General features: G+C 60.6%; 41 protein-coding genes, 1 tRNA gene and 2 pseudogenes (2 of these 44 running past the window's edge). 14 read left to right on the forward strand and 30 right to left on the reverse strand.

The genetic code is table 11. The features are described 5' to 3' along the window. Positions 1-285, reverse strand: the start of a protein-coding gene (locus E8L22_RS15175; protein WP_136525948.1) for a transporter substrate-binding domain-containing protein. The gene continues 1,521 nt to the left of window position 1, outside the view; the window shows 285 of its 1,806 coding nt (coding positions 1-285); it begins with the start codon at positions 283-285; its stop codon lies beyond the left edge, outside the window. Between the two features lie 4 nt (positions 286-289). Continuing rightward, on the reverse strand, positions 290-1,204 hold the full coding sequence (gene ylqF / locus E8L22_RS15180; protein ID WP_136525949.1) for a ribosome biogenesis GTPase YlqF: 915 nt from the start codon (positions 1,202-1,204) through the stop codon (positions 290-292). A gap of 249 nt (positions 1,205-1,453) precedes the next feature. Between ylqF and E8L22_RS15185 the strand changes: the two genes are divergently transcribed. Then, positions 1,454-2,011, forward strand: coding sequence for a ferritin family protein (locus tag E8L22_RS15185; RefSeq protein WP_136525950.1), 558 nt, complete (start codon positions 1,454-1,456; stop codon positions 2,009-2,011). A 3-nt stretch (positions 2,012-2,014) separates the two neighbouring features. Here the strand turns inward: E8L22_RS15185 and E8L22_RS15190 are convergent, their stop codons facing one another. Together E8L22_RS15190 and E8L22_RS15195 are read right to left on the reverse strand one after the other, a co-directional pair. Then, entirely contained in the window at positions 2,015-3,286 is a 1,272-nt protein-coding gene (locus E8L22_RS15190) for an MFS transporter (protein ID WP_136525951.1), read from the reverse strand. A 10-nt stretch (positions 3,287-3,296) separates the two neighbouring features. Then, positions 3,297-3,773 carry a MarR family winged helix-turn-helix transcriptional regulator gene (locus E8L22_RS15195; protein WP_136525952.1) on the reverse strand — a complete coding sequence of 159 codons (477 nt, stop codon included), beginning with the start codon at positions 3,771-3,773 and terminating at the stop codon, positions 3,297-3,299. Positions 3,774-4,036: 263 nt separating this feature from the next. On the opposite strand from E8L22_RS15195, the gene E8L22_RS15200 reads away from it, so the two are divergent. Further along, positions 4,037-6,262: a thioredoxin domain-containing protein gene (locus E8L22_RS15200; protein ID WP_136525953.1), complete on the forward strand. Its 2,226-nt coding sequence runs from the start codon at positions 4,037-4,039 to the stop codon at positions 6,260-6,262. 1 nt (position 6,263) lies between these two features. On the opposite strand, the gene E8L22_RS15205 is transcribed toward E8L22_RS15200, so the two are convergent. From E8L22_RS15205 to E8L22_RS15245, 9 genes are all read right to left on the reverse strand, one after another. Further along, positions 6,264-6,656: an HIT family protein gene (locus tag E8L22_RS15205; RefSeq protein ID WP_136525954.1), complete on the reverse strand. Its 393-nt coding sequence runs from the start codon at positions 6,654-6,656 to the stop codon at positions 6,264-6,266. Positions 6,657-6,724: 68 nt separating this feature from the next. Continuing rightward, positions 6,725-7,111, reverse strand: coding sequence for a DUF6982 domain-containing protein (locus E8L22_RS15210; RefSeq protein ID WP_136525955.1), 387 nt, complete (start codon positions 7,109-7,111; stop codon positions 6,725-6,727). Between the two features lie 135 nt (positions 7,112-7,246). Continuing rightward, entirely contained in the window at positions 7,247-7,813 is a 567-nt protein-coding gene (locus tag E8L22_RS15215; RefSeq protein ID WP_136525956.1) for an HPP family protein, read from the reverse strand. 67 nt (positions 7,814-7,880) lie between these two features. Further along, entirely contained in the window at positions 7,881-9,332 is a 1,452-nt protein-coding gene (locus E8L22_RS15220) for an ammonia-forming cytochrome c nitrite reductase subunit c552 (RefSeq protein ID WP_136525957.1), read from the reverse strand. A 177-nt stretch (positions 9,333-9,509) separates the two neighbouring features. Continuing rightward, complete coding sequence (locus E8L22_RS15225; RefSeq protein ID WP_281282979.1) at positions 9,510-10,874, reverse strand: sigma-54 interaction domain-containing protein; 1,365 nt, start codon at positions 10,872-10,874, stop codon at positions 9,510-9,512. 126 nt (positions 10,875-11,000) lie between these two features. Further along, positions 11,001-12,488: an ATP-binding protein gene (locus tag E8L22_RS15230; protein ID WP_136525958.1), complete on the reverse strand. Its 1,488-nt coding sequence runs from the start codon at positions 12,486-12,488 to the stop codon at positions 11,001-11,003. Positions 12,489-12,667: 179 nt separating this feature from the next. Next, positions 12,668-13,216, reverse strand: coding sequence for a hypothetical protein (locus tag E8L22_RS15235; protein WP_136525959.1), 549 nt, complete (start codon positions 13,214-13,216; stop codon positions 12,668-12,670). Positions 13,217-13,280: 64 nt separating this feature from the next. Beyond that, positions 13,281-14,495, reverse strand: coding sequence for a tetratricopeptide repeat protein (locus E8L22_RS15240; RefSeq protein WP_136525960.1), 1,215 nt, complete (start codon positions 14,493-14,495; stop codon positions 13,281-13,283). A gap of 714 nt (positions 14,496-15,209) precedes the next feature. Then, the gene (locus tag E8L22_RS15245) at positions 15,210-15,860 is read right to left on the reverse strand and encodes a hypothetical protein (RefSeq protein WP_136525961.1); all 651 of its coding nucleotides are present in this window, start codon (positions 15,858-15,860) and stop codon (positions 15,210-15,212) included. A 190-nt stretch (positions 15,861-16,050) separates the two neighbouring features. Here E8L22_RS15245 and E8L22_RS15250 point away from each other — a divergent pair, with 190 nt between their 5' ends. Next, the gene (locus tag E8L22_RS15250; RefSeq protein WP_136525962.1) at positions 16,051-16,398 is read left to right on the forward strand and encodes a hypothetical protein; all 348 of its coding nucleotides are present in this window, start codon (positions 16,051-16,053) and stop codon (positions 16,396-16,398) included. 45 nt (positions 16,399-16,443) lie between these two features. Then, positions 16,444-19,005, forward strand: coding sequence for a tetratricopeptide repeat protein (locus tag E8L22_RS15255; protein ID WP_136525963.1), 2,562 nt, complete (start codon positions 16,444-16,446; stop codon positions 19,003-19,005). Between the two features lie 2 nt (positions 19,006-19,007). Here E8L22_RS15255 and E8L22_RS15260 read toward each other — a convergent pair. Next, positions 19,008-19,124 (reverse strand): annotated as a pseudogene (locus E8L22_RS15260) (PhnA domain-containing protein); the annotation flags it as partial. Positions 19,125-19,269: 145 nt separating this feature from the next. Here E8L22_RS15260 and E8L22_RS15265 point away from each other — a divergent pair. Next, positions 19,270-19,530, forward strand: coding sequence for a PilZ domain-containing protein (locus E8L22_RS15265; RefSeq protein ID WP_136525964.1), 261 nt, complete (start codon positions 19,270-19,272; stop codon positions 19,528-19,530). Positions 19,531-19,672: 142 nt separating this feature from the next. Here E8L22_RS15265 and E8L22_RS22025 read toward each other — a convergent pair. The 9 genes and pseudogenes from E8L22_RS22025 to E8L22_RS15310 all read right to left on the reverse strand — a co-directional run. Then, a pseudogene (locus E8L22_RS22025) lies at positions 19,673-19,777 on the reverse strand (PhnA domain-containing protein); the annotation flags it as partial. Positions 19,778-19,830: 53 nt separating this feature from the next. Then, positions 19,831-20,760: an alpha/beta hydrolase gene (locus E8L22_RS15275; protein WP_136525966.1), complete on the reverse strand. Its 930-nt coding sequence runs from the start codon at positions 20,758-20,760 to the stop codon at positions 19,831-19,833. 594 nt (positions 20,761-21,354) lie between these two features. Beyond that, positions 21,355-27,066 carry a toxin TcdB middle/N-terminal domain-containing protein gene (locus E8L22_RS15280; protein WP_136525967.1) on the reverse strand — a complete coding sequence of 1,904 codons (5,712 nt, stop codon included), beginning with the start codon at positions 27,064-27,066 and terminating at the stop codon, positions 21,355-21,357. Between the two features lies 1 nt (position 27,067). Further along, entirely contained in the window at positions 27,068-28,225 is a 1,158-nt protein-coding gene (locus E8L22_RS15285) for an RHS repeat domain-containing protein (RefSeq protein ID WP_136525968.1), read from the reverse strand. A 19-nt stretch (positions 28,226-28,244) separates the two neighbouring features. Beyond that, on the reverse strand, positions 28,245-29,138 hold the full coding sequence (locus E8L22_RS15290; RefSeq protein ID WP_136525969.1) for a hypothetical protein: 894 nt from the start codon (positions 29,136-29,138) through the stop codon (positions 28,245-28,247). 373 nt (positions 29,139-29,511) lie between these two features. After that, complete coding sequence (locus E8L22_RS15295; protein WP_136525970.1) at positions 29,512-29,850, reverse strand: zinc ribbon domain-containing protein YjdM; 339 nt, start codon at positions 29,848-29,850, stop codon at positions 29,512-29,514. A 91-nt stretch (positions 29,851-29,941) separates the two neighbouring features. Next, positions 29,942-30,016 (reverse strand) — tRNA-Gly (locus tag E8L22_RS15300). A 146-nt stretch (positions 30,017-30,162) separates the two neighbouring features. Next, positions 30,163-30,540 (reverse strand): response regulator, encoded by a 378-nt coding sequence (locus E8L22_RS15305; RefSeq protein WP_136525971.1) that lies wholly within the window; start codon positions 30,538-30,540, stop codon positions 30,163-30,165. Between the two features lie 129 nt (positions 30,541-30,669). Further along, positions 30,670-31,209, reverse strand: coding sequence for a class I SAM-dependent methyltransferase (locus E8L22_RS15310; RefSeq protein WP_136525972.1), 540 nt, complete (start codon positions 31,207-31,209; stop codon positions 30,670-30,672). A 441-nt stretch (positions 31,210-31,650) separates the two neighbouring features. On the opposite strand from E8L22_RS15310, the gene E8L22_RS15315 reads away from it, so the two are divergent. From E8L22_RS15315 to E8L22_RS15325, 3 genes are all read left to right on the forward strand, one after another. After that, a complete protein-coding gene (locus E8L22_RS15315; RefSeq protein ID WP_246044663.1) occupies positions 31,651-31,884 on the forward strand; it encodes a ribbon-helix-helix protein, CopG family in 234 nt (77 codons plus the stop codon). A 41-nt stretch (positions 31,885-31,925) separates the two neighbouring features. Then, on the forward strand, positions 31,926-32,891 hold the full coding sequence (locus tag E8L22_RS15320) for a Tim44 domain-containing protein (RefSeq protein WP_136525974.1): 966 nt from the start codon (positions 31,926-31,928) through the stop codon (positions 32,889-32,891). A 247-nt stretch (positions 32,892-33,138) separates the two neighbouring features. Continuing rightward, a complete protein-coding gene (locus E8L22_RS15325) occupies positions 33,139-35,076 on the forward strand; it encodes a PAS domain-containing protein (RefSeq protein WP_246044664.1) in 1,938 nt (645 codons plus the stop codon). Between the two features lie 389 nt (positions 35,077-35,465). Here the strand turns inward: E8L22_RS15325 and E8L22_RS15330 are convergent, their stop codons facing one another. The 4 genes from E8L22_RS15330 to E8L22_RS15345 all read right to left on the reverse strand — a co-directional run bounded on the left by E8L22_RS15330 (position 35,466) and on the right by E8L22_RS15345 (position 41,516). Continuing rightward, positions 35,466-37,079: an ammonia-forming cytochrome c nitrite reductase subunit c552 gene (locus E8L22_RS15330; protein ID WP_136525976.1), complete on the reverse strand. Its 1,614-nt coding sequence runs from the start codon at positions 37,077-37,079 to the stop codon at positions 35,466-35,468. Between the two features lie 139 nt (positions 37,080-37,218). Then, entirely contained in the window at positions 37,219-39,114 is a 1,896-nt protein-coding gene (locus E8L22_RS15335) for a methyl-accepting chemotaxis protein (protein ID WP_136525977.1), read from the reverse strand. Positions 39,115-39,435: 321 nt separating this feature from the next. Further along, complete coding sequence (locus E8L22_RS15340) at positions 39,436-41,076, reverse strand: hybrid sensor histidine kinase/response regulator (RefSeq protein WP_136525978.1); 1,641 nt, start codon at positions 41,074-41,076, stop codon at positions 39,436-39,438. Between the two features lie 53 nt (positions 41,077-41,129). Next, positions 41,130-41,516, reverse strand: coding sequence for a DUF1294 domain-containing protein (locus E8L22_RS15345; protein WP_136525979.1), 387 nt, complete (start codon positions 41,514-41,516; stop codon positions 41,130-41,132). 422 nt (positions 41,517-41,938) lie between these two features. Here E8L22_RS15345 and E8L22_RS15350 point away from each other — a divergent pair, with 422 nt between their 5' ends. Further along, on the forward strand, positions 41,939-42,334 hold the full coding sequence (locus E8L22_RS15350; protein WP_136525980.1) for a PilZ domain-containing protein: 396 nt from the start codon (positions 41,939-41,941) through the stop codon (positions 42,332-42,334). 37 nt (positions 42,335-42,371) lie between these two features. On the opposite strand, the gene pnpS is transcribed toward E8L22_RS15350, so the two are convergent. The 3 genes from pnpS to E8L22_RS15365 form a co-directional block, all read right to left on the reverse strand. Then, complete coding sequence (gene pnpS / locus E8L22_RS15355) at positions 42,372-44,123, reverse strand: two-component system histidine kinase PnpS (RefSeq protein WP_136525981.1); 1,752 nt, start codon at positions 44,121-44,123, stop codon at positions 42,372-42,374. Next, positions 44,120-44,800, reverse strand: a complete 681-nt coding sequence (locus tag E8L22_RS15360) for a response regulator (protein WP_136525982.1) — start codon at positions 44,798-44,800, stop codon at positions 44,120-44,122. The genes pnpS and E8L22_RS15360 overlap by 4 nt, the downstream gene beginning before the upstream one ends. Positions 44,801-44,902: 102 nt before the next feature. Continuing rightward, positions 44,903-45,640 (reverse strand): ZIP family metal transporter, encoded by a 738-nt coding sequence (locus tag E8L22_RS15365; protein ID WP_136525983.1) that lies wholly within the window; start codon positions 45,638-45,640, stop codon positions 44,903-44,905. A 170-nt stretch (positions 45,641-45,810) separates the two neighbouring features. On the opposite strand from E8L22_RS15365, the gene E8L22_RS15370 reads away from it, so the two are divergent. The 5 genes from E8L22_RS15370 to E8L22_RS15390 form a co-directional block, all read left to right on the forward strand. Next, positions 45,811-48,414 carry a glycoside hydrolase family 15 protein gene (locus tag E8L22_RS15370; protein ID WP_136525984.1) on the forward strand — a complete coding sequence of 868 codons (2,604 nt, stop codon included), beginning with the start codon at positions 45,811-45,813 and terminating at the stop codon, positions 48,412-48,414. Positions 48,415-48,416: 2 nt separating this feature from the next. Next, positions 48,417-49,511 (forward strand): enolase C-terminal domain-like protein, encoded by a 1,095-nt coding sequence (locus E8L22_RS15375; protein WP_198420169.1) that lies wholly within the window; start codon positions 48,417-48,419, stop codon positions 49,509-49,511. A gap of 14 nt (positions 49,512-49,525) precedes the next feature. After that, positions 49,526-52,432, forward strand: a complete 2,907-nt coding sequence (locus E8L22_RS15380; RefSeq protein WP_136525986.1) for an FAD-binding and (Fe-S)-binding domain-containing protein — start codon at positions 49,526-49,528, stop codon at positions 52,430-52,432. Positions 52,433-52,604: 172 nt separating this feature from the next. Next, a complete protein-coding gene (locus E8L22_RS15385; protein ID WP_198420170.1) occupies positions 52,605-53,228 on the forward strand; it encodes a histidine phosphatase family protein in 624 nt (207 codons plus the stop codon). 15 nt (positions 53,229-53,243) lie between these two features. Beyond that, positions 53,244-57,671: the 5' portion of a PAS domain S-box protein gene (locus E8L22_RS15390; protein WP_136525987.1), read on the forward strand. 768 nt of this gene lie beyond the right edge of the window; only the first 4,428 of its 5,196 coding nucleotides appear in the window; its start codon is at positions 53,244-53,246; the stop codon falls past the right edge of the window.

Here is a 57,671-nt window from a genome sequence, read left to right on the forward strand (position 1 = left end):
CATCCCCATCACCTCGGCGATGGCGCGGGTCAGATCTACGTTGTAGCCTGCGGGCTGACCGGAACGGTCGATGAACTCGTAGGGTGGGTAATCGCGGTCCCCGCCGACCACAACGGTGCGGGTGTGCGCGGCGGAGGCCGCCCCGGCCGCGAGGAGTGCGGTGGGGGCGGCCAGAAAACAAAGAACGAAAAGGGCGAGGAGGCGGCCACTACCCTGCAAAGGCGGGGAGAGCAGTCGCCCTAGTGTGACGCGCAAGCGGCTGGTCCGAAGCGGACGTCTTTCCATGGTCTCATTCCGGCACGGCGGGTGCCTGTTGGTGCTCTTCCCCGGTATCGATTCCCGCGAAGCGAAGCAGTTCAGCCTCGACGTCCTCAGGGGTCCCCGGTTCCTCGAAGCTGATCCTTCCCGCCTTACCGGCGCGCAGCTCGCGCAGGAAGGTCTCGGCGGCACGGTGCACGTCCACCACGCCACCGCTCATGATACAGCCAAGGCAGCGCCCCACCGCCTCGACCACCTCTTGAGGGGACTCCGGGAGCTCGGCAAGCTTGTAGCGCTCCTTCACGAGCTCGGGGTAACGACGCATCATGTACGCAGCGGCGAAGACGCCGACGTTTGTGTAGTCGAGGGCGTTGGCGCCGATGGCCCCGCTGGCGGCCAACCGATAGGCGCCCCCCTGGTCGTTCATCACCGGCCAGAGCAGCCCCGGGGTATCGAAGATGAGGATGCCGTTGTTGAGAGGGATCTGCTGCGGGCGCATGGTCACCGCCGGGCGGTCCCCCACCTTGGCGATGCTCCTCCCCGCCAGCGTGTTGATGAGGGTCGATTTGCCCACGTTTGGTATGCCGACCACCATGGTGCGGATCGGGTAGCCGGGGTTGCCGCGGTGCGGCACGAGCTGCTTGCACAGCTTGACGAGGCTTTTCGTCTCCGGGATGTTCTTCGCGACAAGCGGCAGGGCGCGCACGCCGGCGCTCTTCTGGAAATGCTGCACCCACGCCTTTGTGACGGCGGGGTCGGCGAGGTCGTTCTTGTTCAGCACCTTGATACAGGGCTTGTTCCGGCGCACCTGCTCCAGCAGGTGGTTGGAGCTGGAATAAGGGAGGCGGGCATCGAGCACCTCTATGATCAGGTCTATCTTGCGGACCAGTTCCGAGATCTGTTCGAGCGCCTTGCTCATGTGGCCGGGGTACCATCTAATCGTCATCTGCACTTCCCTTGCAAATCAAAAATCGCGACACAAGGCGACAACATAGCACAGGTCCCGCTCAAAATGCCATAACCGCTTGGGCAAGGTCAGCCTTCTCATGTGTGCCGCCGCTCTTCCGCATTAATATTAACCCGATTGACTGCAGTTGCCAGCGAGGCTAGCATTGCCGTGGTTAAAAATGACCAATCTTTCAGAGAGGAGCAGTTTTGCCGGCGGCGCAAGGACGCCGCAGCGGGAGAGAAAGCGATGAAAGAACTACTGGCGGAGGCGGTCAGGCTGGTGGTGGGCGTTGAAAGAAAGAGCGAGACGCTGTATCGAAGGGGCGCCATGGCGGCGGACGATCGCCACAGGAGCTTTTTTCAGCGGCTGGCGGAGGAACAGTCGCGGCGCATCGAGGCCCTGCTGAGGGCCCTTCCCGAGTCGGAGGCCGCGGCGCATGAGCCGGTGGTGCCCCCGTCTTGCCTTGCTACCCTTGCGGAAAAGGTGACGCCCCCCGGCAACCACCTGCACCAGGCCATGCTCGACAAGCGCTTCAGCATCGACCTTTACGCCACCTTCTGCCGATGCTTCAGGGAGCCAGGCCTGTACAGGCTTTTCGAAACTGCGCTGACGGTCGCCCGCAGGGAATTCAGGGTGATCACCGCCGAGTACCTGAAAGGGGGATGTCGCAACGACGCAGCGGCGACGTCACGTCCCCAGCGACGCAGCCACCAGCGCGGCGAGCTCCCCAACCGCGTCCCCAACCGCCACTCGCAGCTATTCTTCGCCATACAGGACTGCGGCAGGTCCTCCCGGATCGGTTGACGGTCAGGCTGCCTCGGGAGCGAGCCGGGGCAGCCTCCTCCCGTTGATCCTCAGGACCAGCCCAGCAGCAAGCAGGCAGATCACCCCAGAGAGCAGGAAGGCAACCATGTAGTCGCCCAGGTAGGTGCGCACCGTGCCGGCGAAGGTCGCGGCGAGGGCTGCTCCCACCTGGTGGCTCGCGAAGATCCAGCCGAACATCACCCCGACGTTCTCCCTGCCGAAGGATTCGGCGGTGAGACGCACCGTGGGCGGAACGGTCGCGATCCAGTCCAGCCCGTAGAAGATCGCGAAGGCCGAGAGGCTCCACTGCGGACCGGAAAGGGCGAAGGGAAGCCCCAGAAGCGACAGCCCGCGCAGCCCGTAGTACCAGCAGAGGAGGTAGCGGCTGTTGTAGCGGTCGGAGAGCCACCCGGAAAGGGTGGTGCCGAAAAGGTCCAGGATCCCCATGAAGGCTAAGAGTCCCGCGGCGGCAACCTCCGGGATGCCGTGATCGACGCAGGCGGGAACGAGGTGCGTGCCGATGAGGCCGTTGGTGCTCGCGCCGCACACGAAGAAGCTCCCGGCGAGGAGCCAGAAGTCGGTGCTGCGGATGCCGCGCTGCAGACCTCCTATGGCTACTCGGAACGGGTTTTCCCCCGGGTCATGTTGCGCGGGAGCCGCCTCCTCCTCGGCGCCGTAGCGTGACACTCCGACCTCGTGCGGGTGGTTGCGCATGATGAAAAGCACCAGCGGGAAGACCACGAGGGCCGCGGCGGCGGTTGCAAAGGCCGCGGAGCGCCAACCGTGGTGGTGCGACAGCCGGGCTAAAAGCGGCAGGAAGAGGAGCTGTCCGGTCGCCGAACTCGCGGTCAGCACCCCGAGTACCGTCCCCTGGGACTTTTGAAACCACCGGTTCACCACGGTGGCGCTCAGGCTGTAGGCGGTCATCCCGGCCCCACACCCGACCAGCACCCCCCAGATCAGCACCATGTGCCACGGGCGCGTCATCAGCGTCGTGGCGCTCACCCCGAGGGCGAGGAGAAAGAGGGCAACGGCCATGGTCCTGCGCACCCCGATCCTGTCGAAGAAGGCGGCGGCGAAGGGACCCATCAGCCCGTACAGAAGCAGGTTCACCGATACGGCCAGCGAGATGGTCGCCCGTGACCAGCCGAACTCGTGCTCGAGAGGGACGATGAGGATCCCCGGCGTGGACCTGATCCCCGCCGTGACGAGCAGGGTCAGGAAGGTCACCGCCATGATGAGCCAGGCGTAGTGAAGTTTTCGCGTTTCGGCCATACCTCCCCCCTTACCCGGTCTCGCCAAGCTCATCGCCTGCCGTATCGCTTCCGGCACTTCCCTCCAGGGCAAGCGCCAGTGCCCCCAGTTGCCGCACACCTTCGGCGCCGAGCTTTTCTTCGATCAGTTGCTGCGCCTGCAGCCAGTACGGCTGAGCCTTGGCCACCGCGGCACGCCCGGTTTCACTCAGGCTTACCCCGCGCTCCCTCGGGTCAGGCGAAGGAGCCCCCTCAACGAACCCCGCCTGCTCCAGCGCCTTGAGGTTCCGGACCAGCGTGGTCCTGTCCAGCGTGAGCATCCTGGCAAGTGCGCTTACGCTCACCGCACCCGCACGCGACAGGTTGGCCAGAACCGAATACTGGGTCACCTTGAGGCCGGAAGGCTGCAGGGCATCGTCGTAGATCCTGGTGATGGCGCGCGAGGCACGGCGCAGGTTGACGCAGTTGCAGACGCTCGCCCTGTCACTCGCCCGTCGATTCTCTTTCATGGCTCTCTCCTTGCCGCACTTCTCGTATGCGTGCATATACACGCATATATCATCGGTGCAAAAGCCAAGTCAAGCATTCTTCTTCCGGCGAATGCCACTATTCGCTTCGCGGGGCCGTGAGAGCCATTCTTCTTTGCGGCGCCCCCCCTCCGCCGGGTGAAAACATGGTACAGTTAATCCTTTTGTGGCCTTGCCAAGGAGTGCTCCGCAACCGGTAGCGACGTTTCAAGACTCATTGACCTATTCAGCACGGAGAAGAGACCATGTCGACCCTGGCCGATCATTACCAGCCGCTTCCCGGAACCGAGGAACTCCCTACCCCGCCGCTCGAGGCCATCGAGCTGCTGCGCCTGCGCCGGGCCCCAGCGTACCGCCCGCGCACCCGTCACCTGCTTCCCGGCGGGTGGGCTAAGTACACGAACCGCCTCTTCCTGGAGACGAGCCCCTACCTCTTGCAGCACGCCCACAACCCGGTGAACTGGTTTCCCTGGGGGGACGAGGCTTTCGAACTGGCGCAGCGGCTGAACCGGCCGGTGCTGGTCAGTATCGGTTACGCGACCTGCCACTGGTGCCACGTCATGGAGGAACTTTCCTTCGAGGACGAAGCGATTGCGGAATACCTGAACCGCAACTTCATCGCCATCAAGGTGGACCGCGAGGAGCGCCCCGACGTGGACACGGTCTACATGACCGCGGTGCACGCCATGGGACTGCAAGGGGGATGGCCGCTCAACGTCTTCACGGCCCCCGACCGCAGGCCCTTCTACGGCGGCACCTACTTCCCACCCGAAGACTACCCCGGCGGGCTCGGCTTTATGTCCCTTTTACGCCGCATCAGGGAGAGCTTCGACGCCGCGCCGGACCGCGTCGCCCGCGCCGGACTCCAGCTCACCGAGGCGATCAGGAACATGCTCGCCCCGCCGGAAGGGGAGCCCTCCCGGCAGGAGCTCTCCCTCGAGCGGGCGGTGACGCTCTACCGGGACCGTTTCGACGAACGAAGCGGCGGGCTGACCGGCGCTCCAAAGTTCCCGAGCTCGCTGCCGCTGCGCCTTTTGCTGCGCCACTACAAAAACAGCGGCGACAAAAGCTTTCTCGCCATGGTCGAACTGACCTTGAAGCGCATGGCCGCCGGCGGCATCTGCGATCAGGCCGGCGGCGGCTTTCACCGCTACGCCACGGACACGGCGTGGCAGGTGCCGCACTTCGAGAAGATGCTCTACGACAACGCCCTCCTTACCTTCAGCTACCTCGAAGGATTCCAGGCAACCGGGGATAACGCCTTCGCCGCCGTGGCGCGGGACATCCTGCACTACCTGGAACGCGACATGCTCGCTCCCGGCGGCGCCTTTTACAGCGCGACCGACGCGGACAGTCTGAACGCCGACGGGCATCGCGAAGAAGGGGCGTATTTCACCTGGACCCCGGACGAACTTGAGGAAAGCCTTGGAAAGGAGCGCGGCCTCCTCGCTGCGTACTGCTTCGGGGTGACCGCGGGTGGGAACTTCGAAGGGCGCAGCATCCTGCACAGGGACAAGGAACTCCCGGAACTCGCCAGGGAGCTGAAGATTCCCGAGAAGGAGCTGGCGTTGACGCTGGCCGATTGCCGGGAGGCGCTCTACCGCGCACGCAACAAGCGGCCGCTCCCCTTGCGGGACGAGAAGCTCCTCGCCTCATGGAACGGGCTCGCGATCTCCGCCTTCGCACGCGGCGGGTTGCTCCTGGACAACCCGGAACTGGTACGGAACGCGGAAAAGGGGGCCGGATTCGTGCTCGAGCAGATGACCGGCAACGGCCGGCTGAGCCACAGTTTTCAGGAAGGTCAGGCGAAAGGTGAAGGGTTCCTCGACGACTACGCCTTTTTCATCGCGGCGCTCATCGACCTTTTCGAGGCGGGGGGCAATCCGCGCTGGATCGAGCGGGCGCTCGAGCTCACGGCAGCGGTGCGGGAGGATTTCGAGGACAGGGAACGAGGGGGCTTCTACATGACCGGCCCGCGCCACGAGGCGCTCATCTCCAGGGAGAAACCGGCGTACGACGGGGTGGTTCCCTCGGGAAACTCGGTGATGGTGATGAACCTCCTGCGGCTGCACACGATGACCGGCGACGCCGCCTTGCTCGAAGGGGCGCGCCGGGCGCTGGACGCCTTCACGACGCAGCTCGAGAACGCGCCGACCGCCCTCTCCGAAATGCTGCTCGCGGTGGACTATCTGCGGCAAACGCCCAAGGAAATCGTGATCGTAGCACCGCGGGACAGGCCCGAGGCCGCGGCCCCATTGCTCGCCGCGCTCAGGCGGGCCTTCGTCCCGAACCGGGTGGCTATCATTACATGCGAGGGGGAAGATTTCGAGCGGGCGGCGCGGCTCGTGCCGCTTCTGGAGGGAAAGAAGGCGCAAGGGGATCAGGCGGTGGCGTATCTATGCGAGAACCGTAGCTGCCGCCGTCCCACGAGCGACCCGGAAGATTTCTACCGGCAAATCGCCCAAGGGTAGGTCAACCCTTCTTCCAGTACGGCGCCTTGACCGGCATGATCCAGCGCACCCCGCCCCTTGGGTCCTCGGTGTCCCCCGAGTACCTCGGGATCAGGTGGATGTGCAGATGCATCACGGTCTGCCCGGCTGCAACGCCGTCGTTGATGCCTACGTTGAAGGCGTCCGGGCTCCGCTTAGCGATGAGGTGCTCGCGTACCCGCCCGAGCAACTCCCAAAGCGCCGCCAGCTCTTCGCCCGTTATCTCGAAGAACGAGTCCACGTGCCGTCTGGGCACGACGAGGGCGTGCCCGGGAGTCACCGGGAAACGGTCGTAGAAGGCTATGGCATGGTCGTTCTCGAGGAGGATTTCGGCGGGGTCGAGGGTGCAGAAGGGACAGGCGTTTTTTTCGGGCATAGGCATGTGATTAAAAGAGGGGAAGCCCCCCGGCAGGTGCGTGAACGCCACTGCCGAGGGAGCGTTTTTTAGATGAATTCTACGTTACTGGCTGCCTGGGTCATCACGAACACCTTCTCGTTGTTGCTGTCCGGATCGCAGGGAAAGACGATGAAGGTCGCCCGCGCCGGTGAAAACCCCTGGGTGTAGCCGACCACGGTTTCGCCGTCCTTGAAGGAGACCCGGATCTTCTTCCCCATGCCGACCCGTTCCACGTCCAGCCGCTCCTGGTACTCCGATCTTCCTTCGAAGCTCTTGACGAAGAAGATCGCCTTCAGCTCCGCAACGTTGATTTCGTGCCGTTTCCCGCTTCCCGCTTCGGTCAGGTGGAAAAGCTCCTTGTTGGCGGCCAGGTCCTCGGTAGTCCCCTTGGCGAGCCTGCCGTCGGCATAACGCACCACGATCTTAGCTATCACTCCGGATTCTCCTTCCTCTGCGGCAACTGTCAGAATTCACATTAAAGCAGTGTCGGTTATCCTACTACCATAAAATTCGAATAATTTGAAGAAGTTTTGAAAACGGGCGCCGCCACTCTTCCGACTGTCATCGCACTACAACCAGTGACGCGGGTAGGAGCGGTGGTAAACGACGTTGTTGGTCATGCAGGCGACCGCCAGCAGGATCAAAACCCCGGTGAGCACCGGAAGGAACACGAAACCGAAACCGGCAGCACCCTGAACGCCGATGAGCGCGGTGGCGCCTCCGGGGGGGTGCGTGGTGTGGGTAAGGTTCATTAGAAAGATGGAGATCCCGACCGCGAGCGACATGGTAAGCGGTGTCGAGCCCAAAAGAGCGACCACGCCCACCGCAACGAGCGCGGAGAGGAGATGTCCCCCCACCAGGTTGCGCGGCTGTGCGAGCGGCGAGTCGTTTGCCCCGAAGAGGAGCACGGCCGAGGCGCCGAGCGAACCGATGAGGAGCGGGTGCCCGAGGAGTCTCGTCACCTCCGCGATGGCCAAAAGCCCTGCGGAGGAGCTGACAAAACTCCAGAAGGCGTAGCGCAGTGTCATCGGAGCCCGTACCCCCCTGATCGGTGCGCGACACCGCCTCGGGACCCTTGCCAGTCTCTTGCGGATGGCGACGTTGCGTCGCATCACCACCGAGAGGCGTCGTTTCATGAAGTGTTTTCCTCCTTAAGGGATAAAAAAAGGGGCAGGGGTTTCCCCCTGCCCCCGGCAGTGCGGGTTATTTACCCGCGAAGGGGTCCTTGATCTCGTTCTCGGGCTTGAACATGAGCTTCTTCGCGCCACGGTTGTTGACGTACTTGGTGAGTTCAAGGTCGACCTTGGCCGGCACGTCCACACCGGCCTTCGCCAGCATCTCCCTCAACAACTTGTCGGCGGCGGCCGCATGCGTCGAGGCGTCGGTCAACACACGCTGCGCCTCGGACGGGTTGTGGAAGCCGATCGAGTTCTCTGCGCCGATGAAGATGACGCGGTAGAACGCCTCCTCGTAGTGGTCCCTCGCCGCGGCGTAAAGCTTCTGGTCCGGGGTCTTGCCGAAGGACTGCGCCTTGTTCGCCATCTCGAAGAGTTTCGCGACGGTTGCCGTGGCGTAGCCGGCGCGGATGTACTGCGACATGACCTTGTCCTGGATGGCGTAGACCTTCTCGCGCATCTTTTCGGGGGACTCTTCGTGGCACTGCTTGCAGGCCTTCAGGTCGTTCTTCAGCGGGCTCATGATACGGTGGTCGGAGACCTTCTGCCCGTTCACCTCGGTCGAGGGCATGTGACAGTCGGCGCAGGTCACACCCGCCTGCCAGTGCACGCTGTTGTTGGAGAAGAGCTCGAACTCGGGGTGGCGGATGAAGACGAGCTTGAAGCCGGTGACGCTCTGGGTCCACTCGCCGCTCGGCTTGTTGCTCCTAAGCTTCTTGATGATGTTCTCGATGGTGATGCCGCCCCACTTGCTCCCCTCCCACGGGAAGAAGACGTCGGTCGACTTCATGTGCTCATCCTTCGGGATGCTGTAGGTGACGTGGCACTGGGCGCAAGCCAGGGTGCGCATATCCTGCTGGGTGAGCTTGGACTGGTCCACACCGAGCTTCTCAAGCCCCTTGCCGAGGGTGAAGCCGCGGGAGATCTTGAGGGTCATGGTGCGGTTGTCGTGACAGTCGATGCAGGAAACGCCCAGCGTCTGGTTCTCCTTTGGGATCTTGCCGCGAATCTCCTGGTAGGGTTTCGCAAAGTAGTCCCTGCCGAGCTGCCCCGCGAGCGCCGGAGCGTAAGGGGTCTTGCAGGTCAGACAGGAGCCCCCCGCCTTGTAGCGCCCCGGGTCGACGTCGAGCTGGTCCTGAATCATGTAGTAATGGCCGCGCGGCTCCTTGTACTCGGAACCGAAGGCCCAGCCGTTGTAAAGGAGCGCGAGGAACGGGTACTCGTCAAGCTTGTCCGGGTTTTCCTCCCCAACATCCCACCCCTTCTTGTACCTGCTCTTACCTGCCGGGGTCGGTTCTGAGGTCTGTTTCCAGAGCTGGTACTGTTTCGGGTAGAGCTTGCCCCACTCGGCCGGATCGACGGCGCCATCGGCGATCGCCGGGCGTGCATCGGTGACGTCGACCTTCTTCGCTGAGCAGCCGAATCCGGCCAGTGCCAGTCCCGCAACTGCCGTGACGAGACATCCTCGCAGCATCTTCATTACGTTCTCCTGTCGTTGTGATTTTCCCCCGGCAGCGCGGCCGCAGGAGGGTAACGGATACGGTAAGAAGAGCAGCGAACGTGCCAAACTGACACGTTCTCGTAAGATGCGGATGTTGCGATGGATGCGCAGCGGGAGCCCCGGTCGGGGCGTTGCAGGTGGGTAACACGGCGTTACCTAGCGGTAACGCTTCATCTTCTTCCAGAGGGTCTTGCGGGAGATCCCCAGAAGCCGGGCAGCCTCGGTGCGGCTGTCGCCCGCCGCCGCGAGCGCCTGCTCGATCAGCTCGGCCTCCCGGTCGTCCAGGCGCTCGGCGAGCAACGATCCCTTTTCCGCCCGGGATGGGCGCTGAGTTCCCGGCGCCTCCGCACTCCCCCTCAACTCGGGAGGAAGGTCTTCGACGCCGAGGGTATCGCCGCTGCAGAGCGCGGAAGCACGTTCCATGGCGTTTTTAAGCTCCCTCACGTTGCCGGGGTAGCGGTGCGCGAGCAGGACCTCCTTCGCCTCCCGGGAGAGCCTGAGCGCCGGGCGCCCCATCTCCCTGCCGAAACGTTTCAGGAAAAGACCCGCCAGGGGGAGGATGTCCTCGAGCCGGTCCCGCAGCGGAGGGACCTCGACCGGGATCACGTTCAGGCGGTAGAAGAGGTCCTCGCGGAACTTGCCGTCCGCCACGTCCTGGCGCAGGTCGCGGTTCGTGGCGGCGACGATGCGCACGTCCACCAGGATTTCCCGGCTCCCCCCCACCCTCTCCACCGTCCGCTCCTGCAAGACGCGCAAAAGCTTCGCCTGGGCGGCAAGCGGCAGCTCGCCGATCTCGTCCAGGAAAAGGGTGCCGCGGTGTGCCTGCTCGAACTTCCCTTTGCGCTCCCTGAGCGCACCGGTGAAGGCCCCCTTCTCGTAGCCGAAGAGCTCCGACTCGATCAGGCTCTCCGGGAGCGCGGCGCAGTTCACCTTGATCAATGGCGCTCCGCTGCGCCTGCTTTTCGCATGCAGCTCGCGGGCGACAAGCTCCTTACCCGTACCGCTCTCGCCGGTGATCAGGATGGTGGAATCAAGGTGCGCCGTGGAACGGATCATCTGGAAGACCGGCTGCATGACCGCGCTGCGGCCGATGAGTCCCCCGAAGGAGACCTCGCTCAAAAGCTGGTCGCGCAGTTCCGAGTTCTCCTCCTTCAGGTGCTCCCGCTCGGTGATGTCGCGGCTCACCATGAGGGTTCCGACGAAGCGGTCCTCCCCTTCCCGGATCGGATAGTAGCTGTTCTCGAAGATGCGCCCCTTGATCTCCAGGGGACGCGTGTGGTAGGCGAGGGTACCTGCTCTCAGGCTCTCCAGGAGGGCGCCGATGCGGGTACGGGCGGGTGGTGGGTGTATGGAGAGAAGGTCGCGCCCGAGGAAGTTCGCGGCGTCGATGCCGCGGATCTGCTCGGCTGCCGCGTTGACGCAGACGATCGTGTTGGTGTGGTCGGCGAAGACGATCCCCTCGCCCATGCTGGTCAGTATCGCCCTGAAAATCCCCTCCGTGCCCCCCGCTGCATCTGTCACGCTGCCTCCTGTTACCTTTTGGTAACAGCGATAATAGCTTCGTGGCGCAGCGGCGCCTTGACCGAGGTCAAATCACGGGGAATTATCCGCCTGTTCCGAAAGGACTCCCCGTTTTTCCCGGGACGACTAGGGGAGTGAAAAATAGAAGGTAGCACCGTAACCCGGCTTCGCCTTGCAGTCGATCGTGCCGCCGTGGCGCTCTATGATCCGCTTGACGGTCGCAAGCCCGATACCGGTCCCCTCAAACTGCTGCGCGTTTTCAAGACGCCGGAACGCCTCGAACACCCGCGCGGCCTCGGCCTCGTCGAAACCGATGCCGTTGTCCCGGACGAAGAAAAAGGCGCCGTCGTCGCGCCGCTCGAGCCCGACCTCGATCCTCGCCTCCGGGCACAACCCGGTGTACTTCCAGGCGTTCTCCATCAGGTTCTGCAAGACGACACGCAAAAGTCCGGCATCGCCGCGCGCCGTCAGCCCGTTGGCGATGACGAAAACCGCCTGCCGCTGCGGCTCGCGTGCCCTGAGCTCGGCCGCCATGTCTGCGGCGATGGACGTGAGATCGACGTCGGCGGGGACGAGTTCGTTCCGCGCGATGCGCGCGAACTTGAGCAGCGACGTGATCAGCCCCTCCATCTTCGCCGTCGAGGCGAGGATCACGTCGGTGTAGGCCCGCGCGTCTTGGGCGTTTTCGGAAAGACTCTCCTTCAACAACTGGCAATACCCGGACACCGCGGTAAGCGGGGAACGCAGGTCGTGGGAAACGGTGGAACAAAAGGCGTCGAGATCGCGGTTCGCGGCGGCCAGTTCGCCGCTTCGGAAGGAGAGATCGCGGTTCGTTTCAATCAGGCGCCGCTGCGCAAGGTCACGCTCGGCGATGGCCAGACGCAGTCTGCCGGCCCCGAAATGGATGCCGGCCATGCCAAGCCCCCACAGCAGCAGGAAACTCGCGGCGTTCAGTTGGTAGGTCTTTTTGGCGATGTCCCACAAGGGGGCCATGGGAACCGCGACGCTGAGCCCGCCGCGTACCCCACCCAACCGGCACCCCTGCTTTTCATGGCACCTAAGGCAAGCCCTCTCGGTCTTGAGCGGCCTCATCAGCCTCAGGTAGCTTCCCCCCGCCATGTGAACCACCGTGCTCTCTTCCTCGGAGCCGCGCTCGAAGGCAAGCAGCGCGCCCCGCTCCCAGTCATCGGCACGGTTTTCCGGACGCAGCGGGGTGAGACTGGTGATGTGCCCCTTGACGCCGAACGAATCGGAGGCGAGATCGAACACCAGGCGGCTCATGTAGGAGGGGTTTACCAGGGTGAGGTGGCGACCGGAGGTGGTGACCACGTCCCTCTCGGGGATCCCGGAGAGGTATGGGTTGGGCTGGATACGGTCGCAAACCGGCACGTACACCGACCCGGAAGCGGCGTTCCAGTGCCGGTAGACCAGGTCGCGCTGGAAGTTGCTTCTGGCCTGGGTGCGGGCCGTTTCGGCGGCCTGCGACATTTCATGGTGGTAGGTGAATACCAAAAGGGTCGCGATGACCAGGGTCCAGCCGGCCGCGAGTCCCCATTTGTAGATGGTCAACAGCTGAGGTGTCGTGAAGTGAGCCTGCCTCCGAGCATGGTCCATCCCCCCTCCTATCCGGCCACCCGCATCGGCCGCGGAAAAGTGTCAACGGTACAGCTTGTGGCAGGAAGCAGGGACATGCATTGACCAAAGTCAATAGAAGCACGTTAAATATGGAGACCCTTCTAAAGTCGGGACCTCATCGGGGGAAAGCGCCGGGAGGGATCTCCCCTCCCGGTAAACTAGCGGCCTGCCACGGTGGAACGCGCCTTCATTACCTCGTCGCGGTCCTCGGCCGTAATGATGATACTTGAGCAGCTCTTGTTGTGCTCGGTGACGGTTGTGTTGAAGGTGGCCCATTGCGCCTTCAGCTTTTCCACATCCTTGCGGGCCGCCTGCACCAGCTTGTTGTGCTCCTCGCTCAGGCGGTTGAAGGGGCCGACCTTGGACTCCTTCGCCTCGAGCAGCTTTTTTCTCTGTTCCTGAAGCGACGCCGAGCGCTTCGATACTTCCGCGAGCTGGGCCTTGTTGCGCGCGATGTCTGCCTCGAGCCCCTTGCGCAGCGCCTTAATCTTCGCTTCGGACTCAAGACACATCCTGTACTGCTCCCTCGTCGTGTCCACGGGGGCACTGCTTGCGTCTTTTACCTCTTTGGCCGGCTCCTGCGCAAGCGTCGCAGCGTCCACCGACGCCACTTTCACCGCGGGAGTTTCCGCCGCCGCAGGCTCGGAAGCGAGCGCTGGGCGCACCAGAAGAGATACTGCCACAAGCGCTAACAGCAAGCGATACATCACACACCTCCTCGATATCATTACATTAAAAATTAATCGCGATGGTCTTCCGCTACGTAACGACCTAGTTTTCTGCCGGGGTTGCCTCCGCCCGGGCGAGCAACTCACGCGCCACGGCATCATCAGGGTCCAGCATCACCGCCATTTTCAAAAGCTCAAGCGCCTCTTCCCTGCGCCCCAGCTGCAAACAGGCCTGCCCGAAATCTCGGCGCAGGTTCGGCAGGGTCGAGTTCAGCTGCAGAGCGGTCGCGTAGTGCGCTACCGCCTGCTCGTCGCCGAGGCTCGCCAGGAGGTTCGCCAGGGCAAGATGTGCTTCGGCGATGGAGGGGTTGGCCTCGATCGCCTTCTCGTAGAGCGCGCGTACTACGGCAACGTCGCTCCCGAGCGCCCGCTCCGTAGAGGCAAGGCCGTAGTAGGCCGGTGCGAGCCTGTCGTTCAGCGCGAGGGCGTCCGTGAACATCTTCCGCGCCGTCTCCAAATCGTCCTTCAACAGGTAGACATAGCCCAGGTTCACCTTCACGAGCGGCGCCTCCGGGTCGAGCCTGAGGGCGGTGTTCAGATGCTCCATGGCCTCGTCGATACGGTCCGCCCGAAGCAGGGCCGCACCATAGTTGCAATGGCAGTTCACGTGGGAGGGAACCAGCCTGACCGCCTGTTCGTAAAGAGTCAGGGCCTCGTCGTTGCGTCCGAGGTCCTGCAAAAGAACCGCGTAGGTGTAAAGAGCGCCGAAGTGGTGCGGCGCGTGTTTGATCGCCTCTTTAAGTACCGACTCGGCGTAGTCGTAGATGCGCAGGTCATGCAGCGTGTCACCAAGCTTATGCAGCATGTGCGCGTTATCCGGCGCAAGCCCAACGGCGATCTCGAAGCATACGGCGCTTTCCTTTACGAACCCCTCCCTTTTCAGGAGATCGCCGAACGAGACGAGCAGCGCGGTGACATCGCCCACCCGCACCGTGACGACGTCTTCGTGCAGCAGGTTGGCGAGTTCCATGGCGATGGTGCGGGAGATGCTCTCGCCGTTCTCTGCGATGCGGGCACTCAGGGTACGCAGCCCCTGCACCGCCTCCTCGACAGCACCGCTGTCGGCCTTGGCGGCAGCCGTGAAGAAAAGGGCCAGGAAGTCGTTCGCGTCCCTTTCCGTCATGGCCTGGTAGGAAGCCAGCGCGGGCTCCAGCTCGCCGCGCACATGCATCGCCAGCGTGGTGATGAAGTTGGCATCGACGACCTTCGTCGCGGTCTTATTATCTTCGTTTCCGAACATCCTGCTGAATATGCCCATGATTTTCTCCATGCTTGAGAAGGACAAGCCGCGCGTGAGTCTAATTGCGCCGCAAAGGTAAAGGATTCTTTACTCTTTGGCAAGAGTTTGATGCATTTCGTCAAGGTAAACGTCTCTTTTCCATTCCAAACTGTCTCATCTGGACCACGTATCGGCTGGCCGGGGCCCGGAGGGGATGATTGCACCCATTTCGTCTTCGCGGCTCCCTCTGCAGACATGATGGCAGCCTGCTCAACGAGGAACGTGGAAAGTCGCACCCAGCGTTGTTTTAATGATAAAGACGGAAGTCAGCGGACAAAGACGCAAGTTAGTAGACAAAGACGCAAGTTTGCTGACAAAGACGCAGGTTAGCGGACAAAGACGCAGGTTAGTGGACAAAGATGCAGGTTAGTGGACAAAGATGCAGGTTAGTGGACAAAGACGCAGGTTAGTGGACAAAGACGCAGGTTAGTGGATAAAGACGCAGGTTAGTGGACAAAGATGCAGGTTAGTGGACAAAGACGCAGGTTAGTGGATAAAGACGCAGGTTAGTGGATAAAGACGCAGGTTAGCGGACAAAAACGCAGGTTAACGGATAAAGACGCAGGTTAGCGGAGAAAGCTAGAAATCAGCCGGTAAAGACGGGCATCAGTTGGTTTCATGGTTTAATTTTCTCCCCCTCCCTTTAAGAGAGGGGGAGCTTTTGGGGATACGCCAGAGGTTCTGTTTCCGGCGCTACTCGACCACGATGCTGATGGTGTTTGTCCAGTCGCTAGCTCCCGCCTTACCTACTAATCTCGCTCTAAGGGAGTACCTGGCTCCCGTCTTGAAACCAGTGAGGACCCCTTCGAATTCGGGGAATCCGCCTTTGTATTGCCAGTTCTCCTCAATCGAGGGGTCTCCCTCGGTGCACCAGATCTCGCAGAACACCGCTCCCCTGGTAGGTGGCACTTTGAACTTGAGCTGCGTCGACGCCCCCTGCTCCACCACCCAACCTGAAGGCTGCGCGGGGGGGTGCAAGGTACGGGCGGAGCCGGCACCCCGCGGTATTCTCAGCTCATACCCACTTTTCCTTAACGATTCTTCGTTCCCCTGGCAATGAGATTGGATATGGTGCCCCATGGTGTAGAGGATCCCATCGGTCTCTTTCCGGGTGGCATTACGCAGCTTGATCATACTACGGCTTTTGTCCTGGGCGCCCTCAAAGGCGATCTTGAGTTGATTGTATTTCTCCTCAAGTTTTTCCGGCGACCCGTGCTCGGGGAAAACCCCGAATTCTGGGTTCCCTTTGGTGGCTTGGATGATCACCCCAACTTTCAGCAGATACTTGGGGTCGGACAGGTGGTCGTAATTGAGGACGAGACTTGCTAACATGGCTGCTGTCATATTTGCCCTCCTTCGAGGTTGGTTGGTGGCGGCATCCCCTGGGGCAACCATACTACATTAACAACTTCACATTTCAACCCGACACAGTTGGACTACCTCCCTCCCCCCGCCGATCGCTGCTTCCCACTTGCAGCAGTCCCCTTTTACAATAAACTAAAATAGTTTTAATCTTGCATCGTAAGGGGGGGCCATGACTTGGGAGCTGCACGTCGCAGAGGCCGAGAATCTGCTTTCATCTTCGCGCTTACCTTCGTCAACGGAACTGATCAGCCTGATCAAGAGGGTGAACCCTACCCGCCTTCAGCTTCATGACGAGGACCGGGAACGAGGGTACCGCCTTAAGAACGCACTCCAGAATCTGTTGTTGGAAAATTACGGGGAAGCCTTCCACCTAGCCCCTCACCCTTGCGCACCGGACATCGTGCTGATAAAGCACAACACTCTTCCTTCTATCGACGCCTGTCATGCGGTAATGGGTGCCTTTTCTGAGAACGCCCTGCGCACGGTCGCCGTCCCCGAAGCGAAACCGCAGGCGTAGTCCCTCCGGAAAGATAAAGCGACGGCAGAGACGGCCGCCTCCCCAATGGATGTAGTCAGGCAGGCGCAACGACTCCTCGATGAATTCGACTACTCGCAGGCAGAAAGGCTCCTTTGCGACATCCGGATAGAGAGCAACCGGCACCTCCCCGCCCTCCTCAGGGCAGCGACGATGCTGTTGGAGGATATGGGGGCCTACACAGCCGCCATCCGGACACTGCTGGCGCAGCCCATACCCGTGTTGAGGGACACGGCGGTAAGGGAACTCATCGCCCTCGCCTACCACCGTAACGGCATGACCCAGGAGGCCCGTGCCCTCTTCGACGGCCTCCACGCCGCCGACCTCGGCAAGAATGCCCTTTGCGCCTACGCCGACATCTCCTTCAAGGACGGCAACCTCGCTCACGCATGGCATCTTCTGAAAGAGGCGGACGAAAAGGAAGGCTTCGTCGTCGACCACGCCGCCTTGATGAGCAGCGTCGAGACGGCGATGCGCCGGGAAGCACAGCCCTGGGTGCAAAGGGCCGAGGAGGCGCTGACCCTGAACGACATGGAGCAGGCCGAGGCGCAGAGCCGTGAGGCACTAGGGCGGTGTCCCTCGCTGCAAAGGCCCCGCGAGATCATCGCCATGGCCGCCGCGAAAAGGGAGGCGGAGAAACTGGCCGCGCTCTGGCGGCGGTTGGAGATGAGCGAGCCCGGCCCGAAGAGGCTGGAGCTGTTGGAAACGCTGCAGGAACATGACACGAAGGCCCAGGAAAGGATCGCAGGTTTGATCGCGGCGGAAAAAGCGTCCATAAAGAGGGGCCAGGTTGAGAGCAGGCTGGAAACGCTCCGCAAGGAAGCTGAGACGCGGAAATGGCAGGAATGCTACGACATCATCGACTGGCTCTCACGCCAGGACGATCACCCCGAAGCGTACCGCGAAGCCTGCGGCGTCTCGCCTTATTTCTCGGTCTTACACCAGAACAGGCGACTCCAGAAAGTTTCCGGAAAGAGCGCGCGGGAGGCCTGGCTCAGGTTCGTGGAGGCGAAGTCGGCGTTTGAGACGGGGAAACTGGAAGGATGTTTCGAGATCATGGAGGAGATCAGGGACTACTTCGGGCACTGCCCGGAATTCGCGGAACCGTACCGCATGATGCTTGAGCGCGAACAGGAAGCGGCGAGAAGCGAAATCGCACTTCTACTGGAACAGGCGCAAAGTGAAGATGCGGACGCGGTGCGGATCGGCACTATCTTCAACCGGATCAGGAAGAGGATGTCGGTTCTCCCCGAAGAGGAGCGAAACGGACACCTAAAAGCAATGCGGGAACGCCAGTCCCTGTTAGAGGCGGAACCCGACGGGGATGTGCTTGTAAATGCGTATGGGATATGCAGACTGTTCGGAAACCTTCAGAGGGCCTCCATACTGCGCGAACACATAGCCGACGAGGCTTCGCTGAAAAAGGTCGACGATGAAGTCGCGAAACTGTTGAAGATCGAGAGGAGCGGCTTGACTCTGAATTTTTCCAACGATATGCCGGTCGACCTGACGTCGGAACCGGCACTCGCCTACAGAGGATCCACGGACCGCCACATCTTTTTGACAGGAAAGAACTATTTCATCCTCGTCGACCTGCACGAGATGAGCGCCGCGAGATTCGATTCCATCTACCTGAGCGGAGGGCATCTAGTCGATGCGCTTCCAGCGAAAGGCGTTTTCCTATTCAGAGGCATTAGTGATGAGAACTACGTCGTCCGTGCCGAGCTCACCGGTTCAAAATGCGCCATCACCGCAATCTTCGATCTCTCAGAAGCCTTTTTGCTTGAAGAAGGGGCCACCGTTGTCGACATCTACCTGAGCAGCGATAGAGAGACCGACTACTACCTGAACATAAAGTACGAGGACGGCTCGAGGCCAGGGAAAATCGGGCGGATGCGCGTGAGGAGCAGAAACGGCATGGCGGACACCGTGCAGATAAAAGACGAGCCCGTGATATACAGTAAGCGCCTTTCCAGCGCACCGGACAGGTTCATCATAGGCGCAACAGACGAAACGAGAATCTGCACAAGAAACCTTACCTACGACTTCATCATGGGGATGACACCTGATATCTGGGAGGTCGACGAAGAGAACAGGCACATCTACTACTTCTACAGTCACATGCTGAAGAGGGTGGACTTCAAGTTCGACGACTACACCGAATTCCCCGAATCGCCCGGGTGCTTCTTTTTCAAGATGAACCACAGAATCCTCGGGGTATCTCCGACCACGAACACCGTCATGATCGCTATCAAACAGAAAGCGGCGTTGTATGATTTCGGCACCAACGAGTTGTCCGCCCCCTTCCCGTTCAGTGCAATCGTATCCACAAGGCCGGCAAGAAAGTGGTACTGCTTCGATTACAGCGAAGAGCGACGGGAATTGACACTCAAAGACGTGACGCGGGAGTTGCGCTCACTGCTAGCATGGAAGCCCCTCCCTCTCGGGGGAGGAAGGACACGGACCGCGGAGGAAGTCCAGGAGGCGTACGGGATGCTTTACTTCGGGTATACCTGTGAAGATCCCCCTACCGATTCCTCATCCGAAGACGATGAAGGTGAAACCGGGGCTTGCGATGAAGCGTCGTGACATCAGGCTTTCATGACGTATTCGGACTTCAACTGCATGGCGCCGATGCCGTCGATCTTGCAGTCTATGTCGTGGTCGCCGTCTACGAGACGGATGTTGCGCACCTTGGTGCCGACCTCCCGACCGGACTGGCGGCACGAATGGTTACAACTATGGAACCTTGTATAGTATCTTCCCCGCCGTACACTTTCCACGTAAAATAGTATCAGTTGGCTTTGGGCTAGCTCTAATGCCTTGGGTACATCTCAAATGAAGGAGGCGGCCGTGGACATAGAGAAAAGATCTTCTGCCAGACTTGCCTTTCGCGCGAAGGCATACATCCATTGGGATAATCACGATATTGAGGGGGAAGTGGAGAATGTCAGCGTCGATGGTGCCTTTGTGACGGTGGCTTCCAGGATGCACGTAAACGACGTGGTCGCGCTCACCATCAACGGCACTCCCACCATCGGCATAAATGCCAAGGTGGTTAGGTTGACGAACACGGGGCTGGGATTGAGGTTTGAAAAGACGCTGCATTTTTAATAAGAGACACCGAGATCTAGAGATCTCGCCACGGCGCGTGGACCCGGCAAGGGAGGGGACAAACAAAGCCCCGGCTGCGTGGGGTTCATGCAAGGCGGGGCTTTAGGTGGGACGCCAAGTTTGGTTGTAGTCGTGCTGACGGTCAGGCCTTCTTCACGTACTCGGACTTCAACTGCATGGCGCCGATGCCGTCGATCTTGCAGTCGATGTCATGGTCGCCGTCGACGAGGCGAATGTTGCGCACCTTGGCAGTGGGGCAACTTACACAACTTACCACTGTCCCCCCTGCCCTTACTCCTTTCATTGCGCAATAGTGTTCGATCGTCCGGCTTGAGTGACCATTGCGCTCTGGACATATCTCCCTGCAGCCTCGATCGCCCGGCTCGCCTCCGGCATCTTCGGGGCAAGGCATTGCCAGACGTGCCACATTCCTGGCCAGATATCCAGGGAGACATCCACCCCCGCCTCCCGCGCCCGCGCCGCAAGGCGGGTGGAATCGCTGAGAACGATCTCGTCTTCCCCCACCTGTATCAGGATCGGCGGGAGCCCCCGCAGATCGGCATAGAGGGGGGAGATGAGCGGGTTGCGCGGGTCGTTGTCTCCGCAATACCGGGCTGCCTGTATCTCCGTAGCCCGGCGAACAAGCCACGGGTCTGCCTTGGCCCTGGTGGTGAGCGACTCCCCCGTTAGCGCCAGGTCCGTCCATGGCGAAAACAGGATAGCTAAGGACGGAAGCGGCTCTCCCCCATCCCGCAGGGAAATGAGTGTTACCGCTGCCAGCCCCCCGCCGGCCGAGTCTCCGGAAATGATTATGTCCTGTGGCGAAATCCCCTCCTGTAGAAGCCCGCGGTAGGCGGCCAAGGCATCCTCGACGGGAGCGGGAAACGGGTTTTCCGGCGCCAATCGGTATTCGGGGAGAAACGCCCGCACACCGCAAGCCCCGGCAAGACGCGCCACCATCCCCCGGTGCGTGATGCACGAACACATGGAATAGCCGCCACCGTGGAAGTGGAGGAGCACGCGATCTTCATCTGCACCCGGCATGCGAAGCCATTCCCCAGCAACCCCGCCGACAGCCGTCCGGTCAACGGTCAATTCCTCAGGCGCTTTTATGAAGCCTGCATTTTTCTCCACCAGAGCCCTCTGCTTCTCAATGGGTGCGCCCCAGTCATAAGTAGCCTTTGAAAGCTTCATTATTACTCGGAAAAAGTGGTACTGCAGGCTCTTCATCTGGTCCTCCTTAAACTAATCATTCCTTCACCTGGCAACATGTGGTGGTAAATGCGATGTACCCGAGGATAATCAGATTGATTGATGAAATGAAGGCAGTGGGGGACGTTGTTGATATATTTACATTTGGTGGGGCAAGTAGAGCAAAAGTGAAAATATTAACAACGTCCCTCCGCTGTCCCACGTCAAGGTGGTAGCCGCTAAGAGAGGGTTGATGCCGCCCCCTATTGTCATTACCACCGCTGCTATCGCGACGATATCTAGCTTCATGATACCCACTGATTTAGTCTCATGAATCCCCTCTGTCTACGAACGGGATTTACGGACTTTAAGGTTGGTTTCCAGGTTCAGCATCTCCTTGGGAATCTCCCCTCTCTGGTAAGCTCCCGGAGAGTATGGATAAGGTTGCTGAGGTGGATCAATTTTGGATGCCGATTACACCATTTTTGCACGCCGTTTCACACACTTTTCGGGACGACTTGGTATGCATCCATTTTCGCCTGTTAGTTCTTCTGGTTACCTGTCTCAGTACAGCCAAGTGTCACTGTAAATCCGGGTGCAGCTACACTAGTAGATCAAATCTATGAAACACACTCAAGGTCCAACACCTAAATAGGAGTCAATTACTCTCCTAAGCTCAAAAATATTAACTGAACCATTATTGTCCGTATCAACACAAACAAGTGGAGCCTTTATCCGCAGGAACATGTTGATAGCCGATTGCATCTCCGAAATGCTGACGGTGCCGTTGCCGTCACAGTCCCCACCAGTTATTGTGCTACCTGACAGTTTGTATGCCGTACAGCTCGCGTCGACCCCACCATTACTGCCCTTACAAATCCAAATCCAAGGTCCCGAGCCATAAAGTATTGAAGGAGTCCCAGAAGAACAAAAATCACCTATAGGCTTAGAAACAAAGATAGCACCACTACTCATACCGCAGGTCCCGTTTATGGCACCGGACGCAAAATTTGCTGTTATTGTCATACCTGAAACTATCTTATTGACGACCAATGGGTTATTTCCTGTTGTAACGAAGCCATTGGAACCACTCCAGTTGACAAAATGGTATCCAGAGTACGGAACTGCAACTACTTCACTTGAATTTTCCCCTACTATGACAGTCTGGTTTAACTGTCCGCTGATGGCCCCTCCAGGCGAGGCTACAAAGGAAACACTATAAGTATCAAGGTAAACGGGGGTTGTAGTTGACAGTTGTGTCTCCTGGAACTGTTGACCAATAATGGCATTTATTGATACAGACCCAGAGGACACCCCCCCCCCGCCAAGGGCAAAGAAACTCTTCGAGATAACATAGTTGTCGCTTGTGCAGGGATGGATGTTGGTTGGAACTGAAAGGATCGGATCTGAATGATACGCATAGACTTCATCTAGGTCGCTCCACCCATTGGCATTGCTATCAGTCTTCAATGGGCTGGTATTATTGAGGAATTCCTGCAAGTTGTTCAGACCGTCTTGATCTGGGTCCTGTTGTGCGAATCCCGGGAGGTTGGTATTAATTCCGTTCTTTTGCGCCCACTGAGCAAGCATCACATCGGGAACTCCGGCCCCGTTGCTGTCAAGATAATAGACAATGGTGCTGCTTCGTACTGCAGACTCACCATCTGGGTTCCTAACCTTAAAGTATACCGTTTTATTCCCATAGCCACTGCTGAGGGTAAATGTAGGGGTGGCGCTGTACGGCTGCCATGATGCCCCGGTAAATGCTGGGCTCTCACTGGCCATGTAGCTGGTCGGACTACCATAACACACGTTATTCAGAACAATGCCACCAGTTGTGGTATATGTTTTACCACTAACCTGTTCTAGCAGATCAAGAGAGCCGACTGATGGTGACGCTACAGTCATACTAGCTACTGCGTGGGGTCGAACTCCAGACGCACCACTATAGTAGCTGTATGTAGTCGTGCTGTTATTGAGAGTGGATGAAAGCATGTTGCCGATGGCGTTGTACTGATAAGTAGCGCTGTAGCCGCTGTCCCCGGCAGAGGTCAACCGGTCTAGGTCGTCATAGCCAAAGGTTTCGGTTTTGCTAGCGACACCATCGGAGATGGTCTTTATATTACCGACATTGTCGTAACTATAAGCAAGGTTCTGTATTCCGGCAGTCACAATAGCGGTGAGACGCTGATTGGTCGCATTAAAGCTGTATGAAGAACTCTTGCCGTTGGCAAAACTCTTTAGTGTCACTTGGCCTGCCGGATTGTAGTCCAATTTGGTCACAATGCCCGGAATGCTGTCCAACTTCCCTTGGGTATTGTAGTTGTAGGCAACCATCTGACCATCAGGATAGTTCTGGCTGGTCACACGGTCGAGTGAGTCATATCCCCATTTGGTGGTCCAAGTGACTCCATCCATCCGCCGATCTTCCTGGGTTTTCCGCAAACGCTGATCGTAGGAATAGCTGACCGTTCCAGCGGCGTCTGCGACTTGGGAAAGTGTGCCTAGGACAGCTTGGTCATAGACAAACACAATATCCGGGCTGTTCGGATAATCGACGTAGGCCTTCCTGTCAAGCTCATCGTACTTTATCCGAGTGGTAACGCCTTTGTTGTCGGTCTGGGAAACAAGATTGCCCACCCGATCATAACCGTAACGCCATGTTCCAAGGTCCGGATCGATCATTTGCGTCTTCCGTCCCAATGCATCATACGAGATTTGCGTCAGGTTTCCCAAATGATCGGTTATCTGGCTCAGTTCACCAAGAGGATTGTAAAGATAATTGGTGGTATAGGCAGCACCGAGGTTGTTTTCCACCACCTGCTTGAGCCGTTGGCTGATATCGAACAAATACGCTTTCACATGTCCGTTTTCATCGGTTTCAGTGACCTTCCAGTGGTCGAAAACGCGACTAACCTGGGTGCCATCCGGATTGGTGATGAGTGTCGGTCTGCCAAGAACATCATAGCCGTATGAGACACCCGGCTTCGTAGTATCCGGCAAACTGTAATTCAGGCTTGAATCAACCAGATATGGGTTAGACTGCTTTGCAACTCGCCCCAATTTATCGTAGAAGACATCAACCGCAGCCCCGTTCAATCCGCTACCATATTCTGACTTGGTCTGGATAAGGCTGCCAAAACCGTCGATAAACTGAACTGTGTCCAGAGTTCCACTGTTTCCAGATGTCTCGCGCTTGGAAACCACAACGCTCTTCGGGATGACGCCGTCGAGGAAATACTTTATCTGCGTGGTGGGATAACTTTCACTGTCGTACGGTTTTATCTCTTTTATTTTACGTTGGAAGGTATCGAAGAGGTATTTGGTGGTGTAGCCGTTCGCGTCGGTTTCCTGCGTCACCTCACCGTTGGCCGGATTGAATGCTTTGCTGCTAACCTGCCCTTTGGCATTTTTTGTCTGTACCGGGAAAGTGTTGAACGTTGGGTCGTAACTAACGCTTGTGACACGCCCTTCGGCATCAGTTGCCTGCGTCCGGTTGCCGAAGATGTCATAATAATAGCTGGAGACAGGATTCGCTCCGCTGTTGGAGTAATGCTCTTCCTTGGTCAAATTCCCTTTTACCGGTGGATTGTCGAGCAACGAAGAACCATCATAATAAAACCAGCTTTCTCGAAGTTTTGTTCCTCCAGCTGCGGCACTGACATAGGTATGTTTTGGTTTATCGACGATCCAAAGATCAGTATTGTAGGCAAATTCCCGGTATGTGTAGGTTTCATCTCCGGTTACGGATGTATCACCGTAGTTGACTTCCAGAGCGGCATTCCCGTACGGGTCATAAGTCAGGTATTCCTTTCTGACCGTTTTGGGGTTGGCCAGCGTGCCATCATGGATGTACTGATCGGTAGCGGAAAGGTTGCTCGTATATACGGAATTGGCGCTATCGCTATTCCACGTGTTCTGAGTTTTGGCAAACAGAGCATCTGCACTGTTCCTGACTTCTGTACCAGTCTCTTTCCCCTTCCGTGCCTCATCCTGATGATAGGTGTGAATAACTTTCGAGCCATCGCCCCTGGTTTCGGTCACCTGGCCGAATCCCCGGAACTCACGGGTCGGAAAATCGTAAAGCCCTTGGGCATATGAATAATTCGTCGTGGCCGTTAGAGCATGTGGTCCGCTAACACCGTTATTGGTGGTGCTTGAGGTTACGACCCAGTAGTTGAAGGGAAGCCGGGTGTTGTCAAACTTCATGGAAGGCGAATAACTGACCAGGATGGTTCCGCCGAGAGTGTCGGTTACTTTCTCCAAGAGATCGGCCTGGCCAGACTTGTTGGGGTAAACTTGCCAGTTGCCAGAGTAACTGGCCACAACATCGGGGAGGCCATCGCCATCCATATCAAGCATATCCCGCTGAACGTTCCCAGTATCCTTATCCACATCGCGCACATCGCCATCGTTGAATGGCATCGGCCACTGTATAGGAACAGTAAACCCCTTGCCCGTATTCAGCCAAACCGTTCCGTCACCCTTGACAATATCAGGCAACCCATCTCCGTTGATGTCGAAAAAATCACGCTCAACGTTCTGAGAGGTATCGATATCGTTTATCAGGTCTGAATCGATCCCCGCATACCATTCACCGGCTGGGATAAAATTGCTGCCGGTATTCAAATAGACCTGCCACAGGCTACCGCCATTTCCGTCCTTCCTCGGATTAACGATATCGGGTAGTCCGTCTCCGTTAACGTCGAAATGACCGACCTGAAGCTTTGAGTCTCTAGTAAAATCCTCCACCCAACCCGTCTGGTGGGGGACCCACCATGTACCATCGTCGACAAAGGTGCTTCCTGTATTACGCCAGACCTGCCAGGTGTAGTCGGTAATTTTTTCCACTATATCCGGCAGGCCGTCGCCATTCATGTCGAAAACATCCTGCTCAACATTGGCGGCAACACCATCAGGTCTCTGTACGTTGCGCATCCATACTTTCCGAAGACTTGTCATTATATCAGGAGCACGCACAAAACCGTTGCCGTCATTAAGCATGATTTCGATATTCGAATGGCCGTCTGCGTAAAGGAAATCCACGTAACCATCACGGTTTATGTCTATCGGAAGACTTTTTGTGTCCGGCGCTTGTTGGTTTAGAATGTATATATTTGTGTCACGAATTGACCACTTTGGTACGCCCCATTGAATGTTAGTAGAGGCAAAGCCTGTCTTTGCCGTATTGAGCCAGATATTCCATCGGGCATTGTATCCGTCGTAATCTATCAAGTCCGGGAGTCCATCACCATTCACGTCGAACGTGTCAGTCACTATATCGTTACTTGTTGCTGGATCGGTAACCTTGCGAATCCATCTGCCTCCTGGCGATGTCCAATTAATTGGGTTGCTAAATCCCTTGTCCAGCCCCTTATATTGAAACATCACAGGCGGCAGCGCCGTCACTCCATCGGCGCCGTACTGAGTAATTGAGGTCAGCAAAGAGCGGTTCTGGACCTCGTTTAGGCCATACCCCAGCTTATACTTGCGAACCAGACTGCCATTCACCTTCACCTGTATTTCGCTCAGGCGTCGAGCCTCGCGCGTTTCCGAGCCCTGCTCGATGGTCAGGTAGGCATCGGGTTTGTCGCTGTCTTCCAAGATAAACTCAATGGACCGCTTTTTGTCGTCGTTGTATTCAATCTTGCTCAGGTAGGCCGCGCCCCGGTCGTTGGGGGTGGGATTTTCGGAATAGGTGTAATAGATGTCGTTGCCGTTTGAATCACTTATGCTGTCGAGCCTCCAGCAGCTGACATAGGGGGTAAAGCTGGCATCCGTGGAAGACAGCATGTTTTCAGAGTCGGCGGTGTAGCCAAATCGATACTGCGTACCATCCTTTGAAGTGACTAGCCAGTAACCGCCATATTGGTTGAACTTGCTCCCTTCCTGCCACACGATTTTCAGATAAGACTCGACTTTTGTATGATATTGGTTTGGTCCAGTTGCTACCAGATCATGCTTGGCACCGTCCAGATACAGTTCAAAGGTGTCATCGCCTGTGTCCTTCCGAGTATGCTTGATATCTCGCTGGATAAAACTTTGCGGGATATCCCAACCGCCCCCCACCCATCCGGCCTTCCCCTTGGCGGAATGGCTGTTGTATCCGATGGCCAGCTTCGGCGTCAGACCGTTCGTCCCCGGCGGCACTTCTATGTTGTAGTTGTAGCCGAAGCTGCCGGAGAAAAGATCTGTCTGAAACGCGCTCTTGGTGTTTTTGTACGGGCTGACAGGGGCCTGGACGCCGGAGAACTTGTAGTGAGGGTCTAGGTCATCTGCATATGATATAACAACTTGTAAAGTTGTAATTATTACGAAAATAATGAGGCGATATAATGTTTTCAATTTATTTCCGCCTTTGTTTGTTTGCGTATTTTTCTGATTCAATATATTGTTTTAACAGTGAATAGTACTGCTTTGTATTCTTTACATATAAAAATGACTTATTTATGTTTTTACCTAAACTTTTATAATCTTTAAGGTATGATAAAGATTTGTATGACGATTTATTTAATAGTCCTTTTATTGAATATAAATTATTGGCAACTTTGGCTTTTTTCCATCCTGCAGTTGCAAATAAAGCGGTATCTTCAATGTCATCAGATTTAATATCCTTATTTCTTACACCATTTAGTACTGCTGCTGAAAAGTGCTTTGTTGATTCATTGAATGAATCAATTGATTCTATCGTGTTAGACAAAGAATCAGCATAGTCTCCTTCAACGAAGGATACACTAGCCATGCCTGCGTTAACAAAAATCCCCGCAAATTTTAATCCTCCCTGTGCTAATTCTGATGCAAACCCCATAAAGCTATGGCCGTCGGGGTCAATATTTGCCACTGCGTTATTTACAACATATGAAAATTTGTTTAAATCTTGTGGCTTGTAATAGTTTGGTTCTATATTGTCGACCTGCGTAAAATGCTTGATCTGCGGATTGTAGAACCTTGCCTCATAGTAATACCAATCCGTCAGTTTATCCTTTTCCTTGCCGGTATACGAATATTTCTCACTTCCCCCCTCCCGTATTTCGCCAAAGGGATAATACTTGGTTCGCTCTACGAGATTCCCGCTGGTATTGGTCATGGCATTGGTGCCGCCCAGATGATCGGAATGGTAGTAGGAAAGCGTCCCTGACTGGTCTTTCTTCGCCACCCGTTCACCATTGGCAAAGTAATAGCTTGCGTCAGTTCTAGTTTTGCCGAAATCGGATACCTGCGTCTCGTAATGCTTGCCGATGTAATAGGTGGTTACGCCATTTTCGACCTTCTTAACCCGCTGACCGTTGTAATCGTAAAAATATTCGGCCATCACCGGCCCATTGGCATCTCCCTGCCGTATCTTCACAAGTTGGTTCACGTCATTGTACTCATAGTACTTCCCTTCGCCGCGAATCATGTTGCCGTTGGCGTCATAGTCATACGGCAGAGTTGTGGCAGCGCTGGTTTCATGCGGCAAATACATGAGTGCTACAACCACGACATAGAAAAGGTATTTCGTCATGATGCGCCTCTTTTTTCGATTACAGTTTCATGATGAAGGCCAGGGCGTAGTATGGGGGAAGGTTGTTGTGAGGCGCGCCACCACCTTCTGCGGAAATCATATGTGTATGCCTTGTGCTTGCACCACCAATACTCGCAAAACCGGGTTGAGTTGAAGTATTTGTTATATTCGTCCCGCTTCCGCTCCCGCCACCAACTTGTGTTACGCCACCACTTGAATCAAATTTATTCTGAATATGGGTATGTCCTGCGTCATAGTGGATATGGTCAGGACTATCGTTTCCCGTTGCTCCGCTATGGTTATGGTTAGGCATTTCGCCTATGGTTAAAATATGTGCAGTCTCTCCGCCGGTCGCACCTGTTACATAACCTTTACCCGCGCCCACAATGAATCTGTCCTTTAAATCAGGTGTCCCGTTTGTACCATCGCACAGCGCCCAACCGTCAGGAATGGCCGTTACTGCCCCGCTCCACATGATGACCCCTCCCTTCGGTACTCCGTTTACGGCTGACAATGCATTAACCGCAGAAAAAGCATATCCAACGCTGGCGAACTGCTGGCGGGGAAGCATCTCCGAATCGGTACCGATCTTTATCCCGAGATACGTATTCTGGTGTTCCGAAAAGAAAGAAGTCGGAAATGGGTTCACGGCGCCCAACATCACGTTGAAACTTCCATTGGTCACAATCACAGGATTCGACGGTGTTGCGGCAGCACTCCAAGTTTCTGTCCAGAGAGGACTGCTACCGGTTGCCGAACTGTAGGCACTGAAAACCATGTTAACTGAGCCGTTGGCCTTGCTGCCGTCTTTGTTGAACAGCGTTCCCTGGTAGTTGATAATATTCGGTCCAGCATTGGCAAAGGACGTGGCAAACACCAGACCTGCAAGAACAGCTAATAGCATTTTTAGCATGGTGATTCTCTCCTGTTTTGTGAGTGACTGCGTATTTAATTACAAGCCACCGAAACATTCCCTTATGAAATTTTTTTACTACTCCGTTCATATGCGTCACATCAACATCCGCGTCAATGATTTTAATGCTACATTTTACTAATTAATTTTGCTAACCCATCAATCCTGGTGGGCTCCCAGGCTGTGAACTGCGCAAAACGATATTTTCAAGAAGTCAGAGGAGATCAGAGGGACGGTGGTGATCTATTGAGTGGCGTGCGGCTCGTGGCATGCCCCTTCAGCAAGGTGGACAAACAAAGCCCCGGCTGCATGGGGTTCATGTATGCCGGGGCTTTAGGTGGGACGCCAAGTTTGGTTGTAGTCGTGCTGACGGTCAAGCCTTCTTCACGTACTCGGACTTCAACTGCATGGCGCCGATGCCGTCGATCTTGCAGTCTATGTCGTGGTCGCCGTCGACGAGACGGATGTTGCGCACCTTGGTGCCGACCTTAACCACGGAGGAGGAGCCCTTGATCTTCAGGTCCTTGATCACGGTGACCGAGTCGCCGTCCTGGAGCACATTACCGAAGGCGTCACGGACCACGCTGTCGGTTTCCGCGCTCTCGGCCTCGGCCTGGGGCCATTCGTTGCCGCACTCGGGGCAAACGTAGAGCGCGCCGTCTTCATAGGTGTATGCGGAACTGCAAGAGGGACATTTGGGCAGGGTTGTCATCGGAATCCTTTTGAAGCGTGAGATTTGGTGCGAAACGGTGCCAAACGAAAAAACCCCGGAAGCCGTCGTGGCCACCGGGGTCTGAAATTTTTGGAGCGGGAAACGGGGTTCGAACCCGCGACTTCAACCTTGGCAAGGTTGCACTCTACCACTGAGTTATTCCCGCTCAACGAGAGACCGTTTTATAGCAAAACAGACCTACCCAGTCAACCCAAAAAATCCGTCATGCGAGAATATTTTTGCAGCGGCGCGAAAAGCTTCGAAAGCTGGTGGTTTTCGTGGCGCCGCTCCCATGGCCCTTCCGCGCCCCCCCTACTTTCCGGTGAGCACCTTGCGGATCGTTTCGTAGATCTCCTTGGGGACGAAGGGCTTCATCAGGTTCCCCTTCGCTCCGGCGTCCAGGGCGGCCTGGATATCGCTGTCGAAGTCGGAGGCGCTGGCGACGAGCACACGGGCGTTGGGATCTGTGGCGACCAGTTCCTTGGTGGCATCGATGCCGTTTTTGTCGGGCATGTAGATGTCCATGATCACGATGTGCGGCCGCAGGGCTTTGTACTGCTGCAGCGCCTCGTCACCGGTCGCCGCTTCTCCGACCACGGTGAAGCCGATCTGCTCCAGCAAGGAGCGCAGCACCTGACGAAAAAAAAGCTCGTCGTCCACGATAAGTATCCTGACGTCCTTTATAGCCATGCACACCCCCGCTTCATGATCAGCCGCCACATTCATTTAGCATGTTTCTACAGCAATTTCCACTTTGCAATGACAAAATATCCTCATGGCGCGCAGTTAATAGCCTTGGCACGCTCCAAGTTCATGTGATCATCGGTGCCGATATACTGCGGCAAGGGCATGACTGCTGTAGTAATGACAGATCCTGTGGAAATTGAGAGGACCGAGCAACCGGTCGAGGTCGTCGCTGCGGTAGCTTTTTCCCCGGCCGTCGCAGTCGGGATAATGGCGCAGCACCGACGTGCAGGGCGTTTCTTCGCTATTTCTGTTGACCTCGATAAGGAAAAACCCGCCTGGTTTCAGGTTGCGCACCACGTTCTCCAGGTACTCTCCCCTCTTCTCTCGGGTCGCGATGATGTTGAAGACGTAGGTCGAGAGCACAAGATCCACGCCGAGTGCCGTCTGCGGCAGTTCCCTGACGGACAGAAGCCCTGCGAGCCTGGCTGCCCCGGGATGCAGAGAGAGCGCCTTGATCTGGTCCGGGAGGTCCGCGGCGTACACCTGGAACCCATGCTCCGCGAGGTAAATGGAGTTACGCAACAGCCCCGCGCCGTAATCGAGGACCCTCCTGACCCCGGCGAGGGTGAAGAATCGCGCGTAGCGCATCACGCTGGTGGCGGCTCTGGTCATGTCCGACTCCCTGTGAGGCAGTGTGGTCTGGATGCCCGGGCTCGCGCCCGGGGACAATTGTATAGCAAAAGAAGGAAAGATTAAGACGCTCAAATGCAACTGCGGCGTTTACGAAAAATTGAAGAAATGGGTTGACAGGAAAGCGGGGCGTTATTATTATCACAGCCTGTAAAGGGGAGTAGCTATCGGCCGGAGAAATGGCCGACCTCTGGTTCGTCAAGACGGTGGCAACACCCGGACCCGAGGATAATCTTTTAGAAAACAGCAAGACCTTTACCTGTAGCGAGTCAATCGCCATGGGTAAAGGTCTTTTTTTTTACCATGAACTGGCGCAGCGGTGCTGTAGCGGCGCCTCTTGAAACGGGCAATTACCCGTAAGGAGAGAAAAAAATGCACCTCGAACAAAAACAACAATATGCGACGGCAGCAAAAAGAAAAACGATGAGAAAGAAGAAGGAGACCCCGAAAAAGGGTACGCCGGTCCTCAAAAACGTGGTATCGCTCAGGGTGAGCGACCAGGAGAAACGCCTACTGGAGCGACTTACCAGGGCCACGTCGCTGAACGTGTCCGACCTCGTGCGCGAGGCGATAGGTTTCTGGCTCGCCAAGGGACGCGGGCGCTCCGGTACGGCGAACAGGGGATCGCGCCCGTCCCTGGTGCTCGCCGGGAATTAGAACTGACCTTTCTGCAACAACCACCAAGGAGACAACACAAGATGAAACGAAAACTCGCCCAAGCCTTCGCAGTATTCGCCGCAGTCCTCATGCTGAGCGCGACGGTGCTGGAGACCAGCGCCCATGCCCGCGCCGGCGGCGGGCGTTCCACGGGTAGCCGCGGTTCCCGCAGCTATTCCGCGCCCGCTTCCTCGTACCAGCAGTCCGCCCCCTACCAGCAGCAGTACTCCCCCTCCCCCATGCCCGGCGGTATGCAGCAGCCCTCGGCAGGCGGCGGCTTTCTGCGCAGCATGGCGGGCGGCATCGCAGGCGGTCTTTTAGGCGGCATGCTCTTCAGGGGCATGGCCGGGGCCGGCGGCCCGGGATTCGGCGGCGGCGGGATCGGCCTCTTCGAAATCGTGCTTCTGGCCGGTATCGCCTACCTCATCTACCGCATGGTGAAAAGGCGCCGCAGCGAGACGCCGCTTGCCAGCGTGCCGGGCGGCTTCGGGTACGATCGCCAGCAAGGGTACGGGGGACAGCCCATCCCGGCCTCTTACCATGTCGAGGAGCCGGCGCGTGGCGACGTGCAGACCGGTCTTTCCCATCTGCGCCAGATGGACGCGGGCTTTGACGAGAACCGCTTCAAGGACCTCGTCATGGACAACTTCTTCAGGATCCAGGGTGGCTGGATGAACCGTGACCTGCAGGTACTCTCCCCGCTGCTTACGCCTGAAATGCAAGGGGTCTTCAAGGAGGACATCGAGCGGCTGTTGCGCGAAGGGCGTGTGAACCGGCTGGAAAACATCGCGGTGCGCAGCGTGGAGCTGGCCGAGGTGTGGCAGGAGGCGGGTCAGGATTACATCACCACCCTCATCTACGCGAACCTCCTCGACTACACGACCGATGAAAACGGCACCGTGGTCGCCGGGAGCAAGACCGAGCCGGTCAAGTTCGAGGAATACTGGACCTTCACGAGGCCGGTCGGCAACAACCCCTGGCGCCTCGGCGCGATAAACCAGAAATAGGAAACCGTTTCCGGCTGCGAAAAAGAACGGGCGCCTTCTGTCGAAGGCGCCCGTTCTAGTATAATACGGCCACTTACCTTGACGGCATCTCCCCCACCCCTCCCGATGTATAGCCTATTGATCACCAAGCGTTACTTTTTTTGCCGATACAGCAAGCAACCTGCTGCGCGGCGTTTTTCAGCTTAAATTAATGGAGACTATTGCCGAACAGTATCTATGCCGGCTCACACATCAAGACAGGAAGACTATGGCAAATTCACCACACAACGAGGAATTGCAACGGCTTTGCGCCGTGGTCGAACGGGCGAAACGAGACTGGGAACAGACTTTCGACGCCGTCCCCGACCTCATCACCATCATCGGCGAAGACCACTGCATCAAGCGGGTTAACCGCGCCACCGGCGATCTCCTCGGAGTCCACCCGCGCGACCTGGTTGGGAAGAAGTGCTACGAGGTGATGCACAGCTCCGACACGCTCCCACCCGGCTGCCCCGGGGCGCTCGCCATGGCATCGGGGACGGTGCAGCAGGCGGAATTCGAAGAAAAATGGCTGCAGCGCACCTTCAGCGTGACCGCCTCCCCCATCCGCGACGACGCCGGGCGCGTCACTTCGTGCGTGCATGTGGCCCGCGACGTCACCGAGCGGAAGCAAAAAGAGGATGCCCTTACCGCGAGCGAGCGTTTCCTGCGCGCCATCACCGACAACATCCCCGGGATGGTCGGTTACTGGGACCGCGAGCTGCGCTGCCGTTTCGCCAACCAGGCTTACCTGCAGTGGTTCGGCAGAAGGTCAGAAGAGATGCTCGGGATGAGCATCCAGGAGCTGCTGGGGGAGGAGCTTTACAAACAGAACGAGCCTTACCTGCTGCGGGCTCTCACCGGGGAGGTGCAGCATTTCGAGAGGACGCTCACCAGAACCGACGGCCGCGTCGGCCACACCTGGGCCCACTACATCCCCGACGTGGTCGACGGAGCGACGCGCGGCTTTTTCGTCCTCGTCACCGACGTGACCGAGCTGAAGCTTGCCGAAGAGGCGAAGGCGGAACTGGAAGCGCGGCTGCAGCAGGCGCAGAAGATGGAATCGGTGGGGAGGCTCGCCGGCGGGGTGGCCCATGACTTCAACAACCAGCTCACCGTCATCATGGCATATGCCGACATGGGGCTCGAGGCGCTCGATGCGTCGGACCCGCTTTACCCCATGCTGCAACAGATCGCCCGGGCGGCCGAGCGCTCCGCCGGCCTCACCCATCAGCTCCTCGCCTTCGCGCGCCAGCAGCCGGTCACGCCGAGGGTGCTCGACCTGAACGAGACGGTTCGGGACATGTTCAAGATGCTCAGAAGGCTCATCGGGGAGCACATCCACCTCACCTGGCGGGAGTCCGAGGAACCGTGCCGCGTGAAGATCGACCCGACGCAGGCGGACCAGATCATAGCCAACCTGTGCATCAACGCGCGCGACGCCATCGCCGATTACGGTGAGATCAGGATCGAAACGGGTACCGAGACCGTCGGCGCGGGAAGAGGCGACCGGGAGATCCTCCCGGGCGAGTATGTGTATCTTGCCGTGCGCGACAACGGCTGCGGCATGGACCAGGAAACGCTCAGGCAGATCTTCGACCCCTTCTTCACCACCAAGGAGCTGGGAAAGGGGACCGGGCTCGGGCTCTCGACGGTGTACGGCATCACGCGGCAAAACGGCGGCTTCATCGAGGTCGAGAGCAGCGCCGGACGGGGGACGCGCTTCACCATCTACCTGCCGCGCTGCCGCGAGGAGGCGAAGGTTTCCCACGCCGCAGCCACAAGGCACGACGCGGGGGGGGCGGAGACCATCCTACTCGTGGAGGACGAGCCGAGCATCCTCGGCATGGCGCGGGACCTGCTCGAACATAAGGGGTACCGGGTGCTGGCGGCGCGCTCCCCGGTCGAGGCCCTGTCCGCGGCGGAGCGATGGGAGGGGGAGATCCACCTGCTTTTGACCGACGTGATCATGAAGCAAATGAACGGGCGCGACCTCTCCCGCGAGCTCGCCGCCCGGCGCCCCGGCATCAAGTGCCTCTACATGTCAGGTTACACGGCGGACGTCATCGGGCATCACGGCGTCATGGATGACGACGTCCGCTTCATCGGCAAGCCGTTCAAGGCGACCGAGCTCGCCCGCCGGGTACGCGAGGCGCTCGACGCGTGACAAGGATGCAGGCGCCTCTTGCGTACCCCTTCAAAGGCAGGCGCGGGATCAAGGCTGCCCTTTGCATGGTTTTTCAGGCAATTACGTAAACAGGAGTCCCCTCGCACTCGAGCGATGCAAGAGCCTAACGTCCCCCCCTTTGCGAAGGGGGGACAGAGGGGATTTGCCTTGGTCTGACTGTATAACGCCTGCTGCCACAGCCATCGCGGACACTGCGTTTAGTAGATGAACAGATGAAAAACAAAGATAAAAGCAAATCCCCCCCGTCCCCCCTTCGCAAAGGGGGGAGCGTAACGCCATCAGCGACGCTTCGGGGCCACAGTGACTAAAAAAGCCCCGCCTCCACAAGGGAGACGGGGCTTTTTCGTTTCTGAGCTGCCGAGCTTCGCTTACTTCTTCGGCTCGTCCTTCTTCGCCACGGTCATGGCGTCGTTCAGGATCTTCACGCCGGCCTTGGAGGCGGCGATGGAACCGGTGAGCGACTCGCGGGCGAGGTCGGGGTTGTGGAAGCCGTCGGAATTCTCCGCGGTCCAGTACTCCCAGAGGACGTGCGCTTCCTCATGCTTCGCGCGCGCCTCGTCGAGAACGGCCGGGGAGACCCCCATCCTCTGCGCCGCGGCGTAGGTGTCGATCAGCTGACCGAGCCAGTACTCGGCCTTGCGCATCTTGCCTTTCACGTAGTTCTGCACCGCGTCGATCTCGTAAGCCTTCTTCGCCACGCTGTCCTTCGGATGGCAGCCAAGGCATGCCTCCTTCACGTGATTCTTCGGACGGATGACACCGTGGGTGGAGAACATCTTGCCGTCCTTACCCTTATGTTTGGGCATGTGGCACTGGTGGCACTGAACGCCCGCCTTGTCGTGCACGCTCCCCGCGTAGGTCTCCGTCTCCGGGTGCTGGAACTTGATCAGGCGCGCGCCGGTGATGGCGTGCTTGAAGTCGAAGAAGTTCAGCTCCTGGTAGTGCTTTAACAACTGCAGCGAGTTCTTCAGCGGGAAGTGGTTGGTGCGGATATCGTCGTACTTGACCGGCTTGCCGTCGCTCCACTGGGTGCCCGCGTTGCAGTTGTACTCGACATGGCACTGCGCACACATCATGCGGGAGTCGGTTTTCTGCATCACGCCGATCTTCCTGAAGCCGCGGAAGTCGATCACCTTCAGGTCGGTGGCGCCGTTTTTGGCGAAGATGTTACCCTTCGGGTCCTTCTCTATGGCCTGGATCAGGGCGTCGCGCACCACGCGCGGCTGGGTGCCGTGCGGGTCGTGGCAGTGCACGCAGCCGAGCGGGTTGTTGGTGTCCTTGGCCACGTCGACGACGTTGGAGCTGCGGTCCCACTTGGCGCGCGGGTCCTTGTCTCCCATGAACTTCCACTTGAGGAGGTGATCCGAGGTCTTGCACTGGATGCAGGTGGCGTTACCCGCCATGGCGGTTTCCGGGAGCTTCTTCCCGGTGTCGGTCAACACGTCCCAGGTCTTGCCGGTCGAGGTGACCCCTTTCCACCCCTCCTTGAACTGGAAGCGCCCCCCCTGGAAGCGGTCCACGGCGAACTGGTCGATGACCATGAAGGCGTGGCCGCGCGGCTCGTCATGCTCGAAGGTGAAACCGTGCCCGGCGAGAAGCTTGTCCTGCATCGGGGAGCGGCCGGTGGGGGTGCCCTTCTCCTTACGCGCCGGAGCCTCGTAGTTCACCTCGAAGAAGCTGTCGTACTGACTCTTGTGGCACTTGCCGCAGAGCGCGGCGTCGATGAGGGTGACCGGCTTGTTCTTTTCCGGGTCGCTCATGTGGGCGTCGAGCTTGTCATGACAGACCTTGCAGGAGAGCTTCGCGTGCTTGCTCCCCTCCTTGAGCGCCTTCACCTCGTCATGACAGTCGTAGCACTTGGCCCTGCCGTCGTTAGCGACCTGCACCGGCTTGCCCTTCGCAGCCACGGTCAGGGCGGGGATGGACAGAAGCGCGATGGCTCCTGCTACTGCCGCCGTCACAGCCAGATTCTTCTTGAGCATGTTTCCTCCTTTTTCAGGGTTTATGGGGAGTGATCCCTCTAGACACCTCATTGCAGCGCCTCCAGACGGAGGCGCTGGTATTCATGCACGAAACGGTCGGGAAAATATTTGACCAAAGTCAATTTTTGCCGGAATTTCCTTACAGTTTGAACCTACCCACGATGCGCTCCAGGCCGTGGGCGACCTCGGTCAACTCCCCGGCGGTCCCTTCGCTTTCGTGTGCCCCGTGGGCGGTCTGCTGCACCACGTTGGTCACGAGGTGGATGCTGGAGGAAATCTCGCCGGTGGTCGCGGTCTGCTCCTCGGCCGCCGTGGCGATCTGGTTCACCTGTGCGGTGACTTCGTCCACCTGCCCCAGGATGCGGTGCAGCGCCTCCTCGAGACGCACGGCCTCATCGACCCCGCGCTCGGTCTGCTGCACACCCTGCTCCATCGACGAGATCGCCTCGCGGGTCTCCGCCTGCATGGTCCGGATCATCTCGCCGATCTCCTTGGTGGCGCGCGTGGTCCGCTCGGCGAGCGCCCGCACCTCGTCGGCGACGACGGCGAAGCCGCGTCCCTGCTCTCCCGCCCGGGCCGCCTCGATGGCCGCGTTCAAGGCGAGGAGGTTCGTCTGGTCGGCGATATCCTCGATGGTGGCGACGATGGCGCCGATCTGTTCGCTTCTCTGCCCGAGGGACGAGATCGCCCCGGCGTTGTTCCGGGTCTGCTCGCCGCGCTCCCTGATCCCGGCAAGGGTCGCGGTGAGCACCGTGAATCCCTCCTGGGCGGTCACGGTGGCCACCTTGGAACTTTGCGCGGCGAGGTGGCAGTTGCGCGCTATGTCTGTCGCAGTTGCGGCCATCTCCTCGGCCGCCGTGGCGACCCCGACGGTCTGGGCCGCGGCCGCCTCTGCGGCGCCGGAGATGGAACCGGCGGTAGCGTTCAGGCGCTCCACGCCCCCCGAAAGCCGATGCGCCGAAGCGGCGATCTCGAGGATGATGGTGCGCATGCTGGCGATGAACCGGTTCAGCCTGCCGGCCAGCTCGCCGATCTCGTCGCTGCGGCTTCCCACCTCGATGGTGCGGGTCAAGTCCCCTTCCCCGTCGGCCAGCTCGGCCACGCGCTCGCACAAAAGGCCCAGCGGGGCGAGCAGTCTTTTCAGCACCAGGACCACCACGAAAAGGCCGGCCACCAGGAAGGCAGCGCCGATCATGGCGAGGACGAAGAACTGGCGGCGCACAGGGGCCGCGACCTCGTCACGGTCCGCGGTGACGCAGAGATACCACCCGGTCGAGGGAACGCGGGCGTAAGACATCATCTTCTGCTTTCCCTGGTAGCGGTAGGTGAACTGCCCCGTCTCCCCGCCGGAGAAGCGCCCCTCGATCCCGGCGAAGTCGGGGGAGAGCTCCTGCAGCTTCTTCTTCATCGCGAGCCCTTCGGCCGGATGGGCGAGGATCTTCCCCTTGCCGTCGCTCAAAAAGGCGTACCCGGAGGAGCCGAACTTGAGACCCAGCACCGTCTTGGTGACGAAGTCGAGGTTCACGTCGGAGCCGTAAACGCCGACCAGGGCACCCTGATCGAGGATGGGGCTCACGAAGGTGATGATCGCCTTCCCGGTGGAGGCCGCGATGTACGGGTCGGTCACCCCGGTCTTTTGCTCGGTTTTCCCCTGGGCGTACCAGGGGCGCTTGCGCGGGTCGTAGTCCGCGGGGGGCTTCCAGTCGTCCGAATAGATCACGCTACCGTCCTCGAAGCCCGGGTGCGTCTTCGAGAAGCCGCCGGCGGCGTTGTGGGTCTTGATCGCGTTGGCCGCGTATGTGGGATTTCCGTGATGAAGCGCCAGGTCCTTCGCACCGGCATCCACCACGGCGAGTTTGTCCTGGATCCAGATATTGAGGTTGGCCGCGTTGTCCTTGGCGAGGACGACCATCTTGTCCTCGAGCATGCGCGACATGATGTTGCCTGAACTGACGAAAGCGGCCGCCACGAGGGCGGTTGTTGCAATGGCAAAGACGATGACTACCGTAAGGTAAACCTTCCTTCTCAAGTTCATTGTGCTTCCTCTGTTTTGGGTGGGATGTGAATAAGGAGTTAACCCAAAAAGTTTTATCGGTAGTCACAGAAGCAACTTGAGATGTTATGAGTTTACCTTTTGCTATTGAGGTTGCAACAGTGAGAGAAAAACTTGAGGGTGATTCGTCCTATGACAGAGTAAAGGCAGCGGGATTCAGTACATTCGGCTGTTGTGACTGCATGACCGCTCGTGCGAAGCTTGACGGGAAGGGACCGCTTTTCGAATTTCCTGACGTCTTGAAGAGGCGACGAGCCGAGAAAAAAGCGCGCCGCATGCAGGGGATATTTTACAAAGGGGGGGTCAGGCGGAGGCGGGAAAGGATGAGCCGTTCAGGGTCTCCCGGATGGTCCCGAGCAATTCGTCCGGTTTGACCGGCTTTGGGAGATAGGTCCCGCTGCCGGCAAGCCCGCTCTGCGACATGACGTCGGCGGGGTAGCCGCTCATGAAGATGACCGGCAGCCCCGGGGCGAGCTGCCTTACCTTCTCGCTAAGCAGCCTGCCGTTTAGTCGCGGCATGATCACGTCGGTGAGCAGAAGCCTTACCGTGCCCGACTCCTTCTCGAACACGCGCAGCGCCTCCTCACCCTCCCTCGCCACCAGCACGCGGTAGCCGTGCTGCTCGAGGAGCATCTGCGTCATCCCCCGGACGGTCCGGTCGTCCTCGACGAGGAGGATGGTCTCGCTCCCCGTGCTCCTGGCAAAAGCGGCGGACGCCGTCCCCTGCTCCGTTTGCGCACCGCAAAGGGGGAGGTAGATGCTGAAGCTGGTGCCGGCGCCCGGCTCGCTGTTGACCCGGATCAGTCCGTTGTGCTTCCTGATGATGCCGTAGCTCGAGGAGAGGCCGAGGCCGGTCCCCTTCCCCACCTCCTTGGTGGTGAAGAAGGGCTCGAAGACCCGCGCCTGCACTTCCTTGTCCATCCCGGTCCCGTTGTCGGCGACCACGATCGCGGCGTAGCTCCCGGGCGGCAGATCCTCGTCCCGAAGTTCCACCGTCGCCGTCGTGATGCTCAGCACCCCGCCTCCGGGCATGGCGTCGCGTGCGTTCACCGCGAGGTTGATGAGGACCTGCTCCACCTGCCTGCGGTCGGCACAGATGCAAAGCGGCGCCTCGCAAAGACGCACCACCAGCTCGATCTCCTCGGTGATCAGCCGGGAGAGGCTCTTGTGCAGGTCGCCGACCACGAGGTTCACGTCCATGGCGTCCAGATGCACCTCCTGCTTGCGGCTGAAGGCAAGGAGGCTCCGGGTCATCTCGGCGGCGCGCTCCGCCGAAATCATGATCTCCCTGGCCATGGAGGCGGCTTCGCTACCCGCGCCGTTTAACTGGATGAGCGAAGCGTACCCGGCTATGACGGTGAGGATGTTGTTGAAGTCGTGGGCGATGCCGCCTGCCAGCGTGCCGATCGCCTCCATCTTCTGGGATTGCCTCAACTGCTCCTCGAGAAGCTTGTTCTCGGTGATGTCCTTGATCAGGCAGGCCGCCCGGTCGACGCGCCCGGCATCGTCGCGGATCGGTGACATGGTGACCAGAATGCTGCGCAACCCCTTGTCCGGATAGTGGTAGGTGTCCTCGTAACTCACCTCCCCTCCGGCCAGGCAGACCTCGAGCTGCGCCCTGATCCGCTCGAAGGTGGCGCTGCCGATCACCTCGGGGAGGGTTTTCCCCACCACATCGGGGAAAACGCTGCCGCGCGCCTCCAGATAGGCCCTGTTGGCCATCAGGTAGCGGTAGTCGCGGTCGAAGACGAAGATCATGTCGCCGGTGCACTCGACCGCCTTCCGGTACTCTATGAGACGTGTTTGTGCCCGCTTGAGTTCCTCGACCTTCTGCTGCAGCGTACGGTTCACGCTGACCAGCTCCTGGTACATGGAACGCTGTCCCCCCCCGGTCGGGAAGGAGAACATCCCGTATTCGGTGTTATCCAGGTGTGAAAACGGCATGCTCCCTCCACGTGGGCAACTTCATTACGGTACGGAAAACTCTGGAGTCTTACCTACGGCAGGCGCCACGTCGCCCACAAAACGCCGGTAAGTACCAGGCAGGCACAGTTCAACAGCACGGTGAGACGGTACAGGCGCAAAAAGGGCGCCTTCTGCGACTTGTGGTGCAGCAGGCGCTGCGCCATCGCGGCGCCGGGCCACCCCCCGAAAAGCGAAGCGAGGTGCAGGGTCCGCTCGCTGATCCTGCGCCGGTTGCCGCGCGCCGCATGCTTGTCGGCGGCGTAGATGAGAAAGGTCGTGAGGCTCACGGCGCTGTAAAAATAAAGTATGGGAAAGGGGATGAGGTCCAGCCGAACGAGTAGGAAGGTGAAAAGCAGAAAGACGAGAGGGAAAAGGATGGAGCGCGGACGACGCCCTCCTCTTGGGTCGGCGTTTCCCATCACCGGTAGCTCCGGACTACAGTTGCTTCTAGGTTAAGCGGCATGTGAACATCATCCGGGTTCGAGATCTCCGCAGACGATGCCACGGAGGGTGAGGCGGGTAAAGAGCGGGGCCGGGCAGGGTGTTGTACGTTTCCGTCCAGGCCAAGGTACTTATACAAGATGGCCGGACCAGATTCAAGAACTTTGTAGGAATTGTTCCTACATGGTTTGTCCGATCGAAAAAGAGTGCCTTTCAATTTAATAACTACAAAAGCAGGAAAAACCGTGGCATAATACCTGTTGCATGCTCCAAGGTCTCACCCCGGAAGAAGGTTTGACAGTCAGACGAAGACAGCGTTGCCGATTTATCTAAAGAGCATTCTGATCTTTCCGAAGATTCACAGTAGCACCGTCATCCTGTTGCCTGAGGTTTGCTGCCAATGACAGAGTTGCGACAGTTCTACAGGGCTCCATCTTCCAGAAAGGTGGAGTTGCTCCACAGCGGAGAGAGCCATGAAGGCTGCCTGGAAAACATCTCCTTCAACGGTGCCCTGATCCACCTTGGCGGCACCCTCCCGTCCCTTGCCGTCGGGACCGGCTGTCTCTTGCGCATCCACCTGGACCCGATCCCGGCGCCCCGCTCCCCTCTGCAGATCTGGACCGAGGTGGTGCACGGGCAGAACGGGCTCTTCGGCCTCAAGTTCGTGGACCACGACGCCGAGGGGAGCGAATGCATCGCGCTCCTCATGGAGTTGATCCGCGAGGAACCGGGCCAGAATGCGGACCAGTTGGACCGCATCCGCGGCTACCTCAGCGATTTCTGCGGCACCCCCTGACCGACCCGTTTCAGCTCACCCCGATCTCACCCAGCTCTCACACCGCCGGGAGGGTAAAGCTGAAGACCGATCCCCTCCCCTGCTCGCTCTCCACGCTCACCGTCCCGCAGTGCGCCTGCACGATGTGCTTCACGATGGAAAGGCCGAGCCCGGTGCCGCCGTTGTCGCGGCTTCTGGCCGCATCGACCCGGTAGAAGCGCTCGAAGAGCCGGGGGAGATCCTGCTCCGGAATGCCGATGCCGCTGTCGCGCACGAGGATGCGGACGAGCTTCCCCTCGACTGCCGCGTCCACGCTCACCGTCCCCCCCCGTTCGCTGTACTTGATGGCGTTGTCCAGAAGGTTGATGAGCACCTGTTCTAGCCTCGCGCGGTCCGCGAGGACTACCGGCGACGCGGTCCCCTCCAGGCAGGTGAGCGTGACCCCCTTCTCCTCGCCCCGCTGCGCCACGAGTAACAGCGCCCGCTCGACCGCCTCTTTGACCGGCACCCGCTGCAGGTTCAGCGCCCTTTCGCTGCTTTCGAGTTCCGAGAGGGCAAGGAGGTCGCGCACGAGGCTCGAGAGGCGCTCGGCGTGGTTCAGGATGATCTGCAGGAAGCGCTCGCCGCGCTCCGGGTCCTGCGCCAGCGCGCCGGAGAGGAGCGTCTCGGCGTACCCCTTGATCACGGTGACCGGCGTCCTCAACTCGTGGGAGACGTTCGCCACGAAGTCGCGCCGGATGCGCTCCACCCTTTTCAGCGCGCTTATGTCGTGGAAGACCGCCACGGCTCCCATGAGCGCCCCGTCCTGCAAGAGCGGCACCCAGTGCACCAGCGTCTCGGTCCCGCCGGCCAAGTTGATCTCCTGGGTCTGCTCGCGCCTTTGAGCGAGCACCTCCCGGCAGGCCGCATGCAGGTCCGGGTGGCGGCTGATCTCCAAGAGGGGACGGCCGAGCACCTGCAGACCCGTGCCGAACATAGCGCAAAAGGAGGGATTCACCAGGGTCACCACCGCGTCGCGGTCGGTCACCATCACCCCCTCGCCCATCCCCTCGAGGATGGCGTCCAGGCGCCCCTTTTCCGAGGAGAGCTCCTCGAGTTGCCGCTCGATCTTCTCTGACATCTCGTTCATGACGCGGGCGAGCTCGCCCAGCTCGTCGTTACTCTGCACGGCGACGCGGGTGCCGAATTCGCCCCGGCCGATGCGGTTGGCCGCGGCGGCAAGCCGGCTCAGCCGTCTCGAGTTGATGTTGGAAAGAAAGTAGGAGAAGAGGAGCGAGGCAAGGACGGCGAAGGCGAAGGTTGCGCCCAAGCTTCTTCTCAGGCGCTCCTTGGCGAGCTCCAGCTCGGAAAGCGGCAGGGCGAGGCGGATCACCCCTTCCTTGCCGAAGGAGGCGGCCACGTAGATCATGTCGGTGCGCAGGGTGGCGGAGTAACGGACCGAGCTGCCGATGCCGTCCTTCAACGCCTGCACCACCTCGGGACGGTGCCCGTGGTTTTCCATGCTCCCCCAGCCGGCGGGGGGGACCTCGGAATCGGCGGCGACACGGCCGTCGGCGGCGATCACGGTGACGCGGGAGCGGATCGCCCGGGAAAGCGAGGCGGTCAAGGGGGGGGCGTCGCGGTCAAGGTCCTTTATTTCCTTCAAAGCCATGAGCGACGCCGCACGCGCCTGGTCCTGAAGATGCTCGCGGGTCGCCTGGGTCATCGAGCTCTCGAGGCTCTCGGAGAGGTAGACGTAGAGCCCGGCCCCGAGGAAAAGAACGAGCGCCAGGTAGGACGCCATCAGCTTCCAGCGAAAGCCCCCTCTCATCCCTCCTCCAGCTTGTAGCCGAAGCCGCGCACCGTCTTGATCATCTCCCCGGCGCTACCTAGCTTCGTGCGCAGGCGGGTCATGTGCGTATCGACGGTGCGGGTGTCGCCGACGTAGCTGTACCCCCAGACGTTCTGCAGCAAAAGCTCACGGCTCTGCACGCGGCCGATGCGCTCGGCAAGATTCATGAGGAGCTTGAACTCCGTGGAGGTGAGGGTCACCTCCTCGCCGGCCACCTCGACCCGGTGCCCCTCGGTGTCGATGTAAAGCCCCCCCACCGATATGTTTGCGCTCTTTGTCCCCTGCTCCGTGCTGCGCCTAAGCACCGCACGCACCCGGAGCATCAGCTCGCGGGTGGAGAAGGGTTTCACCACGTAGTCGTCCGCCCCCATCTCGAAGCCGACCACCCGGTCGATCTCCTCTCCCTTGGCGGTCAGCATGATGATCGGGATCCCCGCCGTATGCTCCGCCCCCTTCAGGATGCGGCAGACCTCGGTCCCCATCATCCCCGGGAGCATCAGGTCCAGAAGGATCAGGTCGGGCCTTAGGCGCCTCGCCTCGGCGAGCCCGAGGCTGCCGTCCTCCGCGATCACGCAGCTGTACCCCTCCTTTTCCAGGTGGAAGGCCACCAGTTCGGCCAGGTCCCGTTCGTCCTCAATTACCAGTACTGTCGGCATGTTCCTCGATCCTTTCCTTACTCATCAGGGCGATTGCACCGCATATTCAACGACTGCACCGTTAAAGTCAACGACTAATGAAATCGCCCCCGCCGCGACCGGTTATTGCAGCTTGCTGAGGATAAAGGAGGCGAGAAAGCCGAGCGTCGTCACGAGCCCCACCACAGCTCCACCCTCCTCGTAGGCCTCGGGCATCATGGTGCTCGCCAGCATGGTGAGGATGGCGCCTGCCGCGAAGGCCTGGATGCCGCCGATCAGGTTACCCGAGGCATCGGCGAGAAAGAGGTAGCCGCAGAGGGAGCTCAGGGCGGAGACGACGACCACGGCGCTCCACAGGCCGAAGATGTAGGCCGCCGAGTGCCCAGCCTTCTTCATGCCGGCCGCCGCCGACAGCCCTTCCGGGATGTTGCTGAGAAAGACGGCGACCACCATCACCACGCCAACGCTCCCCCCCTTGATGAGACTCACCCCGATCGCCACCGACTCGGGGATGCCGTCCATCAGGGCGCCGATGGCGATCGCCGTCGCCGAGCCCCCCTCCTGCTGCCCCTGCGAACGCTTGCGGTGCTTACCGCCGTGCCTTTGCACCGCGACGTCGGCGCCGAAGAAGAGCACCGCACCGAGCACGAGGCCGATGGCCGCCGCGTCGAAGCCACCGCTTTCAAATGCCTCCTGCATCAGTTCGAAGGCAAGCGAGGAGATGAGCACCCCGGCACCGACGGCCATGACGATGGCGACCACCCGTTTGGAGGCCGACGCGTAGTAACCGACACCGGCGCCGACCAGGAGTGCGATCCCCCCTACGAATCCCCAAAAACCGGCCCAAAGCGCTCCGTTCATGGCTCCCCCTTCGGCGACGGCGCGGTCGCCCCTTGTGAATCCGGGAATTGTATCAGCATGTCGCGGCACGGCGCGGGGGGCAATTAAATTAGTGACGTTAAACTTTTGTCGGTTATACTGCTCCAGGTGTCGGGCTAGCGACACCCACACATCTACGCGTCGAGGCGACGATGGCCAAGAAAATCAGTGACTACGGCATCATCGGGAACCTGCAGTCGGCGGCACTTGTCGGTCAGGACGGCGCCATCGACTGGCTCTGCCTGCCGCGCCTGGACTCCCCGAGCGTCTTCGCGGCGCTCTTGGACGAGGAGCGCGGCGGCACCTTTTCGGTCACGCCGGAGGGAGAATGGGATTCCCTTCTTTCCTACGAGGAGGACAGCAACGTCCTGGTCGGGAGATTCCGCACCCGTGACGGCAGCTACACCCTCACCGACTTCCTCACCATCCCCGAACCGGATGCCGCAGGCGGGGAGCGCGACTTCGTGCTCCTGCGCCTCATCAAGGTGGAGCGGGGGACGGTCGACGTCCGGGTCCGCTTCGCCCCGCGCTTCGACTACGGCAGGACCGTTCCGGAGTTTGCCCACTTCCCCGGGCGCGGCGTGGTTGCCGCGGCGGGGGGGGCGTGCCTCGCCCTCTCCTCTACGCGCTCCCTGACCGTGCACGCCGGGGAAGCCGCGGGGATCTGGAAACTTCGGGCCGGGGAGCGGGCCGTGCTCCGCCTGCACTACGGCGCGCGCGAGCCCGATCCACTTCCCGAGGGGCGCGCCGAACACCTCCTGGTGCAAACGCTCGCCTTCTGGCGCGACTGGCTGCACGAAAGCGGCACCGGCTTCTACAACGAGCTGGGTCAGCACCGCGTGCCGGTGATCCGCTCGCTGCTGACGCTGAAGCTCCTCTGCTTCGAGCCGCAGGGGACCATGGCGGCCGCCGCCACCACCTCGCTTCCCGAGGAGATCGGCGGGGTGCGCAACTGGGATTACCGCTACTCATGGGTGCGCGACACCTGCATGGCGCTTACCGCGATGTTCGAGGTGGGACACGTCGAGGAGGTGCAGGGGTACCTAGACTGGCTGGAGCAGGTGATCAGGAAGGGAAGGCGCAACGAACTGCAGGTGATGTACCGCATGGACGGCTCCTCGGACCTTGCGGAATCGTCGCTGCCGCATCTGCGCGGCTACCGCGAGTCGCGGCCGGTGCGGGTGGGAAACCTCGCCGCCCGGCAGAAGCAGTTCAGCATCTACGGTCACGTGCTGATCGCCGCCCATCTCGTCGCGAGCAGAAACCGCGGTATCGATCCGGAACTCTGGCACGGGCTGACGCTCATGTGCGACTTCGCCCGGGACCACTGGCGCGAGCCGGACTCGAGCATCTGGGAAATGCGCGGCGGGACGCGCCACTTCGTCCACTCCAAGGCGATGTGCTGGGTCACCCTGGACCGCGGGCTGCGCATCGCGCGGCACCTGGGGCTTCAGGCGGGCGCCGGGTGGGAAGAGCCGCTAAAGGAGATCAGGGACGAGGTGTTTGCCCGCGGCTGGAGTCCCCGCCTGCAGTCCTTCGTGCTCAACTACGACGGCGAACTCCTCGATGCAAGCGCCCTCCTCATGTCGATAAACGACTTCATCGCATACGACGATCCGAAGATGCTCGCCACCGTCGACGCCCTGCGCCGCGATCTCGCCCTGGACGGTTTCCTCTACCGCTACCATGGTGACGACGGCCTCCCGGGCCGGGACGCCACCTTCCTCGCCTGCACCCTCTGGCTCGTCACGAACCTCGCCAAACAGGGGGAGATCGAGGAGGCCGACCTGCTCCTCTCCCTGGTGGACCAGGTGGGGGGACACCGGCACCTCCTCGCCGAGGAGTACGACCCGAGGTGGCAGGAGCAGCTCGGCAACTTCCCGCAGGCCTTCAGCCACGAGGCGTACCTCGTCGCGGCGACCGCGGTGGCGAACGCGCGGGCCGACGAGCGGAGAAAGCCGCTCAACGAGCAGGCGCTCGCCCCTGCCCCCTCCGGCGGACCCGCGCCGGAGGCCGAGGAGATAGCGGCCCTTGCCGCCGAAGCGGCCGCCGCGTTGGCCTCCCCCCATCCCGACTACCGGCCCCTCACCGAAAGCGGGATGCAGGAGCGCCTCACCGCGCTACTCTCACGCCTGGCGGTTTTTCCCCTGGAAGGCCTGACGGCAAGGGAGGAGCAGATCTCCTTCTGGTGCAACCTGCACACCCTGCTCGTTCTTTACGGCATCCTCTCCCTCGGGGTGCGCAGCTCGGTACAGGAGGTAGCGCGCTTCTACCGCAGGGTCGGGTGCCGCATCGGGAGGGAAGAGTACAGCGCGGAGGTGGTGCTGCACGGCATCCTGCGCGGCAACCGTCCGGCACCCGGGCGGCTCATCTCACCGCTCCCACCGGGCGACCCGCGCCTTGCCCACGCGATCCGTCCCGGCGACCCGCGCGTTCTTTGCGCCGTCTTCACCGGCACGGTCTCCTCCCCCGCCATCACCGTTTTGTCACCGCGCTCCCTGGATAGCGACCTGGACGCCGCGGTCCGGCGCTACCTGGAGCGCGAGGCGCACTTCGATCTCGCCGGGAGAAGGATCGTCCTGCCGCGTCTTTTCCGCTGGTACGACGACCTGGGAAGAACCGAGCACGACGTGGCCGTGTTCGCGGCGGGCTTCGCCGCGGAAAAGATCGCGCAGGAGATCAGGGAGCACCCGGAATCCTTCCGCCTTGAGTACGCGCCGTACGACTGGCGGCTGTCCCGCAATGAGGGGGAATAGAGATGAGAAACGTGGTGGAAAGGGTCGAGGTGAAGGCGTACCGCATCCCGACCGAGGAGCCGGAGTCCGACGGCAGCTGCCAGTGGGACGAGACCGTCATGGTCGCGGTGCACCTTTACTGCAAGGGGGTGCGAGGGTTCGGCTACAGCTACGCGCATGAATCGGCGGCGATGCTCGTTCGCGACCGGTTAGGGGAAATCGTGCGCGGGCGTGACCCCATCGACATCCCCGGCTGCTGGCTCGCCCTGAACGGCGCGCTTCGCAACCTCGGGGACGCCGGCATCGGCATGATGGCCGTCGCCGCGGTGGACGCGGCACTTTGGGACCTGAAGGCGCGCCTGCTCGAGCTCCCGCTCGTCTCGCTCATCGGGGCCGCGCGCGAAAGCGTCCCGGTCTACGGCAGCGGCGGCTTCACCTCCTACACGGTCGAGAAACTGCAGCGCCAGCTCGCCGGGTGGGTGGAGTGCGGCATAGGCAGGGTGAAGATGAAGGTGGGGCGCGACGCCGGGGCCGACCCGGAGCGCGTCGCCGCGGCGCGCCGGGCGATCGGCCCGGAGGCGGAGCTCATGGTGGACGCAAACGGCGGCTACGCGCGCAAGGAGGCACTGCGCCTTGCCCGCATCTTCGCCGAACAAGGGGTCACCTGGTTCGAGGAGCCGGTGCCGCACCGGGACCGGGAAGGGCTCCGCCTCGTCAGGGATCTCGCCCCCGAGGGGATGGAGGTCTCCTGCGGCGAGTACGGCTTCAACGCGCGCTACTTCCTCGACCTTTTGCGCGACGGCTGCGTCGACGTCATGCAGGCCGACGCCACCCGCTGCGGGGTCACCGGCTTCCTGGAGGCCGCCGCCCTCTGCCGGGCATGGCAGATCCCCCTCTCCTCGCACTGCGCCCCCGCCCTGCACCTGCACCTTTGCTGCGCGGCGGCGCCGGTGCGCCACCTTGAGTATTTTCACGACCACGTACGGATCGAACGGATGCTCCTCGACGGGGTCATAGAACCCCGCGACGGCGCCCTCTTCCCCGATTTGTGGCGCCAGGGGCACGGCCTTTCCCTTCGGGAGGACGAGGCGAAGCGCTTCGAGATCCGACCGCTGTAACGCCGGGAGGAACCATGAGCAAAAGGGAAGCAAACGAGAGCGAGCTGCAAAGCATGAACGCGAAGGCCCTGGAGGCGGCGCTCAGGGAGGCGGTCGACGGCGAGGTCCGTTTCGACAATACAAGCCGCGCCCTCTACGCGACCGACGCCTCCAACTACCGCCAGATACCGATCGGCGTGGTGCTCCCGAAAACGACCGACGCCGTGGTGCGGACCCTGGAGGTCTGCCGCCGGCACGGCGCTCCCGTCGTCTCGCGCGGCGGCGGCACCGCCCTATGCGGGCAGACCTGCAACGCCGCCGTGGTCATCGACCACTCGAAGTACCTGCGCGGCATCCTGGAGATCGACCCGGAGAAAAGGACGGCGCGCGTGCAGCCGGGTGTCGTCCTCGACCAATTGCGGGAAGAGACCGAGAAGTTCCACCTGACCTACGGCCCCGACCCCGCCACCCACACCCACAACACCTTCGGCGGCATGATCGGCAACAACTCCTGCGGCATCCACTCGGTGATGGCCGGTCGTACCGCGGACAACGTCATCGAGATGGAGGTGATCACCTACGACGGGGTGCGCATGAAGGTGGGAGCGACTCCCGAGGAGGAACTCACCCGCATCATCGCGGCAGGCGGGAGGCGCGGCGAGATCTACGCCGGGCTGCGCGCGCTGCGCGACGACTACGCGGAACTCATCCGGCGCCGCTACCCGAAGATCCCGCGCCGGGTCTCCGGGTTCAACCTTGACGACCTCCTCCCCGAGAACGGCTGCAACGTGGCGCGCGCCCTGGTCGGAACCGAGGGGACCTGCATCACGGTCCTCGAGGCGACGGTGCGCCTCGTACACTCCCCGCCGGCGCGCACCCTTTTGGTGCTCGGCTACCCGGACGTCTTTTCCGCCGCGGACCACGTCACCGAGCTGATGGCGTTCGAGCCGGTCGGGCTCGAGGGTCTTGACGAGCTCCTCATTCATTTCATGAAGAAAAAGAAGCTGCACCCGGAGGACGTGCAGCTCCTCCCCGAGGGGAAGGGATGGCTTCTGGTCGAGTTCGGCGGCGACACCAAGAAGGACGCCGACGCCAAGGCGCGCCGGGCGATGGATAAGCTCGGCCGCCAGGCGAATCCTCCCTCCATGAAGCTCTTCACCGACGCGAAGGAAGAGAAGATGGTCTGGGAGGTGCGGGAGTCGGGCCTTGGTGCCACGGCGAACGTCCCGGGGGTTCCGCTTGGCTGGCCGGGATGGGAGGACGCCGCCATCCCCCCCGAGAAGCTCGGCCCCTACCTGCGCGAGTTCCGGGCCCTCCTCGACCGGCACGGGCTCATCGCCTCGCTCTACGGCCACTTCGGCCAGGGGTGCATCCACTGCCGCATCTCCTTCGACCTCTTCACCCACCAGGGGGTGGCGAACTTCATGGCCTTTCTGGACGAGGCGACCGACATGGTCGCCCGTTACGGCGGCTCCTTCTCCGCCGAGCACGGCGACGGGCAGTCGAAGGCTATGTACCTGGAGAAGATGTACGGCCCGGAGCTCGTCGAGGCCTTTCGCCGCTTCAAGGAGTTGTGGGACCCGGAGTGGAAGATGAACCCCGGGAAGGTGGTCGAGCCGTACCGCCCCGACCAGAACCTGAGGCTTGGCACCGATTACAACCCGTGGCAGCCCGAGACCCGCTTTCGCTACCCGCACGACGACGGCAGCCTGCCGCGCGCCGTCTTGCGCTGCGTCGGCGTCGGCAAGTGCCGCCGCGACCGCGACGCCTTCATGTGCCCGAGCTTTCTCGCAACCCTCGAGGAAAAGCACACCACCCGCGGGCGCGCCCGCGTCCTTTTCGAGATGTTCCGGGGCGACTTCCTCTCCGACCGGTGGCAAAGCGCGGAGGTGCTCGACGCGCTCAAGTACTGCCTCTCCTGCAAGGGGTGCAAGACCGACTGCCCGGTGAACGTCGACATGGCGACCTACAAGGCGGAGTTTTTGTACCACCACTACCGGCACCGGCTGCGCCCCCTTGCCGCCTACTCCATGGGGCTCATCGGGATCTGGGGCGCCATCGGGGGGAGGTTCCCCGCTCTCGCCAATTTCGCGGGGCAGACCCCGGGGCTGCGCGCGATCACCAAGGCGGTCGCCGGGATAGCACCCGAGAGGAGCATGCCGCGCTTCGCCGAGGAGAGCTTCACCTCCTGGTACCAAAAGACGGCGCACCCCGCTTCCGAGGGACGCCCGGTCCTTCTCTACCCCGACCTCTTCAACGACTGTTTCTTCCCCGAGACCCTGAAGGCGGCCGTCGAGCTTTTGAGGCACTACGGCCTGCGGGTGATCGTCCCGAAAAAGCGCCCCCCCGCGGTACGCCCCCCCATCGACTACGGCATGCTCGATTACGCGAGGAAAAAGATCCTGCAGGCGGTCGACGAGCTGCATCCCTACGTGCGCGACGGGATACCGGTCCTCATCCTCGAGCCGAGCACCGCGGCGGTCTTTCGCGACGAGCTTCCCGAGCTCTTTCCGGAGCACGAGGACGGCAAGCGGGTGAGCGCCCTCACCTTTACCGTCGCGGAATTCATGAAGAAGGAGGGGCTCGTCCCGCCGAAACTCCAGGGCAGGCTCCTGTACCACGCCCACTGTCACCAGAAGGCGCTTTTGAACCCCGAGGCGGCCCGGGAGCTGATCGGGAAGATGGGGCTTCTCCTCATCGAGCCCCAGAAAGGGTGCTGCGGCATGGCCGGCTCCTTCGGCTTCGAGAAGGAGAAGTACCAGATCTCCATGCGCATCGGCGAGCTCGGCCTCCTCCCCGCGGTGCGCGACGCGCTCCCCACCGACTACATCGTGGCGGACGGCTTTTCCTGCCGCACCCAGATCCTGCAGGCGACCAGCCGCAAGCCCATGCACCTGGTCGAGCTCATGCTCCTTGCCCTGAAACTGCGCGCCCCCATGTAGGCACGCGTCCTACATATCATTAGGACCAGCGTCGCTAGCTCGACGCCCTGGCACTGTGTTAAAGTTCGGCCCTAAGCTTTCAAAGTGTCGGCGCGATGGTACAATCACTGTCAGAAACAGGAGATCACGGTTGTCACACAGAAGGCTCGCTCTCATTCCTTTTGGAGCCACCTTGAGATTCATCTGCACAGCCATTACTTTGCTCTCTCTTGCCATCACCCTTCCGGTTTATGCCGAGGAGCATCAAAAATTCACCGAGCTCCCGGGGACCCACGCCCTGATCAGCCAGCTGCGTGCCGGCGGCTTCGTGCTTTTCATGCGCCACGGAGCAACCGACAGCAGCAAACCCGACCAGTTCCCCCTTACCGACCCAAACGACTGCTCGAAGCAGCGCCCCCTGACCGAGGAGGGGCGCCAGGTTGCCCGCTTCCTTGGGGAGACGCTGCGCCGTGGGAGGATTCCCGTGGACGAGGTCTACGCGGGACCGCTTTGCCGGACGAAAGAGACCGCACTTGCCGCCTTCGGCAATTTCAAGGTGAATCAGAAACTGATGACCACGACGAACCTCACCACCGAAGAAAAGGGTCCGTACCTGGATGAGCTGAGGCGCCTGCTCTCGTCCCCGGTAGCAAAGGGGAACCGCGTCCTGGTCGCGCACGCGCCCAACCTGGCCGACCTGATCGGTTACTTCCCGGGCCCCGAAGGGGTCATCGTAGTCTTCCAGCCCATGGACAACGGCCGTTTCAACTACCTCGCCACCATCCCCCCCGCCGCCTGGGCGAAACTGATCAAGTAGAGGGGAGTGGTTTCCGTGCGTGTCTACCGACCCACCTTTTTCGCCATGTTCTTCCTGCCGGTGACCCTGGTCCTGGTCGCCATCACCCTGTTTTCCATCTGGACCCTCGCCACCGTGAAGCAACGGCACGACCTGCGGGTGGCCGAGCTCGCCGGAGACCTGAGCGGCATCGTCCGGGCCGCGGACTTCGACGCCCAGATGTACGGCATCCACCACCAGCTCGACACGCTGCTCGAGAAGGCGCAGCTCCATAAACTGGACGAGGCGCAGCTGTACCGAAGCCACGTCGAGGTGGTGGACCGGCTCTCGGCGATGCACAGCAAACTCGACCTGATCCGGAAAAGCGTACGGGGACAAAAGCTGCAGGTGACCGAGCTCGCGCAACTGGAAGCGGACTTCGTCCGCTACCGCAGCGACATCATCATGGCCACCGACGCCATCGCGGTCGACCCGGGGCAGGCGAAAAGTTACCTGAAGCTCGCCACCGGTGAATACCTTGCCATCACCGAACACTCGCAAAAGATCGTCGGACTGCTCGCCGACCACGCCGTGCAAAACGGCAAACGCTTCAACGAGCGGCTGGAGGATTTCTCGGGGAAGGCGCTCGCTGCGAGCATGATCTTCATGGCTGCCGCCGCCCTCTCCTGGTTTTTCGCCACCCGGCGCCTCACCCGCCACATGACCCTCATCTCCACCGGCCTCGATGACCTCGCCGGCGGCAAGGAGTTGCAGCACTGGGACGCGATGGCGGATCTTGCGCATTCCCCGACCCAGGGCCCCATCCAGAGGATGGCGAACGCGGTGCTTGCCTTCGTGGAGGCGGTGGACCAGCGCAAACGGACCCTGGAGGAGCACCGCCACGGCGAGGCACAGTTGCGAGCACTGACCGAGACCCTGGAACAGCGCATAAGGGAAGAACAGTGCCTGTACCGCGTCTCGTCGCTGACCGAAGAAGTCACCCCCCCCTTCGAGGAGCAGATGCGGCAGGTGGCGGCCCTCGTGCCGTCGGGGCTGCGCTTTCCCGACTGCGCCGAAGCCCGTCTCACTCACGGCGCCGCCTCTTTCAAAACGGCCGGGTTTGCACCGACCCCCTGGACGCTTTGCGCGAGGCTCGACACCGACGACGGCGACAGCTTCGAGCTCACCGTCGCCTACCGCGAGGAACGCCAGGCGGCGGACGAGGGGCCCTTCCTCGTCGAAGAGCGCCGGCTGCTGGAAAACATCCTGCACCGCTTAGCCGAGGCCGCCAACCGGCGCCGCGCCGCGGAACTGGTCCGCGAGCGCGACAAGCTCATCGCCACCATGTTCGAGCAGAGCACCGAGAGCATCCTGCTCATCGACGTCGAGACGCTCGGCTTCGTCGACTTCAACGACGCCGCGCACGTGGGGCTTGGCTACACCCGCGAGGAGTTCGCCCTCCTCACCGTTCCCGATATCGAGGGGAACTTCACCGTCGACGAACTCCACGCGCTGAAGGAGGAGCTTTCCGAGCGCGACGTCACCGTCTTCCAGACGCGGCACCGCCGCAAGGACGGCGTGCTGCGCGACGTCTCCATGACGCTCAGGCTCATCACCTTCAAGGGGCAGTCCCTCATCTCGTCGGTGTGGCGGGACATCACCGAGCAGCTCGTGCGCGAGAAGGAGTTGGAAAACTACCGGCGCCACCTGGAGGTGATGATCGACATAAGCACGGCCGAGCTCCAGGGGGCGAACAGCGAACAGCGCGCCATCTTCGAAGCCGCCGACGTCGGGATCCTTCTGGTGCGCGACCGGATCATCGGCCGCCACAACGCGAAGGTGGAGGAGATCTTCGGCTATCAGGGAAAAGAGTTGCATGGACAGTCCACGAGGATGCTCTACCCGGACGAGGAAACCTTCCTCGCCATGGGGACCAGGATCTACGAGAGGCTGGCCGGAGGGCACACCGAACGGGACGAGATCCCGCTCAGGCGCAAGGACGGCACGTTGTTCTGGGCGCGGCTCTCCACGCAGCCCCTGGACAAGCAGGATCTGGGCAAGGGGATCGTCATCCTCGTCGAGGACATAACGCGGGAACGGGAGGCGACCGAGGAACTCAGGCGGGCGAAGGAGAGCGCCGAGCGGGAGGCCCACGCGAAAGAGGAGCTCTTGCAGGCGATGCGGCTGCAGGCCACGCAACTCGAGGAGCAGGCGGCCGAGATGGAGATGCAGGCCGTCAGCCTCGCGGAGCGAACGGCACAACTTGAGGAACTGAACCTGGAACAGCGGGCGGTCTTCGACGCGGCAACGACCGGCATCGTCCTGGTGCAAAACCGCACCATCATGAGCTGCAATCGCAAACTAGAGGAGATCTTCGGGTATCAGCCTGAAGAGCTTCTGAACCGGACCACCCGCGGCTGGTTCCCCGACGAAGAGTCCTTTCTCCGTTTCGGAAGCGACATCAGGGACTGCCTCGCGCGCAACCGGATCTTCCACCGCGAGGAGATCCCCTTCCTGCGCAAGGACGGCAGCACCTTCTGGGCGCGGATCTCCGTGCAGTGCCTCAGGGAGAACGACCCCTCCGGGGGCGTGGTCTCCATCGTCGAGGACGTCACTGAGCGCCGCCTGGCACGCCGGGAGATCATCGAGGGGCGCGAGATGCTCCGCCTCATCCTCGACTCCACCGCGGAGGCGATCTACGGCACCGATCAGGACGGGATCTGCACCTTCTGCAACCGCGCCTGTGTCGAGATCCTGGGCTACCGCGACGAGGAGGAACTGATCGGCCGCAACATGCACGACATGATCCACCACCGGCACGCGGACGGCACCCCCATCGACAAGCACGAGTGCCGCATCTTCATGGGGTACCAAAACGGGGAAGGCACCCACGCCGACGACGAGGTCCTCTGGCGCAGGGACGGCAGCTCCTTCCCGGCGGAATACTGGTCCTACCCGCAGTACCGCGACGGCAGGGTCATTGGGGCGGTGGTCACCTTCCTCGACATCACCGAGCGAAAAAAGACGCAGCAGGAACTCGTCGTCGCAAAAGAGGCAGCCGAGGCGGCGAGCCAGACGAAGTCGGACTTCCTCGCCAACATGAGCCACGAGATCAGGACGCCGATGAACGCCATCATCGGCATGTCGCACCTCGTGATGAAGACGAGCCTCACCCCCCAGCAGCTCGATTACCTCTCCAAGATCCAGGCTTCCGGTGAGCACCTGCTCGGCATCATCAACGACATCCTCGACTTCTCCAAGATCGAGGCGGGCAAACTCACCATCGAGGAGGCGGAATTCGACCTGGAGCGTGTGATGGGAACCCTGGCGACCTTCCTCGGAGACAAGGTCCAGGCAAAGGGGCTGGAGCTCATCTTCGACGTTGCCCCGGAAGTCCCCCGCCACCTGGTCGGCGACTCGCTGCGCCTGGGGCAGATCCTGCTCAACTACGGCTCCAATGCGGTCAAGTTCACCGAGGCCGGCGAGATCAGCGTGCGGGTAGGCGTAGTGGAGCGCTCGCGGAACACGGTACTTTTGCAGTTCTCGGTCACCGACACCGGCATCGGCCTCGACAAACAGCAGCAAGGGAGGCTTTTCCAGAGTTTCCAGCAGGGGGACATGTCGACCACCCGGAAATACGGCGGCACCGGTCTGGGGCTCGCCATTTCCAGGCACCTGGCGCGGCTCATGGGAGGAGAGGTAGGCGTCGAGAGCGAGAAAGGGGTGGGGAGCACCTTCTGGTGCACCGTCCGACTCGGGGTGAGCCTAAGAAACGAGAAGCCGCGGGTGACACCCGTCGCGCTGTACGGTTGCCGGGTCCTCGTCGTCGACGACAACGAGCACGCCCGTGGCGTGCTGCACGCGATGCTGCAAAGGACCGGCCTGCGCTCGACCACCGCCCCGTCGGGGACGGAAGCCTTGAGCCTCTTGAAGCGCGGCGCCGAGGAGGGAGACCCCTTCAGCATCGTCTACCTCGACTGGCAGATGCAAGGGATGAGCGGCGCCGAAACGGCACGCCTCATCAGGGAGCTCGACCTGTCCAGCCATCCGCACCTCATCATCCTGACCCCGTTCGGGCGCGAAGGTGACCTGGGCCTCATGTCGGCCGGGTCCGACGCGATTATTCTCGCCAAACCGGCATCCCCTTCCCTGCTCCTTGACGCGGCGATGACGGTGATGGCGCAAACGGGGGGCGCCGAGAAGACCTTCCCCGCGACGGATGCGGCTCCCCTTAAGGAGCAGCGCATCACCGGCCGGGTGCTGCTCGTCGAGGACAACGAGATCAACCGGCAGGTGGCGCTGGAACTCCTCATGGACACGGGGCTGTCGGTGGATCTCGCGAACAACGGCCAGGAGGCGCTCAGGAAGGTAGCTCAGAACAGCTACGATCTGGTCCTCATGGACATGCAGATGCCGGTGATGGACGGGCTGGAAGCAACCGCCCGGATACGCACGAACCCCGCCAAAGACCGGCTTCCCATCGTG

Source organism: Geomonas ferrireducens (genome assembly GCF_004917065.1).
Lineage (GTDB): Bacteria > Desulfobacterota > Desulfuromonadia > Geobacterales > Geobacteraceae > Geomonas > Geomonas ferrireducens.

Excerpts from the sequence above, each read along its gene's own strand:
- E8L22_RS15230 (WP_136525958.1), bottom strand. The coding sequence starts at position 12,488 with ATGGACCATGCTCGGAGGCAGGCTCACTTCACGACACCTCAGCTGTTG.
- E8L22_RS15250 (WP_136525962.1), top strand. The coding sequence starts at position 16,051 with ATGACTTGGGAGCTGCACGTCGCAGAGGCCGAGAATCTGCTTTCATCT.
- E8L22_RS15325 (WP_246044664.1), top strand. The coding sequence starts at position 33,139 with ATGGCAAATTCACCACACAACGAGGAATTGCAACGGCTTTGCGCCGTG.
- E8L22_RS15205 (WP_136525954.1), bottom strand. The coding sequence starts at position 6,656 with ATGCCCGAAAAAAACGCCTGTCCCTTCTGCACCCTCGACCCCGCCGAA.
- E8L22_RS15350 (WP_136525980.1), top strand. The coding sequence starts at position 41,939 with ATGACAGAGTTGCGACAGTTCTACAGGGCTCCATCTTCCAGAAAGGTG.
- E8L22_RS15235 (WP_136525959.1), bottom strand. The coding sequence starts at position 13,216 with ATGTATCGCTTGCTGTTAGCGCTTGTGGCAGTATCTCTTCTGGTGCGC.
- E8L22_RS15185 (WP_136525950.1), top strand. The coding sequence starts at position 1,454 with ATGAAAGAACTACTGGCGGAGGCGGTCAGGCTGGTGGTGGGCGTTGAA.
- ylqF (WP_136525949.1), bottom strand. The coding sequence starts at position 1,204 with ATGACGATTAGATGGTACCCCGGCCACATGAGCAAGGCGCTCGAACAG.
- E8L22_RS15255 (WP_136525963.1), top strand. The coding sequence starts at position 16,444 with ATGGATGTAGTCAGGCAGGCGCAACGACTCCTCGATGAATTCGACTAC.
- E8L22_RS15240 (WP_136525960.1), bottom strand. The coding sequence starts at position 14,495 with ATGGGCATATTCAGCAGGATGTTCGGAAACGAAGATAATAAGACCGCG.
- E8L22_RS15380 (WP_136525986.1), top strand. The coding sequence starts at position 49,526 with ATGAGCAAAAGGGAAGCAAACGAGAGCGAGCTGCAAAGCATGAACGCG.
- E8L22_RS15330 (WP_136525976.1), bottom strand. The coding sequence starts at position 37,079 with ATGCTCAAGAAGAATCTGGCTGTGACGGCGGCAGTAGCAGGAGCCATC.
- E8L22_RS15295 (WP_136525970.1), bottom strand. The coding sequence starts at position 29,850 with ATGACAACCCTGCCCAAATGTCCCTCTTGCAGTTCCGCATACACCTAT.
- E8L22_RS15360 (WP_136525982.1), bottom strand. The coding sequence starts at position 44,800 with ATGCCGACAGTACTGGTAATTGAGGACGAACGGGACCTGGCCGAACTG.
- E8L22_RS15305 (WP_136525971.1), bottom strand. The coding sequence starts at position 30,540 with ATGGCTATAAAGGACGTCAGGATACTTATCGTGGACGACGAGCTTTTT.
- E8L22_RS15315 (WP_246044663.1), top strand. The coding sequence starts at position 31,651 with ATGAGAAAGAAGAAGGAGACCCCGAAAAAGGGTACGCCGGTCCTCAAA.
- pnpS (WP_136525981.1), bottom strand. The coding sequence starts at position 44,123 with ATGAGAGGGGGCTTTCGCTGGAAGCTGATGGCGTCCTACCTGGCGCTC.
- E8L22_RS15200 (WP_136525953.1), top strand. The coding sequence starts at position 4,037 with ATGTCGACCCTGGCCGATCATTACCAGCCGCTTCCCGGAACCGAGGAA.
- E8L22_RS15275 (WP_136525966.1), bottom strand. The coding sequence starts at position 20,760 with ATGAAGAGCCTGCAGTACCACTTTTTCCGAGTAATAATGAAGCTTTCA.
- E8L22_RS15345 (WP_136525979.1), bottom strand. The coding sequence starts at position 41,516 with ATGGGAAACGCCGACCCAAGAGGAGGGCGTCGTCCGCGCTCCATCCTT.
- E8L22_RS15285 (WP_136525968.1), bottom strand. The coding sequence starts at position 28,225 with ATGACGAAATACCTTTTCTATGTCGTGGTTGTAGCACTCATGTATTTG.
- E8L22_RS15215 (WP_136525956.1), bottom strand. The coding sequence starts at position 7,813 with ATGAAACGACGCCTCTCGGTGGTGATGCGACGCAACGTCGCCATCCGC.
- E8L22_RS15310 (WP_136525972.1), bottom strand. The coding sequence starts at position 31,209 with ATGACCAGAGCCGCCACCAGCGTGATGCGCTACGCGCGATTCTTCACC.
- E8L22_RS15245 (WP_136525961.1), bottom strand. The coding sequence starts at position 15,860 with ATGACAGCAGCCATGTTAGCAAGTCTCGTCCTCAATTACGACCACCTG.
- E8L22_RS15320 (WP_136525974.1), top strand. The coding sequence starts at position 31,926 with ATGAAACGAAAACTCGCCCAAGCCTTCGCAGTATTCGCCGCAGTCCTC.
- E8L22_RS15370 (WP_136525984.1), top strand. The coding sequence starts at position 45,811 with ATGGCCAAGAAAATCAGTGACTACGGCATCATCGGGAACCTGCAGTCG.
- E8L22_RS15195 (WP_136525952.1), bottom strand. The coding sequence starts at position 3,773 with ATGAAAGAGAATCGACGGGCGAGTGACAGGGCGAGCGTCTGCAACTGC.
- E8L22_RS15365 (WP_136525983.1), bottom strand. The coding sequence starts at position 45,640 with ATGAACGGAGCGCTTTGGGCCGGTTTTTGGGGATTCGTAGGGGGGATC.
- E8L22_RS15190 (WP_136525951.1), bottom strand. The coding sequence starts at position 3,286 with ATGGCCGAAACGCGAAAACTTCACTACGCCTGGCTCATCATGGCGGTG.
- E8L22_RS15290 (WP_136525969.1), bottom strand. The coding sequence starts at position 29,138 with ATGCTAAAAATGCTATTAGCTGTTCTTGCAGGTCTGGTGTTTGCCACG.
- E8L22_RS15220 (WP_136525957.1), bottom strand. The coding sequence starts at position 9,332 with ATGAAGATGCTGCGAGGATGTCTCGTCACGGCAGTTGCGGGACTGGCA.
- E8L22_RS15340 (WP_136525978.1), bottom strand. The coding sequence starts at position 41,076 with ATGCCGTTTTCACACCTGGATAACACCGAATACGGGATGTTCTCCTTC.
- E8L22_RS15335 (WP_136525977.1), bottom strand. The coding sequence starts at position 39,114 with ATGAACTTGAGAAGGAAGGTTTACCTTACGGTAGTCATCGTCTTTGCC.
- E8L22_RS15375 (WP_198420169.1), top strand. The coding sequence starts at position 48,417 with ATGAGAAACGTGGTGGAAAGGGTCGAGGTGAAGGCGTACCGCATCCCG.